The organism is Bradyrhizobium sp. WYCCWR 12699, assembly GCF_032144035.1.
Lineage (GTDB): Bacteria > Pseudomonadota > Alphaproteobacteria > Rhizobiales > Xanthobacteraceae > Bradyrhizobium.
In genome coordinates this window covers 1221469-1278014 of record NZ_JAVTJN010000039.1, presented here as the reverse complement: position 1 = coordinate 1278014, position 56546 = coordinate 1221469, and the positions used below count along the sequence as shown (strand labels likewise).

The window sequence follows — 56546 nt, the reverse complement described above, 5'->3', positions numbered from 1 at the left end:
AGCCCGGCCGCGACCATTGCGCGCGAGCCGCCAAAGCCTTCCTCCGCCGGCTGGAAGATGAAATCGACCGTGCCGCTCCAGCTGGGATCGGCGGCGAGCAGCGCGGCGGCGCCGAGCAGCGAGGCGGTGTGTCCGTCATGGCCGCAGGCATGCATCACGCCCGATGTCCTGGAGGCGTAAGGCAGGCCGGTGTCCTCGGTGATCGGCAGCGCGTCCATGTCTGCGCGCAGGCCGACCCGCCTTTGTGCATGCCCGCGGGTCAAGGTCGCGACGACGCCGTGGCCGCCGACGCCCGCCTCGAACGGAATGCCGAGCTCGGTGAGCCTCGCCTGCACGAAGGCGGAGGTCTCCTTCTCCTGGAGCGACAGCTCGGGGTGGGCATGAAGGTGCCGACGCCATTCGGTCAGTTTCTGATGCAGCTCAGGTGTCAAGGCAGGGGTCTCTCGCAAGATGCAGGTTGCCGGCACAATAGCGGATTATCCGCGCCATGCATCAAGCGCCTTGGAATGGCTCGCGTGCAGCAAAGCGCACCGCGCCCAAGTCATTCGGGAGCGCGCCTCTCGGCGCGAACCCGGAATCCATCGCGCCACTCTCTCTATAGCCAAATGGATTTGCGGGCTCGCGACGTCGTCGCGCCTCGGAATGACGGTCATTGGTATCACGCCAGCTTCGCCAGCCCCGCCCAGTCGAAGCTGATCCCATGCCCAGGCCGATCCGGCGCCAGCGCCTTCCCATCCTCAAGCACCAGCGGATGCTCGATATATGTGTCGAGCCCAAACCCGTGCGCCTCCAGGAACGAGCGGTTCGGGCACGCCGCGAGCAGATGCACGGTGATGTCGTGGGCGCCGTGGCTGGTGACGGGCAGGTTGAACGCTTCCGCCAGCCGCGCGATCTTCATGAAGGCGGAAACGCCGCCGCAATTGGTGACATCGGGCTCGGGATAAGACACAGCACCGCTTGCGATGTAGCTCTTGAATTCCCACAGCGAGCGTAAATTCTCGCCCGCCGCGATGGGGACACCGCCCTCCTGCATGATGCGGGTGTGCCCGGCGACGTCGTCGGGAATGATCGGCTCCTCGAGCCAGGTGAGGTCATAAGGAACGAACGCGCGCGCCGCGCGGATCGCTTCCTCCACGGTCCACTTCATGTTGGCATCCACCATCAGCGGAAAGCCGTCGCCGAGATGCTGCCGCATCGCGGCGACTTTTGCGACGTCGGATTTTAGGTCGGGCCGGCCGACCTTCATCTTGATGGCCCGAAAGCCTTTCGCGAGATTGCCGTCGGTCTGCGCGAGCAGCTCATCCACGGAGAGATCGAGGTCGATGCCGCCGGCATAGCACGGCACGCGGGCATCGAAGCCGCCGAGCAATTGGTACAGCGGCAGCTTCGCGCGCCGCGCCTTCAAATCCCACAGTGCGATGTCGAGTGCGGAGAGCGCCAGCACCACCGGCCCGCCGCGACCGCCATAATGCAGCGCCCACCAGACGTGATGCCAGATCGCTTCGGTGTCGTCGGCTTCGCGGCCCTCGATCAGCGGCGGGATCTCGCGCCTGAGGATGTCCGCGACAGCGCCGCCATTGCGGCCGACGGTGTAGGTGTAGCCGACTCCCTCGGCGCCATCGGCATCACGGATGCGGCAGGTGATCAGCTCGAACGCGACGATCTCGCCATGGGTGGAGTCGGACAGCGTGACGGGAAGGGGAATTCGGTAGAGTCCGGTCTCGATGTTTGCGATGCGCGGCATGCCGCCTCCCTTTTTGTTCTTCTTGTTGCGTCGGGTGGGTTAGCCGAGCAGATGCGCAAAGCGCATGTGCTCGGCGTAACTCACCACTTTAATCTCCGCGGCGGCAGAAGCGGTCGGTTACGCCCATGCCTCACCGCATCGTCGCAAGCTGCACAGCCAGTGCACACGCCCTGTCGTATTCGTCGAGATTGATCCATTCGTCGATCGTGTGCGCCTCGTTCTGGCCGGCGCCGAAGGTCACGGTCGGGATGCCGTGGCGGACCATCCAGTTGGCATCCAGCCCGCCATTGGCGGTGCGGACGTTCGGCGTGCCGCCGACCGCCGATACGGCCTCGACCGCGCGCTTGATGACGGGCTGGCTGTCCTTCATGCGGAACGGATAATAGTCGGTCTCGGCCTTGAACTTGACCTTGCCGGACTTGCCCTGCGCGTTCGTCACCTTCTTGGCCGCCTTCTCGAACGCGGCCTTGTAGGCTTTCGTGATCTCCTTGAAGAACTTTCCGTCATGGCTGCGGCATTCGCCGCGCACATGCACGTAATCGGTGACGACGTTGGTGGCATCGCCCGCCGGGCGCCCTTCGCCGCCGGTGACGGGGCCGACATTGCTGGTGCCCATCCGCGCGCTCGCGCCCTTGCCCTTTACCACCTTGCCGAACCAGCCGCCGGCCTTCACGTCGGCGAGCGCCAGCGCCATGATCATGGTCGAGGAGATGCCGCGCTCCGGCGCGACGCCGGCATGCGAGGCGCGGCCGAAGATCTCGACGGTCCAGCGGTCGGCGCCGACCGCGCCGATGACGACATTGGAGGCCGAGCCGCCGTCATAGTTGAAGGCCATCACCGGAGATCCCAGCTCGTCCAGCTTGACGTGGCGCGCACCGTAGAGCCCGCTCTCCTCGCGCACGCAGAACAGCAGCGTGATCGGAGGATGGTCCAGCTTCTGCTTTTCGAGCTCGGCGGCCAGAGTCACCAGCACGCCGCAGCCGCAGCGGTTGTCGCCGCCCAGCGCGGTCTTGGCCTCGTTGACGATCTTGCGCCCCGATTTCTTCGGCTTGGCGCCGGCGCAGAGCGGCACAGTGTCCATGTGGGTCATGAACATGATGCGCGGCTGGTTGTGCAGCGCGCCGCGGCCGGGCAGGTCGACGATGAGGTTGCCGGTTTCTGTCGGTACGGGAATGCGGCTGTTGGCATCGTCGAGCCGGATCGCCTTCGCCGGCACGCCGCTCTCCTTCAGCGCGGCCATGAGCTCGCGCCCGATCGCCGCCTCCTGTCCGGTGACGCCCTCGATTGCGAGGAAGCGCATGAGGCGGTCGGTGGCGGCTTTGGTGTCGACAGGCATGATTCTTTCCTTTGGCAACCGGCCCGCCATCCTACGAATGCTGTGAGGTGTAAGTCAAAAAGATCAGCACGCCCACGATCAGCGCCACCGCCATGAAAAGCAGCACCGCCGGCAGCCCTGCGAAGGCGGCCACTGCGCCGGTGATCGACTGCATCAAAGCGGTGCCGAGGAAGAAGGCGAGGTTCACCGCGGCCAGCGCCTTGCCGGCGGTCTGTGCGTCCACCAATTGCCGGCACATGCCGAACAGCAGCGGCTGTGCGGAGATCGCAAGCCCGATCAGCACGAACAGCGCGAGATCATATTGCGGCGGCATGACCGGTACGCCGAACAGCCATGCAACCGCATAATGCGGTGCGCCCAGCGCCATCAGTGCAACCAGCACGGCCGCCGCCGCGTGCGTGCCGGCGACGAGGTCGCGCCGGCGGCCGACCTTGCGGTCAATCATGCCCATCAGCAGCGGGCCTGCGATCATCGCCAGGGTGAAGGCGCCGAGCTGATTGCCGGCCTCGACCCGCGACAGGCCCTTGATCTCCATCAGCCATGGTCCGCCCCACAGTCCGCGCAGGACCAGCGAGGTCGCCAGCGACACCATCGCGAGCGCGATCAGCCCGCGCAACGGCCGCGACAGGCCGAGCCTAAGCACCTCGATCATCTGCGACAGCGGAGAGGATTCGTCCTTGTGCTCGGCCGGCTGGTGCGGCACCAGCGCGAACACGGCGAGCGCGACCGCAACGCCGCCAGCTGCGGAGATCCAGAACCCGGCGCGCCAGCCCCAATTGTCGACCACGAAGGCAAGTGGGCTCGATGACAACAGCATGCCGATATTGCCGATCGAGAGGATCGCGCCCGACCACAGCCCGAAGCGGCTTGCCGACAATTGCTTGGCAGCCAGCGTCATCGGGCACATCAGCATGCCCGAGGTGGCGACGCCCAGCAGCAATTGGCCAAAAGCAAAGCTCGAAGGGCCCGTCGCAAAGCCCGACGCGATGGCACCGACCACGGTTCCGGCCAGCAGGCTCAGCGACACCGGCCGCACGCCGAAGCGGTCCATCGCCGCACCGACGGGGATCTGTGAGGCCGCAAAGGCAAAATGATAGACCGAGGTGAGGCTGGCGAGGGCCTGCGGCTCGATGCGGAAATCCGCCGCCATCAGGTCGAGGCTCACGGCCGGAATGGTGCGCAGCAAGGTCGAGAGCATGTGGCCGCAGGCGAGCGCGAGCAGCGCAAAGACCAGCGCGCGGGTGCCATCTCCCGCCTCGTTCGTGGCAGCCGTCGTCATGAGCGTCCGTCCCGGAAAGATTTCGGATTGGCGTACATGATTGGGGGGCGGGCGCCAATGGCGGCAGCGGGACCCCATTATTCCGGAATGTAGCTTCTCCGCATTACCGGCAGCGAGTGCCTGCCGGCGGTCGAGAAGAAGCTTAACGGGTGTTCAGGCTTCGGATCGTGATGAACCAGGGCGATCGCCCGGACGTTATGATCGGGAAACGTGGCATCCTGGAAAGCGGGAAGCCCTGATCTGTGGTTGGGCAGCGGCAATGTCTTCCTCCGAGAGTACAGGTCAGACGACCAGCGAGGCGGCCCGCCGGGAGCGGAGGAGAGGCAATTCCTTGCTGGCGGCTTTCGCGGTCGGGTTTCTCGTTTTTAGTGCCGCGGCCGGCGCACTCTATTATGCGTTGCGGCCCGATATCCTCCGGATCGCCGTTGGTCCAGTCGGCAGCGACGATCATAAAGTCATTCAGGCGATGGCCGATGTCTTTGGCGGCGAAAGCCGGGCTCTCCGGCTGCGCCCGATCAAGACCGACGGGGCGGTGGAGGCTCTTGCTTTGCTTCGGGCCGGCAAGGCCGACCTCGCCGTCGGCCGCGGCGATCTGGACATGCCTGCGGAGGCGCAGACCGTTGCCGTCGTCCGTAAGAACTTTGTCGTGCTGTGGGCTCCGTCCGGCCCTGCTGGCAAGGGTTCGAAAAGCAAGGGTTCGAAAAGCAAGGGCTCGAAACAAAAGGCTTCGCCGAAAATCAAGGAGGTCGCCGATCTCGCAGGTCGCCGCGTCGGCGTGATCGGCCGGACGCCTGCGAATGCGGCGTTGCTGCGCGTCATCCTGAGCGCCTCCGGCGTGGAGGCAGACAAGGTCGTCGTGACACACTTCGGTACCGACCAGATCGAAGATCTGGCGCGCGATCCGGCCATCGATGCATTCATGGCGGTCGGGCCGCTCGACAGCAAGATCACATCCGATGCCGTGGCCGCGACTGCGCGCACGCGTGGCGCGCCGAAGTTTCTTGCCATCGAGACGTCGGAAGCCATCGCCCTGAAGCACCCCCGGTATGAAGCGGAGGAAATTCCACCCAGCGTCTTCAACGCGGATCCGGCCTGGCCCGATGACAAGGTTGAAACGGTCAGCGTCAGCCACCTCATCGTCGCGAGAAAGTCACTGCCGGAAACGACGGTCGCCGCCTTTTTCCGTCAGCTCTTCGCAGTTCGCCAGGCGATTGCACGGCAGGTGCCGGGTGCAGCGCACATTACCAAGCCGGACGTCGACAAGGATACCGAACTGCCGGTGCATCGGGGCGCGGCGGCTGTCATCGACGGCAACGAGCGGACCTTCCTCGACCGGTACGGCGATTACTTCTGGTTCGGGCTGCTGCTTCTGTCAGGGATCGGTTCGGCCGCCGCCTGGCTGCGTCGCTATCTGAATCGCGACGAAAGAGAGGAAACCAACAGCCACCGCAACAGAATCCTGGCCATGGTGTCCAGCGCACGAACCGCGGGATCGAGCCAGGAGCTTCTGGCTTTGCAACGCGAAGCCGACGCCATCATCGGCGAAACGCTCGCGTGCTACGACGACGGCGCCATCGAGGAAGATGAGCTCGCGGCATTTGGTCTGGTACTCGGTCTGTTGAGCAATGCCATCGCGGAGAGACGGACCGCGCTGCAGCGGACCAACCTCGAACCCGTGCGGGGCGCGGTGGCCGCACCGCGAGGCTGAGGCGATCCGAAAATGCGGCTGCTGAACCGTGGCGCAATGGCCGCAATGCCGACGGATTGAGGGTAGAGCCCAGCGGATCAACTTATGCTTGTGCGCGCCGCCTTCCGACGCGGACGAAGCCTTCTATGTGCCGCCACGCATCCTGCTGTCGATCGCGACGCTTTCGTCGCCTCTCGCTTTTACCGCCGTTCATCGCCGGTTGATTCGGGAAAAATCGGAACAAAGGGACGTGATCGCTCTTACCCCAGTCAGGAAACCTGCTCATGCTGTGCTCGAAACCATCACGCGTCATTCGCACAACGCTTGATCTTGCAAACGCAAGGCAGGTCAAGTCCGTTCGAAGGCGCCTCAAGATCTCCGATGCCGATCTGATCAGAATCGTCGACAAGATCGGAAACTCTCTGCACGACATAGAGAAGGAAGTGCAGCTCGAAAAGCTCGCGCTCGATGAGCAGGCCAGCAACAAAGGCGGGCTCACGGCCCCCTGATAGATCCAGTCACCAATCGGAAAGGAGCACTTCCATGAACGGCTTGATTTACCTCGTAGGACTAGTCGTCGTGATCGCGGCCATTCTGTCATTCTTTGGCTTGCGTTGACGGTTCTCCTCAGCCGGGCCGCAGCGTCAACCCCATCCGGGGTGAAGCAGTCGGCAAGTTCGGGTGCATCAAATGGATGATTTGCACCAGGTCAATACCATCATCGCCACCACCATTTGCGAGTTCTTCAAAGGACATCCCGACGTGCAAATCGGGACCGAAGAGGCGAAGCTTTTGGCAAAGCAGATTGCCCAGGCGCTCGATGAGGCAGGGCTGCAGATCGCTGTCGTCAAGCCAGCGAACGCGCCGCACTAGGCTGGCGAGCCGGTGGCGTGGTTAGGCCTCGATGTCGCTTTGTGAACACGAGTCCGAGTCCAGCTCCCTCAGCAGCTTTCCTGCATCGTCCAGCAGCTCCCGGATCGCCCGTCGCTCCGCGATCCGCGCTTGCGTGAAAGTGCCATGCTTGCGAGCGTTGTGGTTTCCCCATGGCGCGCCCGATCCGGGCGCGCCGCCGTGCATGCGGCAGCGGAGCTTGCCGCACACGGCTGGAGCGCGGCAGGCGAAACCTCTGCGGGTCGCGGCGCCGCAGCGCGGGCTTGCGGCCATCGCGCGCGTGTTGCGGATGTGACCGGCGCTCATGCGGTGGCGCCTTGCATGGCTGCGGCCCGGTCGTGTTCGCGCTTGCCGGCTTCGCGCGACGGGACCAGTCCCGCGTTGATCGAGGCGCCGGGCTCGCCGACGGCTAGGTGCGCATGCTGCGCGACGTTCCCCACGATCGCGCTGCCGCCGTCCTGCACCGACAGATTCTGTACCGTGATCGGCCGCTCGCCATTGCCGCGATGGCGGTTGAGCGCCTCCATCTGGGCCGCGAAGGTGCGGGCGAGCCGGGTCAATGTGCGCGTGATGCCTTCCTGCTGCGACAGGTCTTCGGTGAAGGCGAGGCGGCAGGCTGAGCGCATCGTGGCGACGTGAATGGACACCATCTGCGCCGTCAACATGGCCTCGAGCGAATCCCTGGGCGCCATGCCCTTCATCATCGAGACCATGAAGGCGAGATTGGCCTCGTCGGGCTTCTGCAGGATCACGCTGGCCTTCATCAATTGCTTGAGGATGTCATGCAGCGCGTCGCGGTCGACGGCGCCGAGCGCCTCGGCCATCAGCCGTTCGCCGGCCTGCGCGTCAGGATGCTTGATCACGATGCTTCGTCGGGTGAGCTTGATCCGCGGGGTCGGCCTGCTGCCGTCATATTTGGTGGCGGGCCTCGTGCTGTTGCATGTCAGGGCTGTCGTCATGTCGATATCTCCTTAGGCCCGCGGCAGGCGCGCGGAGGCTCGCCGGGCGAGACCAATCCGCGCAACTGCCGCGCAGCGGGTGTGATTTTCAGATGTCGATGAGGGGCTTATGCGCGATCGCACGAGGCAGCCCTGGCCCAGCGGGCCGTGGGGCTCACGGTTGTCGCGACGATGCCAATATGCCCCTGATTTGCCCGACGAGTCAAAATGGATTTCGCAACATCCGAAGATTGGCGCCGCCGCCTAAGCCCTTGTTTCGACTAAGGCCGTCTACTGTGCATGGGGTTGTTTTCGCATTTTTTGTTTGCAGGGGGTGCGTACGTGCCGTGCGACGGAATGCCGGTGCCCGAACGCGATTGCGAAATCCGCGATGGCCGCTATTCATGATCTCCAAGGCGTCGCACCAACAAGCCTGCACAAGCGGCGCCGTGAGGTCTGGGGAGAAACCAATGCAACGAACCATCCGCCTGCTGGCCGTCATCGCCGGAATGTGCGCCTTTGCGCTGTCGACTGAGGCGATGGCGCAGAAATATCCGGTGCGGCCGGTCAAGGTCATGGTCGGCTTCAGCGCCGGCGGACCGGTCGACGTCGCCGCGCGCATCATCGGCGATCGCTTGAGCAATAGGCTGGGGCAGCCCTTCGTGGTCGAGAACCGCGCCGGCGCCAACGGCATGATCGCCGCCGAAGGCGTCGCGCGCGCGGACGGTGACGGCTACACCATGCTCGCCTGCAACTCCTCCACCATCACGCTCAACAAGACGCTGTTCAAGGATATCCGCTACGATCCGGAAAAGGATTTTGCACCACTCACCACCGTCGTGTCGGCGCCGCTCGTGCTGGTGGTCAATCCGGAGAATCCCAAGACGGCCGATATCAAGACCGTGGCCGATCTCGTCGCCGCGGCGAAGGCCGCGCCCGGCGCGCTGGCTTACGGTTCGGGCGGCAACGGCAACCTTGCCCATCTCGCCATGGAGTTGCTCAGCCAGAAGGCCGGCATCAAGCTGATCCATGTGCCCTATCGCGGCGGTTCGGCCGCGGAGGTCGGCATCCTCGCGCAGGAGGTGCTGGCTGTGTTCGATCCACTCTCTGCCGTGCCGCTGGTCAAGGCCGGCAAGCTGCGCGCGCTCGCGGTCTCGTCGGCCGAACGATTGCCGTCGCTGCCTGATGTGCCGACCGTCGCGGAAGCAGGCTATCCCGGCTTCGACATCTCGTTCTGGGTCGGCTTCTTCATGCCGAAGTCGACGCCCGCGCCGATCCTCGAAACGCTGCACCGGGAGATCGTCGCGGCGGCCAAGGACCCGGCCGTCGCGGAGAAGCTCGGCTCGCAGGGCGTCGTGAGCGTGCTCAGCCCCGCCGACTACGCCGCCAAGATCGCCAAGGAGACCAAGGACCTCGCCGAGGTCGTGGCGGCCGCGAACATCAAGGCGGAGTAGGGGCGCTTGATTGCGGCGATCTCTACTCGCCGCCGGCCAGCTGCGCCAGGCGGTCGAGCAGCGGGCGTTGTCCCGCGTTGATCTTCTCCCGCGCTTCTTCGAGCGTGAACCATTCGGCACGATCGACCTCCGGGAAGACTTGCCGTTTGCCGCTCCGGGGCGGCCATTCCATCTCGAAGCTGTTGCTGCGAATGCTGCGTGGGTCGAGATCGAGCTCGACCGCGAAGGCGGTGACGAGCTTGCCGCCGCGCTGCTTGACCTGACCAAGCGCGGTCAGCGGCTCGGACAGCTCAAGCCCGAGCTCTTCGGCGAACTCCCGCCGCGCGGCGACGTCCGCAGCTTCCTCGTCGGCATATTCTCCCTTGGGAATCGACCATGCGCCGAGATCCTTGTTGCGCCAGAACGGCCCGCCGGGATGAACCAGGAGCACCTCGAGCGTCCGGCGCTTGCGATAGGCGATGATCCCGGCACTCTTCGATGGCATCGCAGGTTCCGTGCAGAGGGAGGGGTCAGCTTTCTCTCGGGAAAAAGTGGAACACGTGGTTTTAGCGCAGGTTAGTAGCCAACGGTTATTTGGTAAAAGGGAGTGAACCATGATCCGCCTGTTGGCAACCACCGCCTTGGGGCTGGTGCTGGCGAACGCCGCCTTTGCGCAATCGCCCGGCTCGACCACGAAGTCCCAGCAGACACCGCAATCCCAATCGAATTCTACAGCGCCGTCCACCACCGCGCCATCCGGCACCGCTGACGCCCAGCGCACCCCGTCGCAGCCGCAGCAATCGCCGGCGACGGGCACGTCGGCACAGAACACGCAGAACACCGCGCCGTCCGGGGCTGCCAATTCCAACCCACCCAACAATACCGCGAACAGCACGGACACCTCGCGGCCGCAGAGCGGCACCGCGAGCTCGAACACGGCCGGCAACCCGCCTGCGTCCCAGCAGAGCGCCAATCCGCCGCCGGCGAACACCAACCAGGCGCAAGATCGGTCCAATCCGCCGACGGCCAACAGCAATCAGGCGCAGCAGGCGCCCGCGGCGTCCGGAACCAATCAGGCTCAGCAGGCGCCGAATGCGCCAGCCACTAATCAGGCGCAGGGGGCGGGAACCGGTTCGCAGGCGGCCGCCCAGACCGACGTCAATCTCAACCGGCAGCAAGAGACCAAGATCAGCACGTCGATCTCGCGCCTGAACGTCCGGCCCGTGACCAGCGTCAATTTCTCGCTGAACGTCGGCACGGTGGTGCCGCGCGACGTGCACCTGTCGACGCTGCCGCCCGATGTCGTGGAGATCGTGCCGCAATATCGCGGCTACAGCTTTGCGCTGGTGAAGGATCAGATCGTCGTGGTCGATCCGGCGTCGTACAAGATCGTGACGGTGCTGCCGTATTCGGGGCAATCCACCGCGACAACGACGACGACCACGCGCGAGCGCAGCGCCAGCAAGTTCTCCGATCGCGATCGCGAGGTGATCCGCAAGCATGCGAAGACCCGCACCGAAGGGCGGAGCGAGGCGCGGACCACCGGCACGGCACGCACGGAGATCCGTGTCGGCGATCGCGTGCCGGAGAGTGTCGAGGTGGAGGAATTCCCGAGCACGGTCTATCGGGATGCGCCGGATCTGCGGGAATACCGCTACATCCATCGCGACACCCGGACCTACGTCATCGAGCCCCGCGAACGGCGCGTGATCGAGGAGATCGACTAGCAAGCAATGCCGGAGCCACTCGTGCGAGTGGCTCCGAACACTAGCCAGAAGGCCGTTCGCGTGATGCGAAGCGAATGGCGCGGGCTTTCGCGCTCTTTCCGGCCGCGCGTGCTGCAATCATGCTGCGCGCCTTGCCATGGGCTGAAGTGCCTTTCCGCAGCAGAGTTGCGAACCGCTTGCGGGCCCGGCTCGTCGACAGCCGCGCGGCAAGCTGTTCCGCCTTGCGAATGAAAGCGATGGCGGAAGGTGTCAGGTTGACTGGAACCCAGGCCACATCCTTGGCCTTCGAGAGACTGCCCACACCTTCGCAGGGCGCCTCGCGCGGCAGGTCGATCCGGATCGCAAGCGCCTCCGTTCGTTCGGTCCAGTCCTCGGCCTTGGTGCCGGTGATGATGCGGACATAGTCGCGCGTCTCGCGTGGCAGCTCACTTTGTTTGGCAAGCCATTTCTGAATGCGACCCGGGCCTGCATTGTAGGCGGCTGCGGCAAGGCCGAGATTGCCGAAATCATCACGCAGCTTGCGCAGGAATTTGGCCGATGCCGGCAGCGCCTTCATGGGATCGAAGGGATCATCGAGCCCGACTTCGGCGGCCGTCTCCGGCATGAACTGCGCGACGCCCTGGGCGCCGGCCTGACTGACCTCGTTGGACTTGAAGCGGCTCTCCTGCCAGAGCAGGCGGGCAAAGAACGGCACGGGAATGCCACTGGCCTCGGCGGCTTCGCGAAGCGCATGGCAGAACCGATCTGTCGGTGAAACCTGCCCCTCGGCGACCGGTTCGCTCGCGCGCGGCGGCTCGATCGTTTCCTCATGCGCTGCGCGCGCGTTGGCGAGCTCAATGGCCTGCACGCTGGCGAGGAAGAGCTCGACCACCGGAACCAGTGGGGAGGCATGATTGTTCTGAAGAATGGCGGTGTCGAAAGTTGATGTTTGCCGCGACGCCGATGGATCGAGGTCGCACATCAGAACCAGAAACGCGGCGCAAGCCGCGACGACAAATCGCATTTGCTGAGACAACCTCGAACTGTGGGATGAACGGCCAGCGATGCGCCGGCGATAGGAAGTTCTTAACCTTCCGATTGCGGCAAAGCTGCGGTCTCGCCGGTTCCTTCGGTGTTACTACGGTGTTCCCAAAGAGAAACTGCCCGCGATTTTGCGGATCATTATTTTCAAAGGGACGAGCGATCATGATGCAATGGATGCTTGGCGCCGTGATGTTGCTGGGGCTCGTCTGCCCGGCGCTCGCAGGCAATCTCGACGCAAAGGCTGTGAACGATGCAGCGCGTCCGGAAAAGCCGCCGGCTGCGGACAAGGTCAACGCGCCGGTGACGAAGCTTCAGATCTTGCTCGATCGCGCGCAATTCTCTCCCGGCCAGATCGACGGCAAGCTGGGCGAGAACGCGCAGAAAGCGCTGAAGGCGTTCGCCGAGCAGAACGGTCTCGGCTTCGACAAGATCGTTGCCCCGGAACTATGGGACAAGCTGAACGCAGCGAGCGAGGGGCCTGTCGTCGTCGACTACAAGATCACCGACGCGGATGTGAAAGGGCCGTTCCTCAAAAGGCTGCCGGCCAAGCTCGAGGACATGAAGTCGCTGGAGGCGGTGGGCTACACCAGTCCGCTCGAAGGTCTCGCCGAGAAATTCCACATGAGCGGAGAGCTGTTGAAGGCACTCAATCCGGGAAAGTCCTTCGACAAGGCCGGCGAGACGATTGCCGTGGCGAGCGTACCGGCGCGGCGTGAGCTTCCGCGCATCGCCCGGATCGAGATCGACAAGGCAGGCGCGACGCTGAAGGCTTACGAGGGTTCCGGGCGTCTGGTCGCGTTCTATCCGGCGTCAATCGGCAGCCCGGATCGGCCGACGCCGACGGGGACGCTGAAGGTCACCGGCACCAACGAGCTGCCGACCTATCACTACAATCCCGAGTACAAGTTCAAGAGCGTGAAATCCAACAAGCCCTTCGAGATCAAGCCAGGCCCCAACAACCCGGTCGGATCGTACTGGATCGGGCTGACGGCGCAGGGCTATGGCATCCATGGGACGGCGGAGCCTGACAGGGTCAGCAAGTCCGCCTCTCACGGCTGCGTCAGGCTCACCAATTGGGACGCGCGCGCGCTCGGCGAGAACGTCAAACGCGGCACGCCCGTCGTCTTTCTCGATGCGCCGACGGACTCCTCCTCGAAGCAGCAGGGCAAGACGGTCGGCAAACGCGCCGCCAACACGCTTTAGAGAATTCGTTCAAGTCAGCCGGCAATGAAGGCGAGCAGGGTGCCGTTGGCCTTGGCTGGCGGCACGCAGATCGCGGGCCCGCTGCGCACGGCCGCCGACCCCAGCTCCTTCTCCGTCGCGGCGAGGTCATCGCTGACGAGCACCAGCGCAGCGCCGCCGCGCTCGGCGAGGCCGGCGAGCGGCACGCCGGGATAACGCTTTCCGAGCTGCTCCAGCGTGAGATAGACGAAGTCGGCGCGATCGCCGCCGGAGGGCACTGTCACGGCGCCGTCGGTCTCGGCCTTCGGCTCGCGGTCGATCAGCCGCCCGAGATGCGCCGCGTCCTGTGTCGGCTCTGGCGTTGCGATCAGAATCTGCTTGATGCGCTTCGCCGCGTTGGCGTGCTTCATCAACTCGGGAATCCAGACGGTTTCGCGCGTCTTGTGCTGGCAGGCGAAGATGCGCACGCCGCCGGGCGCTTCAGCGGTCGGCCACATGAAGGTGCGGAATTTTGCAGCCGAGACGGTGCTGTCGGGTAGCGTCACCGGACGCTCGAAATCGGTTGGACCGATCGGCGTCAGGCCGCGGGCGCGGATCTCCTCTGCGCCGGCGGCGGAATCGACCGCGGTGAAGGCGATGCGCTCGATGCCTTCGCCGCGCTTGTCGAGGAAGGCGCGGGCGGGCGCATTGTGCTCGGTCGGCGCGAGCACGCCGAGCAGCTCCATGTAATCGGGGTCGAACATGATGGTGTAATTGCCGGTGCCCATATGCGCGCTATGGGTGCCGCGCGGGGAGATCGTGAAGCCGAGCCGCCGGTAATTCTCGGCGGCCTTGTCGAGGTCCTTCACCATGACGACGGCGTGGTCGATACCGATGACGTTCTTGAGGGCCACTGTTCTTCCTCGATTGCAAACTGAAGTGAGCCGCGCCGGCGGCCGCTAGTTCTGTCTACGCCGGATAGGCCGTCAAGCCATTTTCAATTCAGTGCGAGATGCGGAATTTCATTTCACGAAATGATTGGCGCGACGGCGTCAAGGGCGCTGCTCGAGATAGGCAGCAAGGACGGCGCGCTCCTGGCTGGTCATTTCGGTGACGTTGCCCGGCGGCATCGCGCTTGACCAGGCCGCGACACGGCCGATCAGGCGGATGTTGCGATGGATGTGCGCGGGCGTATCGAGCACAATGCCCTTCGGTGCGGTCACGATCCCGGCCCAGACCGGCTCGGCCGCGTGGCACATGCTGCACCGGGACATCACGATCTCCTCGACAGCGGCGAGGCTCGGCTGTGCCGGCAGCGCGGCCGTCTTCGCCTCGCGCGGGCCGGCCGCGGAGAGGAAGAGGATCGCAATCACGCCGATGGCCGCCACGCCCCACACCCACCATGGCGACTTTCGCCCGGCATGCCGCTCGTTGAAGAAATGACGGATCACGGGGCCGAGCGCCAGGATGATCGCGACGATGATCCAGTTGAAGCGGGTGGCGTAGAGCAGGGGATAGTGGTTGCTGATCATCAGCACGACGACGGGGAGCGTCAGATAATTGTTGTGGAGCGAGCGCTCCTTGCTGGCCTTGCCGAGCTTCGGATCGGGCGCCTGTCCCGCGATCAGGCTGGCGACGATCTTCTTCTGGTTCGGGATGATCAGCGCGAAGACGTTGGCGACCATGATGGTGCCGATGATGGCGCCGATCTGGTTGAAGGCGCCACGGCCGCTCAGCACATGGGTGAAGGCGTAGGTCAGCGCGACCAGGAACAGATAGCCGCCGAGAGTGAAGGGCAATTCGCGCTGCGCAAGCCCGCTCCGACAGGCACCTTCATAGAGCAGCCACGCCAGCGCGAGGCTGAAGAGGCTGAACAGGCCGGCCTGGAACGGCGTGAGATCGAGGATCGACTTGTCGACCAGGAACAGATCGGCCTCGAGATAATACACCAGCACCATCAGCGCGAAGCCGGACAGCCAGGTGGTGTAGGCCTCCCATTTGAACCAGGTCAGCTCGTCCGGCATCTGGCTGGGGGCGACCAGATATTTCATGATCCGGTAGAAGCCGCCGCCGTGGACCTGCCAGGCCTCGCCCTGGACGCCATTCGGCAGGTCGCTGTTGGGCCTGAGGCTGAGGTCGAGGGCGATAAAGTAAAAGGAACTGCCGATCCAGGCGATCGCAGCGACCACGTGCAGCCAGCGGAGCAGCAGGCTCGCCCATTCCGATATGATGGATCCCCACATGATCATCCCGTCGATTGCGACAGCGATGCCGCAGCTTTGATGACCGCAACCCCCGCTTAACCAATGTGTCGCACCTATCCGCGGGGTTTTCCAGTACGATGGCCGGCGGCTGATGCACATCGTGCATGCACCAGCTGACGTGTGATGCGGCAGAGCTTTGATATGCTGCGATGGTGTCGATCATCGGGATTGCAGGCCGGGAGGACAAATTGAAGAGCAGAATTTTGTCCGTCGCGATATCCGCGGGGCTTCTGTTTGCGACTGGCGCGCGGGCCGATCCGGTGCTGCAGGGCAAGGAGGCCTACGGCGATTGGCAGGCCGACAAGCCCGGCACGATCAGGCTGATCCGGCCGCAGGATCTGGTCAAGCCCGGCGCGACACGGTCGGTCGCGAGCTCGTCGCGGGTGGTGCCGCGACCGCCGGAGGCCGCGCTTCAGGTGCCGGCCGGATTCAAGATCGAGCTGTTCGCCGAAGGCCTGCGCGCGCCGCGCATCATCAGGGTCGCGCCGAACGGCGATGTCTTCGTCGCAGAGACGCGGGCCGGCACCATCCGCGTGTTGCGGGCCGGGGAGGGCGGCAAGGCCGCGACCAACGAAATGTTTGCCAGCGGCTTGCGGCAGCCTTTTGGCATCGCCTTCTTCCCGAACGGCGACAATCCGCAATGGGTCTATGTCGCCAACACCGACAGCGTCGTCCGCTTTCCCTATCAGGCCGGCGATCTCAAGGCGCGCGGCAAGGCGGAGACGATCGTGGCAAGCTTGCCGCATGACGGCGGCCATTCCACCCGCGACATCGTCTTCACGCCCGACAACAAGCGCATGCTGGTGTCGGTCGGCTCGCTCAGCAATGTCGCGGAGGGCTTGGGCACGCCGCCGGGCGGACTGGAAGCCTGGTCGAAAGCGCAACCGCTCGGCGCGGCCTGGGCCAGCGAGACGGAGCGCGCCGCCGTGCTGGCCTTCACGCCCGACGGCAAGGAGCGGAAGATTTACGCCACCGGCATCCGCAATTGCGTGGGCCTTGCGATCCAGCCACAGACCGGGCTGCCCTGGTGCTCGACCAACGAGCGCGACGGCCTCGGTGACGATCTCGTGCCCGACTACGTCACCAGCGTGAAGGAGGGCGCCTTCTATGGCTGGCCGTGGTTCTACATCGGCAACAATGAAGATCCGCGCCATGCCGGCGCGCGGGCGGATCTCAAGGACAAGGTGACGGTGCCGGATGTGCTGATCCAGCCGCATTCGGCCTCGCTCGGCATGACCTTCTACCAGGGCACGCAGTTTCCGTCCGAGTATCAGGGCGATGCTTTTGCCGCCGAGCACGGCTCGTGGAACAGGTCGAAGCGCACCGGCTACAAGGTGGTCCGCATCCGCATGAAGGACAGCAAGCCGACGGGGGAGTATGAGGATTTCGTCACGGGGTTCGTGGTGAGCGACACCGAGGTGTGGGGAAGGCCGGTGGGAGTTACGGTGGCGAAGGATGGATCGCTATTGGTGTCGGAAGACGGCAACGGCACGATCTGGCGGGTGACAAGCGCGCGGCAGTGACGGTGCACCCTCTCCCCTTGTGGGAGAGGGTGGCTCGCCGCGAAGCGGCGAGACGGGTGAGGGGTTCTCTCCGCGAGTCCAACTTTCATTTCGGCGCGTGGAAAGAACCCCTCATCCGGCGCTTCGCGCCACCTTCTCCCACAAGGAGAGAAGGGAAGCGCACCGCACTCGCGGCCTCTACCCCCGTCTTACACTGGCTCCGCCATCCACCGGCAGCGTCACACCCGTAATGAAGTTCGCCTCGTCCGACGCGAGGAATAGAGCGGCGTTGGCGACGTCCCAGCCCGTGCCCATCTTCCTGCGTAGCGGCACCTTGCTGTCGCGTTCGGCTTCGACCTCGGCGCGGGTCTTGTGCCATTCGCGGGCGCGGGTATCGACGGCCATGGGTGTGTTCATCAGGCCGGGCAGGATGACGTTGGCGCGGATGCCGTATTCGGCGTTCTGGTAGGCGAGCTGTTCGGTGAAGGCGATCATCGCCGACTTCGTCGCCTTGTAGGCGACGTAAGGATAGGTCGTGATCGCCGCCATCGAGGAGATGTTGATGATGGCGCCGCTGCCTTGCGCGCGCATGATCGGTATCACCTCTTTCGCGGCGAGAATGCAGCTCTTCAGATTGATGGCGACGACGCGGTCGAACGCCTCTTCGGTCAGTTGCAGCAATTCGGCATCGCCGCCCGACAGGCTGACGCCGACATTGTTGTGCAGCACGTCGATCCGGCCCCAGCGCGACTGCGCGTCCTTGACCATCGCCTTGATATCGGCCGACTTCGTCACGTCGGCCTTGAAGGCCGCGGCAGTGCCGCCTTTCCCGGCGATCATCGCAACGGTTTCCTGCGCGGACTCCAGATGATGGTCGACGCACAGCACCTTCGCGCCCTCCCGCGCAAAGGTCAGCGCGGTGGCGCGGCCGTTGCCCATGCCTTCGCCCAGGCTTTGTCCGGCTCCGACCACGATGGCGACCTTGTCCTTGAGGCGCATGACGCTTTCTCCCTGCTTTTTCATCACGATAGCACGGACGATGCGCGGCAGAAGACCGATCATGCCGCACGCCGTCCCGCCGGGTGCGCATGGCTGTATCGCGACGGCGAAAGCGCCTGCGGGCCAGCAGCTTTCCGTCGTGCGGGAACCGACCTCACGCGATCGCGTTTGTTGCGGAGCCTGTCCCGCGCTAGGCTCTGTCCCGGGGCTTCCCAACCGCCAGTGGCTTGCCGATGAATCTGCTCGATCCGCAAGGGCCCGTGGCTGCGGCCAACAGAACCATCCTGGTCGATTCCGTCTTCATCATGCTTGTGATCGTGGTGCCGACCATCGTCGCGATCCTGGCCTTTGCGTTCTGGTTTCGCGCCTCCAACACCAAGGCGCGCTACCAGCCCGACTTCGTCTATTCCGGCCGCGTCGAGATGGTGGTGTGGTCGATCCCGGCGCTGACAGTGATCCTGCTCGGCGGCGTCGCCTGGATCGGCTCGCACCAGCTCGATCCCGCGGCACCGGTGCCTGGCACGGGCAGCCCGGTGCGCATCCAGGCCGTCTCGCTCGACTGGAAATGGCTGTTCATCTATCCGGACCAGCGCATCGCCACCGTCAACACGCTGACGGTGCCGGCCGGCGCTGAGCTGAATTTCCAGCTGACCTCGTCGAGCGTGATGAACACGTTCTTCATCCCGCAGCTCGGCAGCATGATCTACACCATGAACGGCATGGTGACGAAGCTGAACCTGCGCGCCGACAACGAAGGCAAGCTGCAAGGGCTTTCGGCGCATTTTTCCGGCGACGGCTTTCCCGACATGATGTTCGACGTCAACGTGGTCTCGCCGCTGGCCTTTCCCGAGTGGGTGGCGGGCACGGCGAAGACCGACGCGGTGCTGAACGAGGACAGCTACAGGAAGCTGATGCAGCAGGGCATCGAGAAGGGCAGGCCGGCCTACCGCCTCGAAGACCCGCGCCTGTTCGACCTGATCGCGACCCAGCACATTCCGCCGGGACCGGGGCCGGAGCTGATCTCCGAGGCCGGCCGTCCGCACAGTGGAGGCGTTGATGCTCGGTAAGCTCGACTGGTCCGCTATTCCGTTCGATCAGCCGATTCCGCTCGTCGCAGGCGCGATCGTGCTGGTCGCGATCCTCGGTGTGCTGGCCTGGGTCGTGGCGAAGGGGCATTTGCCATACCTCTGGCACGAATGGATCACCAGCGTCGATCACAAGCGGATCGGCGTGATGTACATTCTGCTGGCCTCGGTGATGCTGCTGCGCGGCGGCAGCGATGCCATCATGATGCGGATCCAGCAGGCGGTCGCCTATCAGTCGCAGGGCTACCTGCCGCCGGAGCATTACAACCAGATATTCTCGGCGCACGGCACCATCATGATCTTCTTCGTGGCGATGCCGTTCGTGATCGGATTGATGAACCTCGTCGTGCCGCTCCAGCTCGGCGTGCGCGACGTGGCGTTCCCGACGCTCAATTCGGTCGGCTTTTGGCTGACGGCGACCGGCGCGCTGCTGGTCAATGTTTCGCTCGTGGTCGGCGAGTTCGCGCGTACCGGCTGGCTCGCCTTTCCGCCGCTGTCGGAGCTATCTTATTCACCAGGCGTCGGCGTCGACTACTACGCCTGGTCGCTGCAGATCTCCGGGGTCGGCACGCTGGTCGCCGGCATCAACCTCGTCACGACAGTGCTGAAGCTGCGCACCAAGGGCATGAACTATCTGCGCATGCCGATGTTCTGCTGGACCACACTGGCCTCGAACCTCCTCATCGTCGCGGCCTTTCCGATCCTCACGGCGACGCTCGCGATGCTGCTGCTCGACCGTTACCTCGGCTTCCATTTTTTCACGAATGAAGCCGGCGGCAACGTCATGATGTTCATGAATTTGATCTGGGCCTGGGGCCATCCCGAGGTCTACATCCTGGTGCTGCCGGCCTTCGGCATCTTCTCCGAGGTGGTCTCGACCTTCTCCGGCAAGGCGCTGTTCGGCTATCGTTCCATGGTGCTCGCAACCATGGCGATCTGCGTCATCTCCTTCATGGTCTGGCTGCACCATTTCTTCACGATGGGCGCGGGTCCCGACGTCAACGCCATCTTCGGCATCGCCAGCATGATCATCGCGATCCCGACGGGGGTGAAGATCTACAATTGGCTGTTCACGATGTATGGCGGCCGCATCCGTTTCGCGACACCGATGCTGTGGTCGGTCGGCTTCATGGTCACCTTCATCATCGGCGGATTGACAGGCGTCCTGCTCGCGGTGCCGCCGGCCGATTTCGTGCTTCACAACAGCATGTTCCTGGTGGCGCACTTCCACAACGTGATCATCGGTGGCGTGCTGTTCGGGGCCTTCGCCGGCTTCGAATACTGGTTTCCCAAGGCGTTCGGTTTCCGCCTCGACGAGCGCTGGGGCAAGGCTGCGTTCTGGTTCACCTTCGTCGGCTTCTTCGTCACGTTCATGCCGCTTTACATCGTAGGCATGCTCGGCATGACCAGGCGGATGCAGCATTACGACGTCGCGGCGTGGCGGCCCTGGATGATCGTTGCTGCAATCGGCATGGCGGTGCTGACGATCGGCGTGATCTGCCAGATCGTGCAGCTCGTGGTCAGCATCCGCAATCGCGAGGCGCTGCGCGACCGGACCGGCGATCCCTGGGACGGCCGCTCGCTGGAATGGGCGACCTCGTCGCCGCCGCCGGTGTTCAATTTCGCCTTCAATCCCGACGTGCGCGGCGAAGACGCCTATTGGGACATGAAAGCCCGCGCGCAGCAGCAATCGCTCGAGCATGACAAGCGCGAATATCGCGACATCGAAATGCCCCGGAATTCCCCAACCGGCTTCGTCTGCGCGTTCTTCGCCACTATCATGGGGTTTGCGCTGATCTGGCACATCTGGTGGATGGTGATCCTGGGAGGCCTCGGCGCATGGGCGACCTTCGTGGTGTTCGCTTGGCGGGACCATGACGAATACGTCATTCCGGCCGAGGAAGTCGCTGCGGTCGACCGCGTCAATCTCGAGGAGCGGCGCAGCCTCGTCAGCATGGCGGGGACGGTCTGATGGCGATGATCGCGACCGCCGGCCACGCGCAGGCCGATCCCCATCACATCGGTGTGGTGATCGAGCATCCCGGTCCCGCGCCGAAGCGGATCGTGACCGCCTATGGCTTCTGGATCTTCCTGCTGTCGGACATCGTGATGTTCTCCTGCTTCTTCGCGGCCTATGCGGTGCTGGCTGGCCAGACCGCCGGCGGCCCCAAGGGCTCGGAGATCTTCGAGCAGAGGAACGTCGCGATCGAGACGGTCTGCCTGCTGCTGTCGAGCTTCACCTGCGGCATGGCCAGCATCGCGGCCGATATGCGCAACCGGTTCTGGTTCTATCTCGGCATGACCGTGACCTGCGCGCTCGGGCTGGTCTTCCTCGCCATCGAGTTCCGCGAATTCGCCGACCTCGTCGCGCGCGGCTACGGTCCGTCGCGCAGCGCGTTCCTGACCGCGTTCTTCTCGCTGGTCGGCTGCCACGGCCTGCACGTCTCCGCCGGCGTGTTGTGGCTGCTCACCATGATGGCCCAGGTCTTCGCAAAAGGCTTTCGCGCCGATGTCCTGCGCCGGATGATGTGCTTTGCATTGTTCTGGCACGCGCTCGATATCGTCTGGGTCGGGGTGTTCTCGGTCGTCTATTTGCTCGGGAGTGGCGCATGAGCGATCAATCGCACATCGGACACGATCTCGCGCCGGGTGAGGAAGAGCAACACAGTGTCGGGACCCGAATCCTCGGTTACGTCATCGGGCTCGTGCTTGCGCTGCTGCTCACGGCGACATCGTTCTTCATCGCGGGCACCGATCTGGTCTGGCAGCCCTCGATCCCCGTTGCGCTGATCGTGCTGGCGATCGCGCAGATGGGCGTGCATCTGGTATTCTTCCTGCACATCACGACGGGCCCCGACAACACCAACAACGTGCTGGCGCTGGCCTTCGGATTGCTGGTGGTCTTCCTCGTGGTCGGGGGCACGGTCTGGATCATGGCGCATCTGAACGCCAACATGCCGCCGATGGACCAGATCATGATGCGGCACTAGCGCGAGAGGACGTAAGGCCGCCCAAAAAAGAAGAGCCGCTTGTTGTGACAAGCGGCCCAAGTCTAGGGAGGAAACGCCCAAGCAAAGACAATCCAATGAGGATCGTCCGCCAAGGAAACGCATGCGCAAGCGCTTGCGTATGTTCATAAGTGCAGCAACTCGCGAAGGAGTTCAATTCCGGATCAATACGGTCCCGGACTACCACTCACGGATGCGTGAGCGGCTTGGTTCACTTCGGCCGGCGGCAATTATAGGCCTTGCGGAAGCCGGCCGCCTGGGCGTCGTCCTCCGAGCAGAACCAGCGGTCCGGTTTGGTGGTCGCCGGGTAGCTCGGGCAACCCCGCAAATGATAGATGCCGATATTGCCGGTAACGCGCGCGCGCACCGCAAGCTTGCCCTTGATGCTGCAGCTCGGCGGCATCGTCAGCTCCTCCGGGAACAGCACGGCGCGAATTTCCTTGTCGCGGTCCTGGCGGCAGGCCGCGCCCAGCAGTGCGCCGTCCTTCTTGCCGGCGCGGAAGTCTTGCGGTGCAACAAAGCAGCCTTTCCAGATTCCGGCCGAGGCTGTCCTGGCTTCGCCTGCCGCCGGCTTGACGTTCGCCTTGATCGGCTCCCGCGCGATGGCAAAGCCGAGCTTGATCAACTGCTCGTTCAGCGTCGACTTGTCGCCCTCGGCCGTGCAGATGGCCCGGTGCCGCTTGCCGAAGCTTTTCTCCGGCCCGACATCGTCGCAGCGCACGGGCCGCTTGTTGATCAGCTTGGCCAGCTGGTCCCGCGCATCGATGCCGCAGGTCCAGGGATCGGCATGATCGTCGATGCAGACCTGGTCCAGCTCGGGCGCGTCGACGCCGTCGAGCCGGTAGGTGACGTCGCCGAGCTGGATCGAGTTGCCGTCGCGCACCGTCGCGGCGGCGGTCAGCGCGGAGGCCGGCTGGGACGACGCCAGGAATCCGGACAAGGCGAAGAAACAAAGAAGCGCAAACGCGCGGGCGGCGGCAAAGACATTTCGGAAGGACATAAGGTCTCGCTATCGATGGCTCGGACCGCCTGTTCCTAGCATCCGGATGTGGCGATACCAATGGTCTGCGCCCTGCGAAGTGCGACATTCCGGCCTCGCGGCTTTACTCCCCGGCCGCTCTGATCCTATCGTTCGCGGAGCTTGCGAACCGTGCAGGCCGAATCGCCCGGCAAGCGGCGAGGGCGGGAGGACAAGGTTGCGATGAAAGACCCCGTGGACGTCCTGATCATCGGCGCCGGCGCTTCGGGCGCGGCGGTGGCGTGGTCGCTGGCCGAGACCAAGATGCACATTCTCTGCCTGGAGCAGGGCGGCTGGATGAACCCGGCTGAATATCCGAGCACGGGCCGGGACTGGGAAGCCAAGTTCTACGGCGAATGGTCGTCGAGCCCGAACGTGCGTGGCCGGCCCGAGGACTATCCCATCAACGACGATAATTCGCCCATCAAGGTCGTCAACTACAATGCGGTTGGCGGCTCGACCGTGATGTACACCGCACATTGGCCGCGGCTGCATCCGTCCGATTTCAAAGTGAAGACGCTGGACGGCGTCGCCGACGACTGGCCGATCGACTACGACGCCCTGACCCCATTCTTCGAGGAGAACGATCGCATGATGGGCACGTCAGGCCTTTCAGGCGATCCGCTCTCGCCGCTGACGCATCCGCCGATGCCGCCACAGCCGATGGGATTGTCCGGCGCCATCATCGGCAAGACCATGAACCAGCTCGGCTGGCACTGGTGGCCGTCGGACACGACGGTCGCGACGATGGACTATGAGGGGCGGGCGCGCTGCATCAATCTCGGCCATTGCACGCCGGCCTGCGCGCAAGGCGCGAAGTCGTCCACCGACATCACCTATTGGCCGCATGCGATCCGCGCCGGCGTCGAGCTGCGCACCCATTGCCGGGTGCGCGAGATCACCACCGACGAGAACGGCATGGCCTCGGGTGTGGTCTATTACGACAAGGACGGCGTCGAGCAGTTCCAGCCCGCGCATGTCGTCATCATCGCCTGCAACGGCGTCGGCACGCCCCGCCTGCTGCTCAACTCGAAATCCAACCGTTTTCCGAACGGCCTTGCCAATTCGTCCGGCCTCGTCGGCAAGAATTTGATGTTCCACCCCTACGCGCAGATCTACGGCTATGTGAAGGAGCCGACCGATAGCAACCGCGCGCCGCCGACCTGCCTCTGGAGCAAGGAATGGTACGACACCGACCTGTCGCGCGGCTTCGTGCGCGGCTACGGCGTGCAGTTCGTGCGCGGCGCGGGGCCGGTGTTCGAGGCGGTCGTCAGCGAGCAGAAGGGCATTTTGCCGTGGGGCGAGGATCATCACCGCGTTTTCCGCAAGCTCAACGGCCATCGTCTCGGTTTCTCCGCGATCTGTGAGGATTTGCCGGAGGAGCACAACCAGGTCACGCTCGATCCGGTCCTGAAGGACAGCCACGGCATCCCGGCGCCGAAGATCGACTACACGATCAGCGAGAACAGCCGGAAGATGATGGAGCACGCACTCGCCCGCGGGCGGGAGGTGCTCGAGGCCGCTGGTGCGACCGATATCTGCATCAACTCGCCGATCCCGTGGGGCGGATGGCACCTGCTCGGCACCGCGCGGATGGGCACCGACCCGGAGCGCTCGGTGGTCAACGAATGGGGCCGCTCGCACGACGTCAAGAACCTCTTCATCGTCGACGGCAGCATCTTCGTCACATCGGGCGGGGTGAACCCGACCTCCACCATCCAGGCCCTCGCGCTCTACATCGCCGACCAGATGAAGCAGCGCCTGGCCAATTTGTTCGATTGAGGCCGTCATGTCCGCAGATAATCAACTGACGCCGCGGCAGCGCGATGACCTCCGTATCATTGCCGGGATGATCATTCCTGCCAGCGACGAATACAAGGTGCCCGGCGCCGACGATGCGGCAATCCAGGCCGACATTCTGGCAACGCTCGGCCGTGACACCAGGCTGGTGGCCGCAGCGCTCGATCACTTGGCGCGGCTCGCGGGGATGCCGTTTGCCGACCTCGAGCCTGCCGCGCGCGACGGCGTCGCGCAGGAGTTCCGTAAGCACGGCGGCGCTGCTGCGGCGACGCTCGTCCGCGTCGTCCTGCAATGCTATTACCGCGACGACCGCGTGCTGCGCTCGCTCGGGCTCGAGCTGCGTGCGCCGTTCCCCAAGGGCTATGTGCTGCCTGACGGTGACTGGTCGCTGCTCGATCCGGTCAAGGCAAGAGGCGGCTCGCTAAGGCGGGCGCCCTAGCCATCTGGGCAGTCCAGCCCTGCGCACCTTGCGCGGCAGGGAACAGGCCACCATCTGTGTGAGCCTTCAAGGACTCTTGCCATGCTGGATTTCACCTCAGATATCGTCGATGACGCAACGTCATCGCGAACGGCGGCGGCTGCTCCGATCGATGACGGAACGCTGCTGGACGCCTATTCCAATGCCGTGATCGACGTGACCGACCGCGTCGGCCCTGCGGTCGTGCGGGTCGAGACCGGGCCCAAGGTGCCTGATAGACGCGAGCGCGGCGGGCTCGGCTCGGGCATCGTGATCTCGCCTGATGGCCTCGTGCTCACCAACAGCCACGTGGTCGGCACGTCCAAGGAGATCCGGCTGCGCGATGTCGAGGGCCATGTCGGCGAGGCCCAGGTGCTCGGTGTCGATCCCGACACCGACCTTGCGCTGCTGCGCGCCAACGGCGCGCGCCATCTGCCCTATGCCTCGCTCGGCAATTCCAAGAGCTTGCGGCGCGGGCAGCTGGTGATCGCCATCGGCAATCCGCTCGGCTTCGAATCGACCGTCACCGCCGGCGTGGTGTCCGCGCTCGGCCGCTCGATCCGCTCGGTCAGCGGGCGCACCATCGAGGACGTGATCCAGACCGACGCCGCGCTCAATCCCGGCAATTCCGGCGGACCGCTGGTGTCGTCGCATGCCGAGGTGATCGGCATCAACACCGCCATCATCAACGGGGCGCAGGGCATCTGCTTCGCTGTCGCCAGCAACACCGCGCAATTCGTGCTGTCGGAGATCATCCGCCACGGCTATGTCCGCCGCGCCTATATCGGCGTCGCCGGGCAGACCGCGCCGGTGCCGCGGCGGCACGCGGTCGCGGCCGGCGTCGAGAACAAGATGGGCGCGCTTCTGATGCAGATCGAGCCGGATGGACCTGCGGCAAAGGCGGGCCTGCTGCCCGGCGACGTCGTGATCAGGCTCGACGGCGTCGAGATCAACGGCGTCGACGATCTGATCCGCGTGCTCGACCGCGACCGGATCGGCCGGCGGCTCGCCATGGACGTGCTGCGGCTTGGGCGATTACGTGCGATCGACATCGATCCCGTAGAGCGGAAGCCCGCCCGCTAGCGCCGGACGGGCGAGGCGAGGTATGACTTTGTGATGCCTCGCCCTCGGACACCCGCCGCATGATGCCGACACATGAGACCTACGATGTCATCGTCATCGGCGCCGGTGCCGGTGGCATGACGGCGGCGGCCGTTGCCGCGGCCGAAGGTCTGCGCGTGCTGGTGATCGAGAAGACCGCGTTCGTCGGCGGCACCACGGCCTGGTCCGAAGGCATGGTCTGGATCCCCGCCAACGCGAAGATGAAGGAGGCAGGGCTCTCCGACAGTATCGCGGATGCCGTCCAATATTTGTCGAGCACGGTCCCTGAAACCGCCAATGCCGGCCTGCGCGCCGCCTTCCTCACGCGCGGGTCCGAGGCGATTGCCTGGCTCGAAGCCAACACGGAAGTTCGTCTCCAGCCGGTGAAGGCCTGTCCGGACTATTATCCGGAACGCCTGGGCGCCACATCAGGCGGCCGCGTGCTGGAGCCGGTTGCGTTCGACGGAACGCGGCTGGGCAGAGCTTTTGCGCGATTGCGGCCACCGCTGCCGGAGTTCACGCTGTTCGGCGGCATGATGGTCAATCGCCTCGATAGTCCGCATTTGCACAGGGTTGGAAGATCGCTGCGCTCGACCATGCGGGCGGCGCGGCTCGTCTCCGCCTATGCATTGCAGCGGCTGCGAAGCCCGCGTGGCACGACGCTGCATCTCGGCAACGCGCTTGCCGCCCAGTTATACGCCTCGCTGCTGGCGCGGCGGGTTGAAGTTCTCTTCAGCGCCGACGTCGAGGATCTCTCGCTGCAGGGTGATCGCGTCAGCGGCGTGGTGATCCGCCATGGCTCCTGCGACCGGCCGATCGCGGCGCGCCGCGGCGTGGTGCTGGCGACCGGCGGCTTTTCGCACGACGCCGTGTTGCGCAAGCGTTATTTCCCGGCCGCGGCCGGATTTGTCTCGGCGGCCCACACCTCCAGCACCGGCGACGGGCTGCGGCTTGCGGCAGCGACAGGTGCTGCGCTCAATACGGACGCGACCAGCCCGGCCCATTGGGTGCCGGCCTCGCTGTTTCGCCGCGCCGGCGGCAGCCGCGGCGTGTTCCCGCACACCGTAGCCGACCGCGCCAAGCCGGGGGTGATCGCCGTCAACGCCGCGGGCCGGCGCTTCGTCAACGAGGCGCTGTCGTACCATGAATTCGTGCTCGGCATGCTGCGTGATGGCAATGGCGAGCCGGACCGGCCGTTCCATTTGATCTGCGACCGCGCGTTCCTCTGGACCTATGGCCTTGGCCGCATCAAGCCGTTCACGCGCAGCTATCGGCGCTACGTGGCGAGCGGCGAGTTGATCGAGGCGCCTGATATCGCACCGCTCGCAGGCAAGATCGGCGTCAAGCCCTCAGTGCTCGCGGCGACGCTGGCGAGCTACAACGAAGGTGCGAAGGAGGGCCGCGACCCCGAGTTCGGCCGCGGCAGCACCATCTATCAGCGCCACCTCGGCGACATCAGCCGCAAGCCCAATCCCTGCGTCGCGCCAATCACGCGGGGGCCGTTCTTCGCGATGCGGATCTATCCGGCGGATCTCGGCACGGCGATCGGCCTGAAGGTAGACGCGCAGGCCCGCGTGCTGCGCGCGGACGGCACGCCGATCGCGGGGCTCTATGCCTGCGGCAACGACATGGGCTCGATCATGAACGGGAATTGTCCGGGGCCGGGAATCACGCTCGGGCCGGCGCTGACGTTCGGATATATTGCGGGAAGGCATCTGGCGGAGGGTGGGGCAGTGGCGCCGACCGCCGCGAAGAAGGTCGTCTGATTGTAACGCGCTCTATCCTCCGTCAGTGCGAGCGAAGCGAAGCAAAGCAATCCAGAGATATTTCCACGGAAGCAGCCTGGATTGCATCGTCGCAAGGGCCCCTTACAATGACGTGGAGTGAGCCGACCCCAATCTACTCGGCCGCGGCGGCGAAGCGGCTGTTCTCCAGCTCCGCTTCCAGGCGCGCCGTCTCGGCCGCCGCCAGTTTGACGTTGGCTTCCTTGACGTGGCCAAAGCCGCGGATCGTCTCGGGCACGCGCGAAAGCCGCGTCAGCAGCGGGATCTGCTCGGCCTTCAGCCCGACGATCCGCTGATCGATCATCGCCAGATAATCCGCGACCAGCTTGCGCTCGGTCCGGCGCTCGTCGGCGCGGCCGAACGGATCGAACGCGCTGCCGCGCAGGAATTTCAGCCTGGCGAGAACGCGGAAGGCGTGGAGCATCCAGCCGCCGAACTCCTGCTTCTGAAGCCGGCCCGTGACCTTGTCGCGCTTCGCAAAGATCGGCGGCGCGAGATGGTATTTCAGCGTGAAATCGCCATCGAACTTTTCCGACACCTTCTTCGCGAAGCTGCCGTCGGTGTAGAGCCGCGCGACCTCGTACTCGTCCTTGTAGGACATCAGCTTGAACAGGTTCTTGGCGACCGCCTCGGTCAGCTCCGTGGACGCCGGCGAGACGGCATTCTCAGCCTTGCGCACCTTGGCGACCTCAGCGAGATAGCGGTCGGCATAGGCCTTGTCCTGATAGGAGGTCAGGAATTCGGCGCGCGTCGCGATGATGTCGTCGAGCGACTTGGTCGGCGCGGCGGCGCGGTTCTTGAACTGCAGCACGCTGCGCACCCGCGACATGTCATGGGCGGCGAGACGGCCCCAGGTGAAGGCGAGCTTGTTCATCTCGATCGCGGCGCCGTTGATCTCGATGGCGCGCAGCAGGGACTCCAGCGACAGCGGGATCGCGCCCTTCTGGAAGGCGAAGCCGAGCATGAAGGGATTTGTGGCGATGCTGTCGCCCATCAGCGCCGCGGCAATGCCTGTCGCGTCGATGATGTCGAGGTTCGTGTCGCCGACGGCGTCACGCAGCACGGTCTGCATCGTGCCCATCTCGAAATCGAGGTCGGGGTTTTGCACGAAGCTCGCGGTCGGCTGCAGATCGGCGTTGATAAAGGCCTTGGTCACGCCACGCTCGGCGCGGCTGAGCGCGGCGGGACCTGCCGAGACGATCATGTCGCAGCCGAGGATGACGTCGGCACCGCCGGTGGTGATGCGGACTGCCGAAATATCTTCCGGCTTCGGGGCGATGCGAACATGGCTCATCACCGCGCCGTTCTTCTGCGACAGGCCCGTGAAATCGAGCGCCGAGCAGCCGCGGCCATCGACATGGGCGGCCATGCCGAGCAGGGCGCCGATGGTGATGACGCCGGTGCCGCCGATGCCGGTGACGAGGATGTTGTAGGGGCCGTCAAGCTCGCGCGCCGGCGGCAGCGGCAGATCGGCGAACAGCTGGCCGGAATCCACCGCCGATGTCTTCATGCGCTTCAAGCTGCCGCCATGCACGGTCACGAAGCTGGGGCAAAAGCCTTCGACGCAGGAGAAGTCCTTGTTGCAGTTCGACTGGTCGATCTGGCGCTTGCGGCCGAACTCGGTTTCCAGCGGTTGCACCGAGACGCAGTTGGAGGCCTGCGAGCAATCGCCGCAGCCTTCGCAGACCAGCTCGTTGATGAAGGCGCGTTTGGCAGGATCCGGATAGAGCCCGCGCTTGCGGCGGCGGCGTTTTTCGGCGGCGCAGGTCTGGTCGTAGATCACGACCGTGAGGCCCTTGATGTCGCGCAGCTCGCGCTGCACGGCATCGAGCTCGCGGCGATGATGGATGGTCGCGCCTTGCGGGAAGTAATTGCCTTGGGGGTATTTGCCGGGATCGTCCGAGACGATCGCGAGCCGCTTGACGCCTTCGGCCCAGACCTGGTGTGCGATCTGCGCGACGTTGAAGGCACCTTCCGCCGGCTGGCCGCCGGTCATGGCAACGGCGTCGTTGTAGAGGATCTTGTAGGTGATGTTGATGCCGGCGGCCGATGCCGCGCGCAACGCCAGCAAGCCCGAATGGGTGTAGGTGCCATCGCCCAGATTCTGGAAAATGTGCGTCTCGCTGGTGAAGGGCGACTGGCCGATCCAGTTCACGCCCTCGGCGCCCATATGCGAGATCAGATCGGTGCGGCGGGTCGGCATGCTCAGCGCCATGCCGTGGCAGCCGATGCCGGCCATGGCGCGGCTGCCCTCGGGCACGCGCGTCGAGGTGTTGTGCGGGCAGCCCGAGCAGAAGAACGGCGTGCGGGCGAGTTTGATCTGCGTGCTTGCGGTGACCGGATTGTCGAAGGCCTCGAGCCGGGCAAGACGCTGCTCCAGCACCGGGCTGTGATGACCGAGCTTGCGCAGGCGCGCCACCAATGCGCCCGCGACGATGGTCGGCGTCAGCTCGCCCTCACTCGGCAGCAGCGGCGCGCCGCGCTCGTCGCGCTTGCCCGTGACGGTCGGGCGCCTTGAGGCGTCGATATTGTAGAGGATGCGCATCAGCTGGTCTTCGATGAAGCCGCGCTTCTCCTCGACCACGAGCACGTCCTGCAGGCCTTCCGCAAAGCGCTTGGCGCCGCTTTCCTCCAAGGGCCAGGTCAGCGCGACCTTGTAGATGCGAAGGCCGAGATCCTGCGCGTCCTTGTCGGTGATGCCCAAATCGGCCAGCGCCTGCCGCAGATCGAGATAGGCCTTGCCGGTCGCGACGATACCGAGCCGTGCCGGCTTGGAATCGAGCACGATACGGTCGAGCTGGTTGGCGCGGGCAAAGGCCTGCACGGCCGCCATCTTCGGCCCGAACAGGCGCTTCTCCGCTTCCAGCGGCGGATCGGGCCAGCGGATGTTGAGGCCGCCGGGCGGCATCTCGAAATCATCAGGAAGGACAATCTTGATACGCTCGGGATCGCTGTCGATCGACGCAGAACTCTCGACGGTCTCGCTGATCGCCTTGAAGCCGACCCAGCAGCCGGAGAAGCGCGAAAGCGCAAAACCGTACAGGCCGAGATCGAGATAGTCCTGCAGAGTCGCGGGATTGATCACGGGGATCGTCGCCGCCGCGAACACCTGCTCGCTCTGATGCGCCAGCGTCGAGGACTGGCAGCCATGGTCGTCACCGGCGAGCGCGAGCACGCCGCCGTTGAGCGCGGTGCCGGCCGCATTGGCGTGCTTGAGCGCATCGACCGAGCGGTCCACACCCGGGCCTTTGCCGTACCAGATGCCGAACACGCCATCGACCTTGGCGCCGGGAAACAGGCCGACCTGCTGGCTGCCCCAGACCGCGGTTGCCGCCAGGTCCTCGTTCAGTCCGGGGACGAAGGCGATGTCGTGCTGCTGGAGATGCGACTTCGCGCGCCACAGCGCGTGGTCGTACATGCCGAGCGGGGAGCCGCGATAGCCGGAGATGAAGCCGCCAGTGCTCAGCCCCTGGAGCCGGTCGCGTTCGCGCTGCAGCATGGGCAGGCGGACCAGGGCCTGTGTGCCGGACAGGAAGATCCGCTTCGATTCGAGCCGGTATTTGTCGTCCAGCTCGACCTGCAACAGCGTCATTTCAAGGTCCTTGTTGTCCTGGTCCGGGAGGGATTTTGCGCCGCGGGAGGCTTGCGGCTTTGCGAAGCGGAAGATACGCAGTCAAGAGCATGGGCCGGCGAAGTCAATATCGCTGGCCGCATCCGTGGCGCTCCTGCTCGTCATGGCTTGCCGGCGGAGGACATCATGGCTGCAAACGCATTCGACACTGAAATCACCGAGACGACCGAGGCCCTGGTCGGACCATGGCGCCAGCCGCGCCAGATGCTGCAGGCCCAAACTTACGACGCGCATGCCTCGATCCACGACGACGCCACCGCGCAGAAGCTCGGCTTCAAGGGCGGCACCATCGAGGGGCCCACGCATTTCAGCCAGTTTGCGCCGCTGGGCGCGCGTCTGTGGGGCCGCGCCTGGTTCGAGACCGGATGTCTGTCCGCGCATTATCGCAGCGTCTGCTATGAGGGCGAGGAGGTGCAGGCAATCCTGTCGAAGCCGTTGCCCGGCAACAGTCAGTGCCAGGTCCAGATGGTCAAGCGCGACGGCACGGAGGTGCTGCGCGGCACGGCGTCCGTCGGTGAACCCCACGCAGCGACGGCACTGGAGGCCCGCCTTGCCGAGCTCAAACCGCTGGCCGATCCCGTGATCCTGCGCGACGTGCGGGTCGGCGTGACCGGCAAGCGGCAGACGGTACGGATGGCGTTCGACCAGGTCATGGGCGACCTCTATCCGTTCTCCCTCAGGCAGAAGCTCGCGGTCATCACCGAGAGTTCGCCTTATTATTCCGGCGCCGACAATCCGTGGGGCAGGGCCATCATCCCCATGGAGATGCTGAGCGTGCTGTTCCAGTATCGCTCCAAGGACGATCCATTGCCGGCCAAGGGACCGGCCGTCGGCCTGTTCGCCGACCAGCAGATCCGCCTGGTGAAGGGCCCGCTCTTCGAGGGCGAGGAGTACCAGGTCGAGCGCGAGGTGGTTGCGCTCTCCGGCAGCCGCCGCACCGAAAGCGCCTGGGCCAGGACCAGCGTGTTCGACAAGACGAACACGCTGGTTGCGACCATGCTGCTGAACATGGCGACGCTGAAGGATTCTTACGCGCCGTACGAGGAAGAGTATCGGCTGCTATACGGCGCGTAGGCCAGGCGACGTCAGAGCTGTTCGTATGACCGCATGCGCGCCATCCCGCCCCATTGCTCGAAGATGGGCTGTGCCGTCGCATTGATCTCCGCAATCGACATTCCTCGGCCCACGCCCGAACCGGCGAACACCGTCCAGATCACGTCTCGCGTTCCGAGGCCGCCCCGCTTGGGATCGGCATTGATGCCGAGGCTTGAAGCCAGCGCGATCGGGCCTTCGCCGACCTTGTCGGCCGGGCCCGTCTCGGCAAACTGACAGAAGCAGAGCTTGCCGTTCAGCTTGTTGTAGGCGACCCCAAGGTCGCCGAGCCGCAGCACTTTCGCCGAGGTGAAGTGCCGGAAGCGGCCGCCGGGCAGGACGACGAACGGAATGGTGCTCGCATCGATGTAGTGGCTGGGCCGATCGGCAGGGAAGCCGGGGTTGGTCAGCGATGTCGTTGCGACATAATAGCCGGGCGCCGGATCCGCATTGTCCTGAACCCTGGGAACGCCGTGCGCATCGGTCACGAGCGCCCACCAGTTTCCGGGCCGTCCGGCGTTCGCGAGGAAATCGAGCGCGATGGCGTTGTTCTGGTGATAGGCCTTCGGCGCCCCGTCTGCGTCGACCGCGAAGCGGCCGCGGAAGACGGCCGCGCAGACATCGGTCGTCTCGTAGACCTGCCAGCCCTCGGGAGCGCTATAGGCGAGCCGGATGGGGTCGTGCGCCGGCGCGACCCCCAGCATTTCGGCACCAAAATTGGCGACGGCAGGCGCGCCGCCGAAGCGTTCGCGCATGGTTTGATCGATCTGCGGCCATGTCAGACCGGACGAGATCGGATTGTCGTCGGACCGTAGCTGAACATGCGGCGCATCCTTGAACCGCGGCCAGAGCAGGCCTGCGGTCAGACCGAGCCGCTTCGCCTCCTGGGCGTAGACCTGATAGCCGTTGATGCCGTTGATCTTCCTGGTCGTGGACCATTCGGCTCTTCCCTCGACCTCCCAGAAGCAGTCGACGGCCTCGCCCCATTGATGCCAGCTGTTGCCCGGAAGGACCTTGGTCACCTCGTCTCCGTTCTGGGGGCCGACCGACTGCAGCACGTCCGCAAGATACGACGCGCCGTTTTGCCGAAGCGTCGCGATCGCATTGTTGATCTCGATGATCGAACGAGATTGCCGCCAGTAGCGCGCCTGCTGCGCCGGTGTCCTGACGCTTTCGGTCGGCACCATGGTGACGCCGTTTGCCGCACAGGCTTGAAGCAACTCGCTGACCAGCGAGCGGAATTCCGGGACGAGGTCGCCCAGTGAAATGGCCATCGGAAAACTCCACAATCAAATGTTGCGCAATGAGAGAATGCTACCCGATTTGTCGGCCGGTGCAAGATCGGGTGGGGACGGGACACCCGCCAAGCGGCAGGGTGCGCGGCCAGGGCCTCGGCTTCATCCATCCCTGTCCTGCTGGCGGAGACGCCGTTGCCGCCGAAGCTCGGAGGCGCAGCGTGCCATCTGCCTCGGAATGATGGAGGGCAAGGTCGCGCCGCTCATCCTCTAGGCAAATGCACGCCGCAAAGCCGTCGCACAGGGAATAAGCAGGACAGGCATTCTTCCTAACCTTCTGAGCGTGCTTCGAATTCCTCCGCGGCCTGCGCGCCGTCGCAATTGTACACAATGGCACGCCGCTTGCAGAACTCCTGGCGCAGTTCTCGCGAGGGGCGGGCGTCATGCTGGACTTGAGCAAGCCGACATTGGGCGTCATCAGCGCCGAGCCCGAGCCAATCGCACTCGACTGGTCCGCCACCGCGCTTCTGATCATCGACATGCAGCGCGACTTCATGGAGCCCGGTGGCTTCGGCGAGACGCTGGGCAACGACGTCAGCCAGCTGGCGCGCGCGGTGAAGCCGATCGGCGCGGTGCTGGCGGCGGCGCGCGACGCCGGCATGCTGGTGATCCACACCCGCGAAGGCCATCTGCCCGATCTCTCCGATGCGCCGCCGGCGAAGATCGAGCGCGGAGCGCCGAGTCTTCGCATCGGCGATCCCGGCCCGATGGGCCGCATCCTCATTCGCGGCGAGGCCGGCCACGACATCATTCCCGCACTTTATCCGCTCGACAGCGAGGTCGTGATCGACAAGCCCGGCAAAGGCGCGTTCTACGCCACTGAGCTCGGCGACGTCCTGGAGAGATACGGTATCGAAAACCTGCTGGTGTGCGGCGTCACCACTGAGGTGTGCGTCAACACCACGGTGCGCGAGGCTAATGACCGCGGTTACCGCTGCGTCGTCATGTCGGACGGTTGCGCATCCTACTTCCCCGAGTTTCACGAGATGGGCCTGAAGATGATCAAGGCCCAAGGCGGCATCTTCGGCTGGGTCACGGACTCGGCCGCAGTTCTGGAGGCAATGAAGACTTCGACCACATCAGGGGGACGATCATGAGCACATTGACGGGGACGGCCGGCAAGTCCGAGACCGATACGTCCGGTTTCAAGCCGGTACTATGGACATCTGGCGACTGGAACGCGTTTTTCGGCTTCGGCACCAACATCCTCGTCAACATGCTGGTGCTCACGGGTCTGTTGCGCTTCGTCCTGAAGATGCCGGACAGTCTGGTGTTCGGCCGCATCCTGCCCGCGCTCGGGCTGATGATGTGCCTCTCGACGTTCTACTACGCCTACCTTGCCTACCGTCTGGCGCAGAAGACCGGACGCAACGATGTCTGCGCGCTGCCCTCGGGCGTCAGCGTGCCGCACATGTTCATCGTCACCTTCGTGATCATGCTGCCGATCACACTGAAGACCGGTGATCCGCTCAAGGGCTGGTCCGCGGGCCTGGTCTGGGTGTTCTTCCAGAGCTTCATTCTCATGATCGGTGGCTTCATTGCGCCGTTCATTCGCAAGATCACGCCGCGCGCGGCACTGCTCGGCACGCTCGCCGGCGTCTCCGTCACCTTCATCTCGATGCGGCCTGCGCTGGAAATGTACATGACGCCGCAGATTGGTCTGGTCTGCTTCGCCATCATCCTGGTGAGCTGGTTCGGCGGCGTGAAATATCCGCGCGGCATTCCCGCAGGCCTCGTCGCCATCGCGGTCGGCATGGTCATCGCCTGGGGCTCGAACCTGTTCGGGCTTGGGCTCGGCGGCTTGAGCATCAAGGGTGTTGGCGATGCCTTCGCCAACTTCGGCTTCTCGGTGCCGATCCCGGCAATTGGCCACGTCTTCTCCGGCTTCGAATTTCTCGGCATCATCCTCGTCACCGCCATTCCGTTCGGCATCTACGACCTCGTCGAGGCCATGGACAATGTCGAGAGCGCGGAAGCGGCGGGCGACGAATATCCGACCACGCGGGTGCTCACGGCCGACGGCGTCGTCAGCCTGATCGGCTGCCTGATGGGCAATCCCTTCATCAACGCCGTCTATATCGGCCATCCCGGCTGGAAGGCGATGGGCGGCCGCATCGGCTATTCGGCGGCAACCGGCATCATGGTGATCGTGCTGGCCTGGTTCGGCATCATCTCGGTGCTACTGGCACTCGTGCCCGTGGTCGCGATCTCGCCGATCCTGCTCTACATCGGCATGCTGATCGGCGCGCAGGCGTTCCAGACCACGCCGGTCAAGCACGCGCCCGCGATCGTGCTGGCGCTGACGCCACATCTGGCCGCCTGGGCCAAGCTGCAGATCGACACGATGCTCGGCTCGACCATGAATGCGGCGGCAACCGTCGGCGGGATGGCCGCCGACAAGGCCGACGCGGTGAAGGCTGCCGCGATCGCCGCGCTGCCGCAGCAGGGCGTGTTCTACCACGGCCTCGAGGTGATGGGCGGCGGCTCCATCCTCGGTGGCCTCATCCTGGGCGCGATCGGCGTCTTCATCATCGAGCGCGATTTCGAGAAAGCCTCGGCGTTTGCGCTGGTCGGTGCCGTGCTGACCTATTTCGGCTTCATGCATGGCGAGGCGGTCGGCATCGGCGGCGGGTTCGGCGTCACGCCCGCGGTCGCGCTGGCCTATGCCGCGATGGCCGCTGGCCTGTTCGCGGCCAGCAGGCTCGGCGCCGGCGAACATTATGCCGCGCATCCGGAGATGTCTGCCGCGCCGGCGGAATAGCAGAACAGCGCGGCCTTCCGTGAAGCGGCCGGCCTGTGCCGGCCGCTTTCGCTTCAGGGCCGCACTGCCGGCGTCTCCATCGGCAGGCCATGCGCCCGCGACATCAGATAGAGCTCGAGCGCGACCAACTCGGGCGAGCCGTACTCATAAGCCTGGGCGCGCACGCCGCTCATGCAGCTGCGCAGGCGCCGTTCCAGAGAACCCAGCGTTTGCCATTCCAGGCGGTAGAGCGGATAGCCGGTCGGCTGTCCCTGCGTGATCGGCGCGCCCGCGAGGCGCTTGTCGAAATTGTCGTCGTGGCAATTGGCGCAGGCGAGATTGAGCTGACCCTCGCGCCGCATGAAGAGCTCGCGGCCTTGCTCCACGAACGGTTTTGCCTGCGGATCGTCCCCGGCCGTGATCGCGGCACCACGCGATTGATGGGCAACGAAGGCTGAGAGCGCGAGGAGGTCGCGGCTCTCGTAGGGCAGCGGCGTCGCTTGCTGATGATCGGCTCTGCAGAGATTGATACGCTGGTCGAGCGTGACGGGGCGGCCGAGCGCCTTGTCGAAGGCAGGGTAGCGCGCCGCGGCGCCCTTCATGCTGCCGCGCGCATCGCCATGGCAATCCGCGCAGGCCTTCGCCGCGCTGCCGGTCTTCTTCGCCCAGAGCTGTTCGCCATCGAGCACGAACAGCATGGCCGGATTGGAGGTGTCGTCGTCCTGCATCGCCCGGGTGTCAGGCCCCATGAACGAATAGCCGGACCGGCGCGCATCGGGCGGAATTTCACCGGCGAGCAAGGCAGGGGCCATAGCGAACAAGGTCGCCGCGGCTATCGCGCGCCAAACGCTCATTCGACCGTGATCGATGCCGATGCGGTGGACGAATAGCCGTTGTCGCCGATCCATTCGAACTCGAACTTGCCGCTCTCCTTGGCGACGGTGAAGAACGACAGATAGGGATTGGCCGCGATCGCCGGAAACAGGTCGGCGCGAAAGATCTCGGCGCCGTTGTAGCGGCAAATGAAGCTCGTGATGATGTCGCGCGGCACCAGCTTGCCGTCCACAGTGTGGCGGAAGCCTGTTTCCATGATGTGCGAGGTCAGCGTACGGATCTCGATGACGTCGCCGCGTTTGGCCTTCGCGGGAACGTTGATGAGCGCGGCCATCAGTTCATCTCCTCGGTGCAGGCCGCCAGCGTCACGACCACGTCGGCGACGACCTGCCAGAACGTGTCGTCGGACATACGCGCGATCGCCACCACTTTCTGGGTGTCGGCAAGGCGGATGCGGGTTGAGACCTGGGCCCGGCCGGAGGAGGGGCCGAGATAGAAATTGCCGATGTTCGGCTGCGGGTTCTTCTCGTTGAAGACGTGAATGCTCTTGACGTAATCGTCAGCCGTCATCGGGCTTGCGACGCTCACCGTCATCGGCACGGTGTTGCCGTTCTCGACCAGCGGAGGAATCTCGAGCTTCACCCTGCCGGTGCGGACAGATGCTTCGCCGACGATGTTGCGGATCGCGCCATTGAGCATCGCGGGCGTTGCCTGAAGCGGACGCAGGGTGACGATCGGGAGCGTCCCGGCGGCGGTGATGCTTCCGGCGAGGCTCAAGAATTGTCGTCGCGTGGTTGGCATGAACAGTCCTAGTCACGAAGCGTTGCAAGAAAGGCCACGATGTCCTCGATCTCGGCGGCCGACAATATCGGCTTGCCGGCAAAATTGCGTCCGACCCGCACGAGGCCGTCGTTGCGATAATAGGACGGCATGATGGTCTCTGCGTTGAGTCGCGAGGCATCGACCAGTCGAAGCCGCAACTGGCTCGCCGTCCATCGGTTCCCGGCCCCGGTGAGGTCAGGCGCGAGGTCGCCCTGGAACCGCGTCTCCGGGAAGGGGCCGGAATGGCAGAGGATGCAGGTCGTGCTGCGTGCGAGCACAAGCGCTCGTCCGCGTGCGGCATCGCCAGGCGAGCCGGTGAGCGAGACCGGAATTCCGTCACCGACGATGTTGTAGGAGACGAGTTCGTTCGCGCGCACAACGCTGGCAAAGGCGAGGCCCAGTACGATGAATGCGGCAATTGCAAATGTCGGGAAGGATGCCTGCGACTGCCGCGAACTCCACTTACCTCTCCCGCTTGCGGGAGAGGTCGAGCCGAAGGCGAGGGTGAGGGCTCTCGCTTCTTGGGAATTCTCGCGAGTGGAGACACCCCCCGCAGGCGGTGGAGGGAGCGCACCGAGGTGTTCGCGGCAGGCTTGGTCCATCATTGCTCTAGCCAAAGGTGTCCGCCGTGATGGTCTGAAACCAGCGCTCCGCCTCCGCCGCTTCGCGGGCCCGCAATTCGGCTGGCGCATCGACCGGACTGGTCGCGCCGCCTTCGACCTCGGCGAAGATGTCGCCTCTTGGCTGGTAATTGCCGGCAAGGGAGAAGCCGTAGCCGGGTGCGACGGTATTGTAGCAGACGCCTGTGAGCCGCGGCGTTTCCGGCGCGCGGCCAGCGAGGAGACGGACGATGGCGGTGGCGCAAGCCTTGCCTTGCCCGCTTGCGGCCGACGCCGATTTGGGAATGCCGCCGCCGAGGCAGGCATCGCCGATGACATGGATGCCTTTGACGAGTTTCGACTCGAAGCTCAGGGGATCGATCGGGCACCAGCCGGTCGTATCTGCAGCGCCCGCGATCGCGGCGATGCGTCCCGCACGTTGCGGCGGGATGACGTTGGCGACGTCAGGGGTGTAATTGCCGAACTCGGTGACGATGGTCATGGTCCCAGGATCGACCGAGGTGACTCGGCCGCCTTGCGACAGGCCGATGCGCTCGATCATGTCGCCGTAGAGCTCCTTCCACGCCCTCTCGAACAGCCGCTGCTGGGAGAAATTGTCCTTGGCGTCGAGGATCAGGACTTTCGAGCGTGGCTTGTTCGTCTTCAGGTAATGCGCGATCAGGCTGGCGCGCTCGTAAGGCGCCGGCGGGCAGCGCGACGGATTGGCCGGGATCGCAATGGCGACCGTGCCGCCATCTGCCATCGCTTCCAGCTGCTTGCGCAGCAGCAGCGTCTGCGCGCCGGCCTTCCAGGCGTGTGGCATCTTCTCCGGTGCGGCCTCGCCATAGCTAGGCAGCGCCTCGCCATGGAAGTCGATGCCGGGGGAGAGCACGAGACGATCATAGGCAAACGCGGTGCCATCGGCTGTGGTCACGCTACGCTTTTGCGGGTCGATGGCCGTCGCGGCCTGAGCGACCACGGCGATGCCCTCGGCCGCGATCCTGTCATAGCCGAACTGCTGCGTCTCCATCTTGCGCAGGCCGGCGATCACCTCGTTGCTGAACGGGCAGGACGTGAAAACCTTGTTCGGCTCGATCAGGGTGACCTGCAGGTTCGCATCGGCGCGCTTGAGCGCACGCGCGCAGGCCGCGCCACCGAAGCCGCCGCCGACCACGACGATGCGGCCTGCCGATTGCGCACGCAGGATCGAAGGTGTGGCGAGCGATGCGGCCGCGGCGGTGATGCCGAGGACGGCATTCCGCCGTGTCACCGGCACATTCATGAGGCTTGTCCGGAAAAATGTGCCGCGGCGGCTATCGTGGCCGCCGCGGCGTTTCTCAGGCGAAGGTGATGTTCTGGTCGCGCAGCGGCACCGAGCGGATGCGCTTGCCGGTCGCGGCGAAATAGGCGTTCAGCACCGCCGGCGCGGCAACACCGATGGTCGGCTCGCCGACGCCGCCCCAGAACCCGCCGCTCGGCACCATCACCGATTCCACCTTCGGCATCTCGTTGATGCGCATCGAGTTGTAGGTGTCGAAGTTGGTTTGCTCGATCTTGCCGTCCTTGACGGTGCAGCCGCCGTAGAACAGCGCGGAGAGGCCATAGACGAAGGAGCCCGCGATCTGCCGCTCCACCTGCGCCGGATTGACGACGTAGCCGGGGTCGGTGGAGGCGACGATGCGATGCACCTTGATCTTGCTGCCGTCGGTCACCGAGATCTCGGCGGCGCCGGCGACATAGCTGCCATAGCCCATGACCTGGGCGATGCCGCGATAGATGCCCTGCGGCGCCGGCTTGTCCCAGCCGATCTTCTCCGCGACCGCATTGAGCACCGCGAGGTGCTTGGGGTGATTGCCCATCAGCTTGCGGCGGAACTCGAGCGGGTCCTGGCCTACTGCCTGGGCCAGCTCGTCCATGAAGCATTCCATGTAGATCGCATTGTGATTGACGTTGACGCCGCGCCAGAAGCCGGGCGGGACGTGCGGGTTGCGCATCGCATGCTCGACCAGAAGGTTCGGCACCGAATAGCCGAACGCGGCTTCGCCCGATTGAGCGACGCCCTGGAACGCCGCCGGATCCATGCCGTTCTGCAGCGCCTCGGGGCGCAGCGAGAACAGGATCGATTGTCCGGACAGGCGGTAGTGCAGCGCGACCAGATTGTTGTTGGCATCGAACGCGCCGGTCATCTTGCACTGGGTGATCGGGTGATACCGGCCATGCGCCATGTCCTCTTCGCGCGACCACAACAGCTTGATCGGCGTGCCCGGCATCTGCTTGGCGATGACGACCGCCTGGCGGACATAGTCGGTCTGGCCGCGCCGGCCGAAACCACCGCCCAGCATCACCTTGTGGACGTCGCACTTCTCCGCGGGCAGGCCGGACGCTTCCAGCACTGCAGCGAAGGCGGCTTCGCCGTTCTGCGTGCCGCACCAGACCTCGCATTTGTCCGCGGTGTAGAGCGCGGTGGCGTTCATCGGCTCCATCGTGGCGTGGTTTTGGTAGGGATAGGAGTAGACGGCTTCGACCTTCTTCGCCGCACTCGCAATCGCGGCCTTGGCATCGCCGTTCTTGTTGCCGACATAGGCCGGCTGAGAATCGTCGAGGCCCTCGGTGAGCCACTTCGCAATCGACTCGCTGGAGACCTTGGCGTTGTCGCCCTCGTCCCAGACGATCGGCAGCGCCTCCAGCGCGGTCTTGGCGTGCCACCAGGTGTCGGCGACCACAGCGACCGCGGTATCGCCGACCTTGACGACCTTCTTGACGCCTTTCATGCCGGCGATCTTGGCTTCGTCAAAGCTCTTCAGCTTGCCGCCGAACACCGGGCAGTCCTTGATCGCGGCATTCAGCATGCCCGGCAGCTTGACGTCGGCGCCGTAGATCATGGCGCCGGTGGTTTTGTCGACGGTGTCGAGGCGCTTCACGCCCTTGCCGATCAGCTTCCAGTCCTTCGGGTCCTTCAGCTTGACCTCGGCCGGCGGCGTCAGCTTCGCGGCGGCTTCGGCGACCTTGCCGTAGGTCGTGGTCCGGCCCGACGCCTTATGCGTGATGACGCTGTTTTCAGCCGTGCATTCGGAGGCCGGCACCTTCCATGCGTCGGCGGCGGCCTGGATCAGCATCACGCGCGCGGTGGCGCCGCCCTTGCGGACATAGTCCTGCGAGGAGCGGATGCCGCGGCTGCCGCCGGTCGAGAAATCGCCCCAGACGCGCTTGCGTGCGACGCTCTGGCCCGGTGTCGGATATTCGGTCGTGACCTTGGTCCAGTCGCATTCGAGCTCTTCGGCGACGAGCTGGGCGAGACCCGTCAGCGAGCCTTGGCCCATCTCGGAGCGGGCGATGCGGATCACCACGGTGTCGTCGGGTCTCACCACGACCCAGGCGCCGATCTCGGGCGAGCCGTCGGCCGCGCGCACAATGGCGGGCCCGCCGAAGGGGATGTCGAGGCCGATGGCGAGACCGGCGCCGAGCGTGGCGCTGCCGATGACGAAGGCACGGCGGTTCATCTTGGGAGAAACATGCTTGTTCATGGGGCGGCTCCTTTAGGCGCTGGCGATCGTGTGGATCGCTTCGCGCACCTGCTGGAAGGTGCCGCAGCGGCAGATATTGGTGATGGCCTCGTCGATGTCGGCGTCGGTCGGTTTCGGCTTCTCGGTCAGCAGCGCCGCGACCGCCATGATCATGCCGCTCTGGCAATAGCCGCATTGCGGCACGTCCTGGGCGATCCAGGCCTCCTGCACCTTGTGCAGGGTGCCGCCCGAGGCGAGCCCCTCGATCGTGGTGATCTTCTTGCCCTCGGCCTCGCTGACCGAGACGCCGCAGGAGCGGGTGGCGACGCCTTCGATGTGGACGGTGCAGGCGCCGCATTGTGCAATGCCGCAACCGTATTTGGTGCCGGTCAGGCCGGCATTCTCGCGAATCGCCCAGAGCAGCGGCGTATCCGGCTCGACGTCGAGAGTGAAGGTTTTTCCGTTGATTATTAGGTTTGCCATCGCAGTCCCCTGATTGGCCCAATCCACCGATTGAACGCAGGCGCGCAATGTGTCCGGCAAACTGGAACTGTTCAAATCAACAGTCCGCGGGGTGGCTGCCGAAAATTTTCGCGGGCGTGGGAAGATCATGGGCCAAGCGGGGTCATGGCCGAAGCCCGCCCGTGCCCGAGCGGAGGCTTCTCTCTCGCCGCCAACAGGCGGCCTGAGACGACGTTCCGGTGTTCCGCCCGGCGTAATTTGCCACCAATGTCGGGATGCAAGTCGGCGATGCTTTGCTACACTGCGAACGACGCCAGAGGAGTTCCATGATCGTGCCGAGCCCCTGCAACGTGCTGATGCTCTATCCGCTGTTCACGGCGGAATCGTTCTGGAGCTTCGGCGAATCCTGCAAGCTGATGGGCGTCCGGCGTCCCGCCGCTCCTCTCGGTCTGATCACGGTCGCCGCGATGTTGCCGTCGAGTTGGACCGTCCGGCTGATCGACTGCAACACGCAAGCGTTCGGTGACGACGATCTCGCCTGGGCTGACGTCGTCTTCACCGGCGGCATGTTGCCGCAGCAGGCGGATACGCTGCACCTGATCGACAAATGCCGTGCGGCGGGCAAGCCGGTTGTCGTCGGCGGTCCCGATCCCACGTCGAGCCCCCACGTCTATGAGAAGGCTGACTTCCGGGTGCTCGGCGAGGCCGAGAGCGTAATCGACGAATTCATCGCGGCCTGGGAGGGCGGAGCGCGCTCCGGCGTCTTCACCGCGCCGAAATTCCAGGCCGACGTCACCGGGACGCCGGTGCCGCGTTTCGACCTCCTGAAGTTCGAGGACTATCTCTATCTCGGTGTGCAATATTCGCGCGGCTGCCCGTTCACCTGCGAGTTCTGCGACATCATCGAGCTCTACGGCCGCGTGCCCAGGACCAAGACGACCGAGCAGATGTTCGTCGAGCTCGAGACGCTCTACAACATGGGCTACCGCGGCCATCTCGACTTCGTCGACGACAATTTCATCGGCAACAAGAAATCGCTGCGCCAGTTTCTGCCGCAGCTGGCCGAGTGGCAGCGCGCCCACAACTATCCGTTCGAACTGTCGACCGAGGCGTCGGTCAATCTCGCCGACGATCCTGAATTGCTGGAGCTGATGGGCGCCGCCAATTTCTTCGGCATCTTCGTCGGCATCGAAAGTCCGGATCCCGCGACGCTGGTCGCGATGCGCAAGAAGCAGAACACGCGGCGCAACATCGCCGAGAGCATCCACAAGATCTACGCTGCCGGCATGCTTGTTACCGCCGGCTTCATCGTCGGCTTCGACAACGAGAAGGTCTCGATGGCCGAGGCGATGATCGACTTCATCGAGGAAGCCGCGATTCCGGTCGCCATGGTCGGCCTGCTCTATGCGTTGCCGAACACGCAGCTGACGCGGCGGCTCGCCAAGGAGGGCCGGCTGCATCCGGATCATGACCTGGCTTCGACGACGGGCGGCGACCAGTGCACCGGCGGCATCAATTTCGATCCGGTGCGGCCGCTGCGCGACATTCTGACGGACTACAAGACCGTGCTGGAGCGCGTGTACAGCCCGGCGGCCTACGCCGGCCGCGTCGACAAGCTGATGACGCTGCTCGACCGCTCCAGGCAGCGCCACGAGCTGGCCGAGGGCGACATCCGCGCCAGGGTCGGCGCGATGGAGACCGTGCACAAGGTCGTCACGGCCATTCCCGAGGCGCGCGGGCCGCTGTGGCAGACGTTCATGAATTGCGCCAAGCGTGACACGTCGTCCGCGCGGATCGCGGTGCAGATGATCGCGGCCTATGCGCATCTCGGGCCGTTCTCGCGAAAGGTCATCGATGCCATCGATGCGCGCCTGGCCGCGCTGGACGACGAGACGATCGTTCCGGCGGCGGCCGTCGACGTGACGGCGGCCCGCCATTTGGCCTGAGGATTACTTCACCGCCAGCCGCAGGAAGCTCATCACGCTGCCGAGGGCGGCAAAGCCGGCACCGAGCGCCAGCGCCAGCGTTGCGCCCTCGTGGCCGGCGAGCGCGAAGCAGGCCGCGGCAAGCGCGGCGCCCGTCGTCTGTCCCGTCAACCGCGCGGTGGCGACGATGCCGGAGGCGCTGCCGCTGCGATGCGGCGGCGCGCTCGACATCACCGCCTTCATGTTCGGCGCCTGGAAGAACCCGAAACCCATGCCGCAGATCACCATCCGCCAGATGATGTCGGCAATGGCGGGGTTGGCCGGCAGTGTCGCGAGCAGCGTCATGCCGAGGCCAAGCAGCACGAGGCCGATGCCGCCGAGCAGGCCGACCGCATGGCGGTCGGACAGGCGCCCGGCGATCGGCGCCATGATGCCGACCACGAGCGGCCATGGCGTCATGAAGAAGCCGGTCTCGACCTGCGAGCGGCCGAGCACGTCCTCGAAATAGAATGGCAGCGAGACGAAGGCGAGACCCTGCACGGCGAAGGAGCACACGGCCGTTGCCGCCGACAGCGCGAACATCGGGCGGGCGAACAGGTCGATCGGCAGCATCGGCGCCGGATGATCGGCGTGCCGCCGCGTCAGAATCAAGCCGAGCGCGAGCGCGACGACCAGTTCGATGCCGACGACGACCGGCGACAGATTGTGCGCGGCGCTGCCGACGCCGGTGATGAACAGGCCGAGGCAGGCCGACGCCAGCACCGCGCCGAGGAAATCGAAGCCATGATCGGCGCGCGGCGTCTTCGGCAGCATTGCAAAGCCGATGCCGATCGCGACGAGGCCGAACGGGATGTTGACGGCGAACAGCCAGGGCCACGGGCCGAGCGCGAGAATGGCGGAGGCGATCGACGGCCCGAACGTGAAGGCGGTCGCGACAACAAGCGCATTGTGGCCAAAACCGCGGCCGAGCATCCGGCCCGGATAAACGAAACGCACCAGTGCCGTGTTGACGCTCATGATGCCGCTCGCACCTAGGCCTTGCAGCGTGCGCGCGACCAGGAGGCTCTCCAGCGACCACGCCACCGCGCAGAACAGCGAGGCGATGGTGAACAGGATCAGGCCGCCGAGATAGATGCGCTGGTGCCCGACGATCTCGCCGAGCGCCCCGAGCGGCAGCAGCGTCGCCACCAGTGCGATCTGGTAGACGTTGACCACCCAGACCGACTGCTCCGGCGAGACATGCAAATCGGCGGCAATCGAGGGCAGCGCGATGTTGGCGATCGCAGTGTCGAGCGAGCCCATCGCCAGCGCGGTGAAGATCGCCGCGATCGCCCAGCGGCGCTGGGCGGCCGGAAGGCCGTCGGCGATGGGATGATCGGGCTCGCGCGCGGCGGCAGGTAACGTGATTGTCATTGCGTTCGCGCGTTGCTCCGGCGGCCTCGCTGAGGGGACATTGGCATGTACTACGGCCCGCGGTGCTTCCACAGGCATATGCGTGCATGATGTGTATGCGCGAAGGCTGGGCGATGGTGCTTCGCGCGGGCGTATGATCGCGCCAGCTGCTGCAATGAGGGAAGCGCCATGCAAATCGTCGTTCTGCCCGGTGATGGCATCGGACCCGAGATCACGACCGCGACCACGGGCGTGCTGCGCGCGGCGTCCGAGCGCTTCCAGCTCAACCTGCGCCTCGAGGAGCATGCGGTCGGGCATGCCAGCCTGAAGCTGTCAGGCACCACGGTGCGGCCAGAGCTGCTCGACATCGTCCGCGCCGCCGACGGCCTGATCCTGGGCCCGACCGCGACGTTCGACTTCAAGGACGAGGCGCGGGGCGAGATCAATCCGTCCCGTCATTTTCGCAAGAACCTCGACCTCTACGCCAATATCAGGCCCGCGCGCACTTATGCGGGGAGGCCGGGCCGCATCAGTGATTTCGACCTCGTCGTGGTCCGCGAGAACACCGAGGGTTTCTATGCAGACCGTAATCTGGAGCAGGGCAATGGCGAGATGCTGGTCACGCCCGACGTCGTGATCTCGCTGCGCCGGATCACGCGGCTGTGCTGCGAACGCATCGCCCATGCCGCCTGCCGTCTGGCGATGAAGCGGAGCAGGCATCTCACCATCGTGCACAAGGCCAATGTGCTCAAGATCGGCGACGGCATGTTCCTCGACATTTGCCGCGAGGCGGCGAAGGCCTATCCCGGGCTTGCGGTCGACGACATCCTGGTCGATGCCATGATGGCGCATGTGGTGCGCAGTCCCGACCGTTTCGACGTCATCGTGTCCACCAACATGTTCGGCGACATCCTGTCCGATCTTACGGCCGAACTCTCCGGCAGCCTCGGCCTCGGCGGCTCGCTCAATGTCGGCGAGCGCTACGCCATGGCGCAGGCCGCGCATGGCTCGGCGCCCGATATCGCCGGACAGGATGTCGCCAATCCGATCTCGCTGATCCTGTCGACCGCGCTGCTGCTCGCCTGGCACGGCGAGAAGACGGGCGCCGTCCGCTATGAAGAGGCCGCGCGTGCGATCGAGGCTGCGGTGGCCAAAGCGATCGGCGAGGGCAGGGCGACGCGGGATGTCGGCGGCAAGCTCGGCACCATCGCGGCGGGGGCGGCGATTGCGGAAATCCTGCAGGCGGGGTGAGGCTCCAGACCAAAAAGTCGAAAAACAACCCCATGCACAGTAGAAGTCCTTTGATTGATAAGGGATTTTCGAAACGTTTCCGAGGGGGCGTCCGCAGCCGCGATCAAGTTGACCCGTCAGGCAAAACACCGAGCCGCTGCCTGGCCCTGGGGACTGGGGCACGGTGCACTCCCACCTAATTTGCCCGGTCGGTCGCCAATGGCGGCGCGCATCTGTCGGCCGACGTTGAGCCAGATCAACACTCCCGCAGCAAGCTCGCGGACCTTTCCATGAGGCATCGATGGAAAGAGCGGACGACATGCAGATCCTACTCAGGGAAGTCCGGAATACTCCTTTGCTCTGGATGCTGGTGTTCGTGCCCATCGTGCTGGTGGCCGAGAAGGCGGCCCCGCATTCCCACACGCTGCTGTTCGTGCTGGCGGTACTGGCCATCGTGCCGCTCGCGGCGCTGCTCAGCCATGCCACCGAGGCGGTCGCCGCGAAGACAGGCGATGCCGTGGGCGGACTGCTCAATGCCACGCTCGGCAATCTCACCGAACTGATCATCGCCATCACCGCGCTGCGCGCAGGCCAGTACATGCTGGTGAAGGCCTCGATCGCGGGCGCGATCGTCACCAACGCGGTGTTCATGCTGGGGGCCTGCCTGCTGCTCGGCGGCTTGCGCTACCACGTGCAGGAGTACAACCGCGCCGGCGCGCGGCTCTCGTCGGGCCTGCTGTTGATGGCAACCGTGGCGTTGCTTGCGCCTTCGGCGGTCGCCGATCTCGAGCACCTGCCACCGGACGGGGGCGTCCTGAACAAGCTCAGCCTTGGCATTTCAATCCTCCTGATCCTCGCTTACGCACTCGGTTTATGGTTCTCGCTCGTGACCCACAAGGAATTGTTCGCCAGCGCCGATCACGGCGACGACAAGGAGGCGCACTGGCCGATCGGATTAGCCGTGGGCACGCTGCTGGTCGTCACCGTGCTGGTCGCGCTGGTCAGCGAGATCTTCGTGGAATCAGTGCAGAAGGCGGCGGAAACCTTCGGAATGAGCCCGGCCTTTGTCGGCTTCATCGTCGTCTCGCTGGTCGGCGCCGCCGCCGAATTCGCGGTTGCGTTCGGTGCGGCGCGCAAGGACCGGCTCGACATGGCCGTCAGCATCGCGCTCGGCAGCGCCTCGCAGATCGCGCTGTTCGTCGCACCCGCGCTGGTGCTGCTCAGCTATGTCGTGGGGCCGAAGCCGATGGACCTGCAGTTCTGGCCGGGCGCCGTCACCATGGTGATGATCGCGACGGTCACGTCGGCCTACATCACCGCCAGCGGCCGCTCGGCATGGTTCGTCGGCGCGCTGATGATCTTCATCTATGCGGTTTTCGCGCTGACGCTCTATGTGGTGCCGCCGGCGGGCCAGGGATGAAGGGCGTTCGTCCGTCCTGAGGGTCACCCCCGCCGGTCATGTCCACGGCTTCACAGCAGAACGGTCGTGACCACATAGACGACGACGGCGGCGCCGAGACAGCGTCGCCACGGGTTCACGCCGCGAAAGATCTCGTCGGCGCCCCAGATGATCAGTCCGGCTTTCATGACGATCGTCAAAGCGACGCTGGATTTGCCTGCGGCAGGCCAGATCCAAAGCAGAACCCCCGCAACGATCACGATCCAGAGGACGAGATTCGGCCACTGCGCGATGGTGATGGCACCAGTTTCACGGTTTCTGAAGAACCACTCAAGAAATCGCCGCACGTTCCCGCGCTGGTCAGAGCTTAACCTCACCCTCTTCACCGCCCTTCCAATAAGCGATGCGGTTGGCTTTGACCTTGATCAGGACGAGGCCTGGCGTATCGATGCCGTCGTCGAACCAATCGTCGAGATCGCTGGTCCAATGCTGTTGGAAAGCCGCCTTGTCGCGGATCAGCTCGGCGGTCCCTTCGACGGCGACGTAGATCCCGTTCGAAAACAGGCCCGCTTCCGACGAAAACCCGAGCGCGACTTTCGGATTGCGCTGGATGTCCGACACGGTCCGCGTTTGCTCATAGGCAAAGTAGTAGGACGTGCCGTCATAGGCGACATCGCCGTTGTTGCTCATGGGGCGGTTGGCGATCTCGCCGTTCTCGGTGTGGGTCGAAAGAATGGCGATGTCGATCCCGGCCATGTCCTTCGCGATTTCGGCAAGCGACGTCTTGGGCATGAACTTTCCTCCAATGAGGCTGGAGCAACGGCAGGATGGGGCTCACGTTCCTCGCTCGTATCGCTCAAACAAAAAACCGCCCCCGGCTTTGACCGGAGGCGGTGTTGAATCAGATCGGCTCAGTGGCCGGTGCCGGGCTTGGTGGTCTTCGGCGGCTTGCCGTCTTCCATGCGGCCCTCGTTGCGAAGATCGCGCCCCTCCTGGGCCTTGCGCTGGCTCTCGGGATCCTTGCCGTGCTCGTTCATCTCTTCCTTGATGTAACCGGCGCCTTCCTTGATCTTGCCTTCAACGCTCATGATGTTCTCCATCTATATATGGGAGCTAACGCGTTGGCGGATCGACCGTTCCGGCATAGAGCCGCGCGTATTCGCGAGGAACCCTTCCGACATGCCGCGATTCCGAAATGGGTCAGGCAGCACCGCCTCTATTGGGGCGGTATGACGCTCAGGCTGTCGACGACGCCGGAGCCCTCGTCGACGAGTTGTTGAGCGCTCATCCAGATATCGCGGCCGGGAATCTTCTTGCGTAGTCCCGCGAGCCAGGCCGTGTTGACGCGGCGAATGCCCATGTCCTTGTGGAACAGATCGTCGGTGGCTTGCGTCTCGACGGTCTTCACGACCTCCGCGACCACGGCCCTGTTAGCCTCGCCTAATTCCTGTCGCTTCATCATGTCCCTGGCGCTGCCGGTCAGGCTGGCCTCGTGAAACATGAAGTAGGCGTCGGGATCGGCCACGCGCTTCGTGCCCGCGAGAAAGATCGGAACGCACATGGAGGCACAGACGCCGGCCTTCTGCACGAACGTGTCCATCGCACGGTTGCGGGCGCGGATCGCGGCGACGACCTTGCGGCCGTGCTCGATCGAGCCGCCCGGCGAGTTGAGGACCAGCACGAGCCGGCGTTGATCGGACTTGAATTGATCAAGGGCAGCGCCGACCCGCTCGTTCATGGGCTCCTGGACGGGGCCGCTCCAGCCGAGCAGGATGCGGTCCGGCTCTTCGCTGATAGACAGCGTCTGGCATGACGCTGCCTCCCTGGAACCAGACGGCATTTGACAGATGCCCCACAGCAGCAAGATGCCGCCGGCACCGAGGACGGTTACGAGCCGTGACATGCTCTACTCGCCCAGGTTCACGAATTGAGCGATCGCCAGAACAGGAGCAGCGAGCTGAAGGTGAACAACGCCACCAGGCCCGCCACGGAAACAAACGATACCGTCCGGTTCCAGAGCTTTGTTTCCGCGGCATAGAGAACCGTGATCGCCGCGCGGTCGGTCGTCGAACGCGCCGGCACCAGGGTTTCCCCGCCGCCGCTGCTGAAGAGCATCATGAACTTATAGGTCACGGCCGGCTGGTCGGGCCTTGCGACCGAAATGATCTTGGTGCTGCAGAAGGTGATCACGAAGTTCGTTCGCTCGCACTTCCCTTCGGTGGCACGCAGGTCATAGGCAGGTTGCCAGGTGCCGGAAAGGCGATGGTCGCGCAGAATGCCCGCGCCGTAGCTTGCGACCAGCCCGTAGAGCATGGCGCCGCAAGCCAGCAGCGCAACCAGCCAGCGGAGCGGGCTGCCTGTCGCCACTGCAGTCCCGGGAGTGGCCTGGCTGGGTGCGGGCGCGGCGGTTAGGCCGACGTCGAACGTTTGAGCTGCGGCACCAACTCCGGACTGACGCTTGCCGAATGCCATTTCGCTCTCTCCGAACAGGGCAGGTTCGGCTGCTACCTGAGGATGAAAAGCAAAAGATTCGTTTAATTTGTATCCGCGAATTTTCTGAATGCGGCTCGAAGGACGGCTGAAGTACCTGCGAAACCCGAGATGCTCCGTGTCGAAAGCCGTCGTCGGGTTCACGGCGCCCTGCCATCCTACGGGCGTCGTCCAGACTCTCGCCATTCAACTTCCGGTAGCCTTGTTTTGACTTCGCGGTGGTCCCTAGAACTGATACCGCCGCAGTCCCCCGTCCACCGGTATCACCGTGCCCGTGATGTACCGCGCCACGGGTGAAGCCAGGAACACCGCGAGCGCGGCGAGGTCTTCCGGCTCGCCCCAATAGCCGACCGGGATCTCTTCCTCCGCAAAACGCTCGCGATAATCCGGCGGATAGTTGCGGCGGATCTGCTCGCTCATGATGCGGCCGGGCGGAATGCAGTTGATGGTGATGCCGTGCTCGCCGATCTCGCGGGACAGGCCCTTGGCCCAGGCGTGCACCGCGGCCTTGGCGGCGAACGCGGCGTTGAGGCCCTCCGGCTCGGACTTGCCGGTGATGTTGACGATGCGGCCCCATTTGCGTTCGATCATCTGCGGCAGCAGCGCATGCGCGATGCGGCGGTAGCTGGTGAAATTCAGCGCGATCGCCTCGTCCCATTTGCTGTCGGGTGCATCGACCGGCAGCGGCCGGCTGCCACCGGCGTTGTTGATGAGGATGTCGACATGGCCAAGCTCCTTCAACGCGAAGGCCGCGATCTTCTCCGCCGCGTCCTTGGCCATGACGTCCTGCTCGAACGGCGTGATCAGCCCGCCGCCGACCTCCTGCACCAGCTCGGCGAGCAGATCGGTGCGCCGCGCCACACCGACGACGCGCACGCCTTCAGCGGCGAGGCCCTTGGCGATGGCACGGCCGATGCCGATGCTCGCGCCGGTGACAACAGCGGTTTTCGATTTGAGCCCGAGGTCCATGGTCACACGCTCTCTTGTTGGTTTTTGCGCCGTCCGTTTCCTGCCCATCCCGCGGGCCTTGAATTGCCTCCGCGGGACGAGCAGTGGTAACCAAGAGCGACGTTGAAGGAAACACGAAAAAGAAAAGGCACCTGAGCGATGGTCTGGGATCCGCAGCAATATCTGAAATTCTCCGGCCACCGGCTCCGGCCCGCGGTCGACCTCCTGATGCGGATTCCGGATTTCGGCCCGCGCGAGATTGCCGATCTCGGCGCGGGCGCCGGCAACGTGACCAAGCTCATCAAGGAGCGCTGGCCGGCCGCGGCGGTGACGGGGGTCGAAGGCTCGGCCGAGATGGTTGCCGCGGGCCGCAAGGCCGCACCCGACGTGGAATGGTCGCATGAGGACCTCGGCCATTGGCGTCCCGCCAGGCAATACGACTTGATCTATTCCAATGCCGCACTGCACTGGTTGCCCAATCACGCGGCACTGTTTCCGTCGGTGATGGAGAAGGTGAAGCCTGGCGGCATGCTTGCGGTGCAGATGCCGCGCAACTTCCTGGCGCCCTCGCACGTGCTGATCGGCGAGACGGCGCTGGATGGTCCATGGCGGTCCAAGGTCGAGCATCTCGTCACCTCGCCGCCGGTCGAGGGGCCGGCCTTCTATCACGATCTTCTGGCGCCGATGTCCGATAACATCGACATCTGGGAGACCGAATATCTGCAAGTGCTCGAAGGCGAGAATCCCGTCAAGGAATGGACCAAGGGGACCTGGTTGACGCGCTATCTCGACGTGCTGGCGGACGATGAAAAGATCGCATTCGAGGCCGCCTATGGGATGCGCGTTGCAAAGGCTTATCCGAAGAATGCGGCAGGGCAGACCCTGTTCCCGTTCCGCCGTCTCTTCATGGTGGCCCAGCGCAAGGGCTGATGCATTGCCGCAATGCGACATAAGCGCTCGTTCGGAAGGCCGGGCGCGCGTGCCGGGTTGCGCCGACCGCACCCGTCAAGCTAGCTTGGCTGCGGCAAATTGGGCTTAGGTCTAGTTGTTCGGCTTGCGGATTGCTGCCACTACTGACCTGTAAAACAAAAAGAACCCGGTCTTCGAAGTTGTTGGGGAGGTCTTCATGCGCAAACTGCTTCTCGCGGTCGCTGCGGCCGCGTTGGTTCTGGCCCCTGCCGTTGCGCAGGCCCAAAATCCGATCGTCATCAAGTTCAGTCACGTCGTCGCCAACGACACCCCAAAGGGGAAGGGCGCGCTGAAATTCAAGGAGCTTGCCGAGAAATACACCGACGGCAAGGTCAAGGTCGAAGTCTATCCGAACTCCACGCTCTACAAGGACAAGGAGGAGATCGAGGCGCTGCAGCTCGGCTCGGTGCAGATGCTCGCGCCCTCCACCGCGAAATTCGCGCCGCTGGGCGTCAAGGAGTTCGAAGCACTCGACCTGCCGTGGCTGTTCAAGGACGACCAGACCTATTCCAGCGCGATGAAGGGCACGCTCGGCAAGTGGCTGTTCCAGAAGCTCGAGGCCAAGGGCATCACCGGGCTTGCCTATTGGGACAACGGCTTCCACATGCTCTCCTCCAATCGTCCCTTGCTGAAGCCGACGGATTTCCAGGGTCTTAAATTCCGCATCTCCGGATCGAAGATCGCCGACCAATATCTTCGTATCATGGGCTCGATCCCGCAGATCATGGCGTTCTCGGAAGTCTACCAGGCCCTGCAGACCGGGGTGGTCGACGGCTGCGAGAACACCGCGTCCAACTATCTGACGCAGAAGTTCTACGAGGTTCAGAAGGACATCACCGTGTCCTATCACGCCCATCTGCAATACGCCGTCATCGTCAATTCGAAGTTCTGGTCGGGCTTGCCGCCCGATATCCGCACCCAGCTCGACAAGGCGATGGCCGAGGCGTCCGACTACACCAACTCGATCGCGCGCCAGGAGAACGAGGACGCGCTGGCCGAGATCAAGAAGACGGGCAAGACCAATCTGCACTACCTCACCGACGCCGATCGCAAGGCCTGGCAGGAGGCAATGCAGCCGACCTATAAATGGGCCAAGGGCAGGGTCGGGCAGGAGGTGCTCGATCTCGTCGCCAAGGAACTCGACGTCAAGATGAACTGACGGCCGCGGCCCAATAAGAACAACACCAACGGTCGGGGGTGATCGCACTCCCGGCCGTTTCGCTCTTGAACGACGAGCCGATGCTGGGGGACCAAGTTGCTGCGTGTGCTGAATCGTTTTCTCGATCATCTCGAGGAGTGGCTGATCGCGACGATGATCGCGGCTGCGACGTCGCTGATCTTCGTCGCCGTGCTGCATCGTTACGGCGCTGGGCTGTCGATCGACATCGCCAAATGGGCGGAAGCCCGCAACCTGGCTTTCCTGTCCGTCCCGGCGCGCGCGGCGTTCGTGTGGCTGGCCGCGCTCGATCTGTCCTGGGCGCAGGAGCTCTGCATCTACATGTTCATCTGGATGGCGAAGTTCGGCGCCGCTTACGGCGTGCGGACCGGCATCCATGTCGGCGTCGACGTGCTCGTCAACATCCTTCCGGGCGGATCGCGCCGCCGCGTCATCACCTTCGGGCTGTTGTGCGGCGCGCTCTTCACCGCCATCGTCGCCTATTTCGGCGCCGCCTTCGTCGGCCAGATGTGGCAGACCGGACAGCAGTCCAACGATCTGGAAGCGCCGATGTGGATGGTGTATCTCACCATCCCGCTCGGCTCCGGCCTGATGTGCTTCCGTTTCCTGCAGGTCGCCTGGTCGTTCTACCACACCGGCGAGCTGCCGCATCACGACATGGCGGGCGTCGAAGGCGTCGAGGTGGACCCGGTGCATCCGGCGCCGGTCACGCCCACCCAAGTGGTCCGGGACGAGCGCAGCCCGCTCGGCTGGATCCTGATGCTGCTGCCGGTGCTGATCGTCGCGATCTGCTTCGCGCATGCGGGCCACATCATCACCCTGCCGCAGGGCCTGCGCGTCGCGATCGTGTTCGCGCTGCTGCTCTCCCTGATGCTCACGGGCATGCCGATCTCGATCGCGCTGGGTCTCACCGTGCTCAGCTTCATGTTCACGCTGACCGATGTGCGAACGGAATCGGTGGCGCTGAAGCTGTTCACCGGCATCGAGAATTTCGAGATCATGGCGATCCCGTTCTTCATCCTCGCCGGCAACTTCCTGACCCATGGCGGCGTGGCGCGGCGGATGATCACCTTCGCGACCTCGCTGGTCGGCCATTGGTACGGCGGTCTCGCTTTGTCGGGCGTGGTGGCCTGCGCGCTGTTCGCAGCGATCTCCGGCTCCTCGCCGGCGACCGTGGTGGCGATCGGCTCGGTGATCCTGCCGGCGATGGTCGCGCAGGGCTTCCCGAAGCGATTCGGCGCGGGCGTGATCACGACGTCGGGCTCGCTCGGAATCCTCATTCCGCCGTCGATCCCGATGGTGCTCTACGCCGTCTCCACCAACAGCTCGGTGGGCAAGCTGTTCATCGCCGGCATCGTGCCGGGGCTTGTGCTTGCCACGCTGCTTGGCATGACGACGTTCTATCGCGCTTGGCGCAACGACTATCCGCGGATGCGAAAGGCCACCTTCCTCGAGCGCCTCGATGCCTTCCGCAAGTCGATCTGGGGCATCCTGCTGATCGTGATCGTGATCGGCGGCATCTACAGCGGCCTGTTCACGCCGACCGAAGCCGCCGCCGTCAGCGCGGTCTATGCCTTCATCGTCGCGGTGTTCATCTACAAGGATTTGAAGCTGCGCGACGTGCCGCGGGTGCTGCTGTCATCGGCGAACCTGTCGGCGATGCTGCTCTACATCATCACCAACGCCGTGCTGTTCTCGTTCCTGATGACCTACGAGAACGTGCCGCAGGCGCTCGCGCAATGGATGATCGACCAGGGCCTGGGGTGGATCGGCTTCCTGCTGCTCGTCAACCTGCTGCTGC

52 protein-coding genes and 1 pseudogene (2 of these 53 only partly in view) are annotated in these 56546 nt (G+C 64.8%); 25 read left to right on the top strand and 28 right to left on the bottom strand.

The genetic code is table 11. The features are described from left to right. From RPS27_RS36620 to RPS27_RS36605, 4 genes are all read right to left on the bottom strand, one after another. On the bottom strand, positions 1-431 hold the 5' end (the start) of the coding sequence (locus RPS27_RS36620; RefSeq protein ID WP_212065426.1) for an amidohydrolase. 718 nt of this gene lie to the left of the window's left edge; the window shows 431 of its 1149 coding nt (coding positions 1-431); the start codon lies at positions 429-431; its stop codon lies beyond the left edge, outside the window. 227 nt (positions 432-658) lie between these two features. Next, positions 659-1744, bottom strand: coding sequence for a mandelate racemase/muconate lactonizing enzyme family protein (locus tag RPS27_RS36615; RefSeq protein WP_212065425.1), 1086 nt, complete (start codon positions 1742-1744; stop codon positions 659-661). A 130-nt stretch (positions 1745-1874) separates the two neighbouring features. Next, positions 1875-3080 carry a M20/M25/M40 family metallo-hydrolase gene (locus RPS27_RS36610; RefSeq protein ID WP_212065424.1) on the bottom strand — a complete coding sequence of 402 codons (1206 nt, stop codon included), beginning with the start codon at positions 3078-3080 and terminating at the stop codon, positions 1875-1877. A 31-nt stretch (positions 3081-3111) separates the two neighbouring features. Next, on the bottom strand, positions 3112-4359 hold the full coding sequence (locus tag RPS27_RS36605) for an MFS transporter (protein WP_212065423.1): 1248 nt from the start codon (positions 4357-4359) through the stop codon (positions 3112-3114). A gap of 259 nt (positions 4360-4618) precedes the next feature. Here RPS27_RS36605 and RPS27_RS36600 point away from each other — a divergent pair, with 259 nt between their 5' ends. From RPS27_RS36600 to RPS27_RS36590, 3 genes are all read left to right on the top strand, one after another. Further along, positions 4619-6067 carry a TAXI family TRAP transporter solute-binding subunit gene (locus RPS27_RS36600; protein ID WP_212065422.1) on the top strand — a complete coding sequence of 483 codons (1449 nt, stop codon included), beginning with the start codon at positions 4619-4621 and terminating at the stop codon, positions 6065-6067. Between the two features lie 263 nt (positions 6068-6330). Continuing rightward, positions 6331-6555 carry a hypothetical protein gene (locus tag RPS27_RS36595; protein ID WP_194406823.1) on the top strand — a complete coding sequence of 75 codons (225 nt, stop codon included), beginning with the start codon at positions 6331-6333 and terminating at the stop codon, positions 6553-6555. A 181-nt stretch (positions 6556-6736) separates the two neighbouring features. Further along, positions 6737-6919, top strand: coding sequence for a hypothetical protein (locus RPS27_RS36590; protein ID WP_212065421.1), 183 nt, complete (start codon positions 6737-6739; stop codon positions 6917-6919). Between the two features lie 21 nt (positions 6920-6940). Here the strand turns inward: RPS27_RS36590 and RPS27_RS36585 are convergent, their stop codons facing one another. Next, entirely contained in the window at positions 6941-7243 is a 303-nt protein-coding gene (locus RPS27_RS36585) for an HGGxSTG domain-containing protein (RefSeq protein WP_313755013.1), read from the bottom strand. Continuing rightward, a complete protein-coding gene (locus RPS27_RS36580; protein WP_313755012.1) occupies positions 7240-7896 on the bottom strand; it encodes a hypothetical protein in 657 nt (218 codons plus the stop codon). Before RPS27_RS36580 ends, RPS27_RS36585 begins: the two co-directional genes overlap by 4 nt. 449 nt (positions 7897-8345) lie before the next feature. Here RPS27_RS36580 and RPS27_RS36575 point away from each other — a divergent pair, with 449 nt between their 5' ends. Then, the gene (locus RPS27_RS36575) at positions 8346-9329 is read left to right on the top strand and encodes a Bug family tripartite tricarboxylate transporter substrate binding protein (protein ID WP_212065419.1); all 984 of its coding nucleotides are present in this window, start codon (positions 8346-8348) and stop codon (positions 9327-9329) included. 22 nt (positions 9330-9351) lie between these two features. Here the strand turns inward: RPS27_RS36575 and RPS27_RS36570 are convergent, their stop codons facing one another. Beyond that, positions 9352-9813: an NUDIX domain-containing protein gene (locus RPS27_RS36570; RefSeq protein WP_212065418.1), complete on the bottom strand. Its 462-nt coding sequence runs from the start codon at positions 9811-9813 to the stop codon at positions 9352-9354. A gap of 109 nt (positions 9814-9922) precedes the next feature. On the opposite strand from RPS27_RS36570, the gene RPS27_RS36565 reads away from it, so the two are divergent. Then, the gene (locus tag RPS27_RS36565; RefSeq protein ID WP_212065417.1) at positions 9923-11035 is read left to right on the top strand and encodes a DUF1236 domain-containing protein; all 1113 of its coding nucleotides are present in this window, start codon (positions 9923-9925) and stop codon (positions 11033-11035) included. A 40-nt stretch (positions 11036-11075) separates the two neighbouring features. On the opposite strand, the gene RPS27_RS36560 is transcribed toward RPS27_RS36565, so the two are convergent. Beyond that, on the bottom strand, positions 11076-12038 hold the full coding sequence (locus RPS27_RS36560; protein WP_212065416.1) for a lytic transglycosylase domain-containing protein: 963 nt from the start codon (positions 12036-12038) through the stop codon (positions 11076-11078). Between the two features lie 182 nt (positions 12039-12220). On the opposite strand from RPS27_RS36560, the gene RPS27_RS36555 reads away from it, so the two are divergent. Beyond that, positions 12221-13261 (top strand): L,D-transpeptidase family protein, encoded by a 1041-nt coding sequence (locus tag RPS27_RS36555; protein WP_212065415.1) that lies wholly within the window; start codon positions 12221-12223, stop codon positions 13259-13261. Positions 13262-13275: 14 nt separating this feature from the next. On the opposite strand, the gene RPS27_RS36550 is transcribed toward RPS27_RS36555, so the two are convergent. After that, positions 13276-14133: a VOC family protein gene (locus RPS27_RS36550; protein WP_212065414.1), complete on the bottom strand. Its 858-nt coding sequence runs from the start codon at positions 14131-14133 to the stop codon at positions 13276-13278. A 138-nt stretch (positions 14134-14271) separates the two neighbouring features. Next, positions 14272-15462 (bottom strand): urate hydroxylase PuuD, encoded by a 1191-nt coding sequence (locus RPS27_RS36545; protein ID WP_212065413.1) that lies wholly within the window; start codon positions 15460-15462, stop codon positions 14272-14274. 209 nt (positions 15463-15671) lie between these two features. Here RPS27_RS36545 and RPS27_RS36540 point away from each other — a divergent pair, with 209 nt between their 5' ends. Further along, a complete protein-coding gene (locus tag RPS27_RS36540; RefSeq protein ID WP_212065412.1) occupies positions 15672-17006 on the top strand; it encodes a PQQ-dependent sugar dehydrogenase in 1335 nt (444 codons plus the stop codon). 177 nt (positions 17007-17183) lie between these two features. Here RPS27_RS36540 and RPS27_RS36535 read toward each other — a convergent pair whose 3' ends face one another. Further along, positions 17184-17984: an SDR family NAD(P)-dependent oxidoreductase gene (locus tag RPS27_RS36535; RefSeq protein WP_313755011.1), complete on the bottom strand. Its 801-nt coding sequence runs from the start codon at positions 17982-17984 to the stop codon at positions 17184-17186. A 233-nt stretch (positions 17985-18217) separates the two neighbouring features. Here RPS27_RS36535 and RPS27_RS36530 point away from each other — a divergent pair, with 233 nt between their 5' ends. From RPS27_RS36530 to cyoD, 4 genes are read left to right on the top strand one after another with little or no spacing between them, the layout of a single operon-like run. Continuing rightward, positions 18218-19051: a cytochrome ubiquinol oxidase subunit II gene (locus RPS27_RS36530; RefSeq protein ID WP_194406835.1), complete on the top strand. Its 834-nt coding sequence runs from the start codon at positions 18218-18220 to the stop codon at positions 19049-19051. After that, positions 19041-21041: a cytochrome o ubiquinol oxidase subunit I gene (cyoB, locus tag RPS27_RS36525; RefSeq protein WP_212065410.1), complete on the top strand. Its 2001-nt coding sequence runs from the start codon at positions 19041-19043 to the stop codon at positions 21039-21041. The genes RPS27_RS36530 and cyoB overlap by 11 nt, the downstream gene beginning before the upstream one ends. Further along, complete coding sequence (locus RPS27_RS36520; RefSeq protein WP_212065409.1) at positions 21041-21682, top strand: cytochrome (ubi)quinol oxidase subunit III; 642 nt, start codon at positions 21041-21043, stop codon at positions 21680-21682. The genes cyoB and RPS27_RS36520 overlap by 1 nt, the downstream gene beginning before the upstream one ends. Further along, a complete protein-coding gene (gene cyoD / locus RPS27_RS36515; protein ID WP_194406838.1) occupies positions 21679-22059 on the top strand; it encodes a cytochrome o ubiquinol oxidase subunit IV in 381 nt (126 codons plus the stop codon). Before RPS27_RS36520 ends, cyoD begins: the two co-directional genes overlap by 4 nt. Before the next feature lie 229 nt (positions 22060-22288). Here the strand turns inward: cyoD and RPS27_RS36510 are convergent, their stop codons facing one another. Beyond that, positions 22289-23077, bottom strand: coding sequence for a thermonuclease family protein (locus RPS27_RS36510; protein ID WP_211417900.1), 789 nt, complete (start codon positions 23075-23077; stop codon positions 22289-22291). A 201-nt stretch (positions 23078-23278) separates the two neighbouring features. Here RPS27_RS36510 and RPS27_RS36505 point away from each other — a divergent pair, with 201 nt between their 5' ends. The 4 genes from RPS27_RS36505 (at position 23279) to RPS27_RS36490 (ending at position 28219) form a co-directional block, all read left to right on the top strand. After that, positions 23279-24877 carry a GMC family oxidoreductase gene (locus RPS27_RS36505; RefSeq protein WP_212065408.1) on the top strand — a complete coding sequence of 533 codons (1599 nt, stop codon included), beginning with the start codon at positions 23279-23281 and terminating at the stop codon, positions 24875-24877. Positions 24878-24884: 7 nt separating this feature from the next. Then, a complete protein-coding gene (locus RPS27_RS36500; protein ID WP_212065407.1) occupies positions 24885-25334 on the top strand; it encodes a hypothetical protein in 450 nt (149 codons plus the stop codon). Between the two features lie 81 nt (positions 25335-25415). Next, a complete protein-coding gene (locus RPS27_RS36495; RefSeq protein ID WP_212065406.1) occupies positions 25416-26435 on the top strand; it encodes a S1C family serine protease in 1020 nt (339 codons plus the stop codon). A 59-nt stretch (positions 26436-26494) separates the two neighbouring features. Then, positions 26495-28219 (top strand): FAD-dependent oxidoreductase, encoded by a 1725-nt coding sequence (locus tag RPS27_RS36490; protein WP_212065405.1) that lies wholly within the window; start codon positions 26495-26497, stop codon positions 28217-28219. A gap of 133 nt (positions 28220-28352) precedes the next feature. Here RPS27_RS36490 and RPS27_RS36485 read toward each other — a convergent pair whose 3' ends face one another. After that, positions 28353-31829 carry an indolepyruvate ferredoxin oxidoreductase family protein gene (locus RPS27_RS36485; RefSeq protein WP_212065404.1) on the bottom strand — a complete coding sequence of 1159 codons (3477 nt, stop codon included), beginning with the start codon at positions 31827-31829 and terminating at the stop codon, positions 28353-28355. Between the two features lie 165 nt (positions 31830-31994). Here RPS27_RS36485 and RPS27_RS36480 point away from each other — a divergent pair, with 165 nt between their 5' ends. Further along, positions 31995-32942, top strand: coding sequence for a hypothetical protein (locus RPS27_RS36480; protein WP_313755010.1), 948 nt, complete (start codon positions 31995-31997; stop codon positions 32940-32942). A gap of 11 nt (positions 32943-32953) precedes the next feature. Here RPS27_RS36480 and RPS27_RS36475 read toward each other — a convergent pair whose 3' ends face one another. Further along, complete coding sequence (locus RPS27_RS36475; protein WP_212065402.1) at positions 32954-34234, bottom strand: M15 family metallopeptidase; 1281 nt, start codon at positions 34232-34234, stop codon at positions 32954-32956. Positions 34235-34638: 404 nt separating this feature from the next. Here RPS27_RS36475 and RPS27_RS36470 point away from each other — a divergent pair, with 404 nt between their 5' ends. Both RPS27_RS36470 and RPS27_RS36465 read left to right on the top strand, forming a co-directional pair. Next, positions 34639-35352, top strand: coding sequence for a cysteine hydrolase family protein (locus RPS27_RS36470; protein ID WP_211417893.1), 714 nt, complete (start codon positions 34639-34641; stop codon positions 35350-35352). Next, positions 35349-37016 carry a regulator gene (locus tag RPS27_RS36465; RefSeq protein WP_212065401.1) on the top strand — a complete coding sequence of 556 codons (1668 nt, stop codon included), beginning with the start codon at positions 35349-35351 and terminating at the stop codon, positions 37014-37016. The genes RPS27_RS36470 and RPS27_RS36465 overlap by 4 nt, the downstream gene beginning before the upstream one ends. Positions 37017-37069: 53 nt before the next feature. Here RPS27_RS36465 and soxA read toward each other — a convergent pair whose 3' ends face one another. The 7 genes from soxA to RPS27_RS36430 form a co-directional block, all read right to left on the bottom strand. Next, positions 37070-37849, bottom strand: a complete 780-nt coding sequence (gene soxA, locus RPS27_RS36460; RefSeq protein ID WP_212065400.1) for a sulfur oxidation c-type cytochrome SoxA — start codon at positions 37847-37849, stop codon at positions 37070-37072. Then, positions 37846-38163, bottom strand: a complete 318-nt coding sequence (soxZ, locus tag RPS27_RS36455) for a thiosulfate oxidation carrier complex protein SoxZ (protein WP_194406850.1) — start codon at positions 38161-38163, stop codon at positions 37846-37848. The genes soxA and soxZ overlap by 4 nt, the downstream gene beginning before the upstream one ends. Beyond that, a complete protein-coding gene (locus tag RPS27_RS36450; protein WP_212065399.1) occupies positions 38163-38630 on the bottom strand; it encodes a SoxY-related AACIE arm protein in 468 nt (155 codons plus the stop codon). The genes soxZ and RPS27_RS36450 overlap by 1 nt, the downstream gene beginning before the upstream one ends. A gap of 8 nt (positions 38631-38638) precedes the next feature. Next, positions 38639-39028 (bottom strand): sulfur oxidation c-type cytochrome SoxX, encoded by a 390-nt coding sequence (gene soxX / locus RPS27_RS36445; protein ID WP_313755009.1) that lies wholly within the window; start codon positions 39026-39028, stop codon positions 38639-38641. A 232-nt stretch (positions 39029-39260) separates the two neighbouring features. Next, on the bottom strand, positions 39261-40532 hold the full coding sequence (locus RPS27_RS36440; RefSeq protein WP_212065398.1) for an NAD(P)/FAD-dependent oxidoreductase: 1272 nt from the start codon (positions 40530-40532) through the stop codon (positions 39261-39263). A 55-nt stretch (positions 40533-40587) separates the two neighbouring features. Beyond that, positions 40588-42774, bottom strand: a complete 2187-nt coding sequence (locus RPS27_RS36435; RefSeq protein WP_212065397.1) for a xanthine dehydrogenase family protein molybdopterin-binding subunit — start codon at positions 42772-42774, stop codon at positions 40588-40590. Positions 42775-42786: 12 nt separating this feature from the next. Next, positions 42787-43236, bottom strand: coding sequence for a (2Fe-2S)-binding protein (locus RPS27_RS36430; RefSeq protein WP_194406855.1), 450 nt, complete (start codon positions 43234-43236; stop codon positions 42787-42789). 305 nt (positions 43237-43541) lie between these two features. Here RPS27_RS36430 and RPS27_RS36425 point away from each other — a divergent pair, with 305 nt between their 5' ends. After that, entirely contained in the window at positions 43542-45161 is a 1620-nt protein-coding gene (locus RPS27_RS36425; protein WP_211417885.1) for a B12-binding domain-containing radical SAM protein, read from the top strand. Positions 45162-45164: 3 nt separating this feature from the next. Here RPS27_RS36425 and RPS27_RS36420 read toward each other — a convergent pair whose 3' ends face one another. Then, the gene (locus tag RPS27_RS36420) at positions 45165-46553 is read right to left on the bottom strand and encodes an MFS transporter (protein WP_313755008.1); all 1389 of its coding nucleotides are present in this window, start codon (positions 46551-46553) and stop codon (positions 45165-45167) included. A gap of 168 nt (positions 46554-46721) precedes the next feature. On the opposite strand from RPS27_RS36420, the gene RPS27_RS36415 reads away from it, so the two are divergent. Both RPS27_RS36415 and cax read left to right on the top strand, forming a co-directional pair. Then, positions 46722-47783, top strand: coding sequence for an isocitrate/isopropylmalate dehydrogenase family protein (locus RPS27_RS36415; protein WP_212065394.1), 1062 nt, complete (start codon positions 46722-46724; stop codon positions 47781-47783). Between the two features lie 298 nt (positions 47784-48081). Then, positions 48082-49182, top strand: coding sequence for a calcium/proton exchanger (gene cax, locus RPS27_RS36410; protein ID WP_211418309.1), 1101 nt, complete (start codon positions 48082-48084; stop codon positions 49180-49182). A 50-nt stretch (positions 49183-49232) separates the two neighbouring features. Here cax and RPS27_RS36405 read toward each other — a convergent pair whose 3' ends face one another. The 6 genes from RPS27_RS36405 to RPS27_RS36380 form a co-directional block, all read right to left on the bottom strand. Beyond that, positions 49233-49508, bottom strand: coding sequence for a hypothetical protein (locus tag RPS27_RS36405; RefSeq protein ID WP_211417882.1), 276 nt, complete (start codon positions 49506-49508; stop codon positions 49233-49235). A 13-nt stretch (positions 49509-49521) separates the two neighbouring features. After that, complete coding sequence (locus tag RPS27_RS36400; RefSeq protein WP_211417881.1) at positions 49522-49953, bottom strand: pyridoxamine 5'-phosphate oxidase family protein; 432 nt, start codon at positions 49951-49953, stop codon at positions 49522-49524. A gap of 119 nt (positions 49954-50072) precedes the next feature. Further along, positions 50073-50249, bottom strand: a complete 177-nt coding sequence (locus tag RPS27_RS36395; protein WP_018322718.1) for a hypothetical protein — start codon at positions 50247-50249, stop codon at positions 50073-50075. 128 nt (positions 50250-50377) lie between these two features. Continuing rightward, positions 50378-51064: an ATP-dependent Clp protease proteolytic subunit gene (locus tag RPS27_RS36390; protein ID WP_212065393.1), complete on the bottom strand. Its 687-nt coding sequence runs from the start codon at positions 51062-51064 to the stop codon at positions 50378-50380. 17 nt (positions 51065-51081) lie between these two features. Beyond that, positions 51082-51795 (bottom strand): hypothetical protein, encoded by a 714-nt coding sequence (locus RPS27_RS36385; protein WP_212065392.1) that lies wholly within the window; start codon positions 51793-51795, stop codon positions 51082-51084. Positions 51796-51876: 81 nt separating this feature from the next. Continuing rightward, entirely contained in the window at positions 51877-52620 is a 744-nt protein-coding gene (locus tag RPS27_RS36380) for an SDR family NAD(P)-dependent oxidoreductase (RefSeq protein WP_211418308.1), read from the bottom strand. Between the two features lie 138 nt (positions 52621-52758). Here RPS27_RS36380 and RPS27_RS36375 point away from each other — a divergent pair, with 138 nt between their 5' ends. From RPS27_RS36375 to RPS27_RS36360, 4 genes and pseudogenes are all read left to right on the top strand, one after another. Next, complete coding sequence (locus tag RPS27_RS36375) at positions 52759-53529, top strand: methyltransferase domain-containing protein (protein ID WP_212065391.1); 771 nt, start codon at positions 52759-52761, stop codon at positions 53527-53529. 196 nt (positions 53530-53725) lie between these two features. Further along, entirely contained in the window at positions 53726-54727 is a 1002-nt protein-coding gene (locus RPS27_RS36370) for a DctP family TRAP transporter solute-binding subunit (RefSeq protein WP_212065390.1), read from the top strand. Between the two features lie 153 nt (positions 54728-54880). Beyond that, positions 54881-55354, top strand: a pseudogene (locus RPS27_RS36365) (TRAP transporter small permease); the annotation flags it as partial. 222 nt (positions 55355-55576) lie between these two features. Further along, a protein-coding gene (locus RPS27_RS36360; protein ID WP_249131519.1) for a TRAP transporter large permease crosses the window boundary here: on the top strand, positions 55577-56546 show its 5' portion. Its footprint extends 311 nt past the window's final position; 970 of the gene's 1281 nt are visible here — the first part of the coding sequence; it begins with the start codon at positions 55577-55579; the stop codon falls past the right edge of the window.

Coding starts and splice junctions, on each gene's coding strand:
- RPS27_RS36375 (WP_212065391.1), top strand. CDS start 52,759: ATGGTCTGGGATCCGCAGCAATATCTGAAATTCTCCGGCCACCGGCTC.
- RPS27_RS36585 (WP_313755013.1), bottom strand. CDS start 7,243: ATGAGCGCCGGTCACATCCGCAACACGCGCGCGATGGCCGCAAGCCCG.
- RPS27_RS36610 (WP_212065424.1), bottom strand. CDS start 3,080: ATGCCTGTCGACACCAAAGCCGCCACCGACCGCCTCATGCGCTTCCTC.
- RPS27_RS36380 (WP_211418308.1), bottom strand. CDS start 52,620: ATGGACCTCGGGCTCAAATCGAAAACCGCTGTTGTCACCGGCGCGAGC.
- cyoB (WP_212065410.1), top strand. CDS start 19,041: ATGCTCGGTAAGCTCGACTGGTCCGCTATTCCGTTCGATCAGCCGATT.
- RPS27_RS36490 (WP_212065405.1), top strand. CDS start 26,495: ATGATGCCGACACATGAGACCTACGATGTCATCGTCATCGGCGCCGGT.
- RPS27_RS36505 (WP_212065408.1), top strand. CDS start 23,279: ATGAAAGACCCCGTGGACGTCCTGATCATCGGCGCCGGCGCTTCGGGC.
- RPS27_RS36495 (WP_212065406.1), top strand. CDS start 25,416: ATGCTGGATTTCACCTCAGATATCGTCGATGACGCAACGTCATCGCGA.
- RPS27_RS36575 (WP_212065419.1), top strand. CDS start 8,346: ATGCAACGAACCATCCGCCTGCTGGCCGTCATCGCCGGAATGTGCGCC.
- soxA (WP_212065400.1), bottom strand. CDS start 37,849: ATGAGCGTTTGGCGCGCGATAGCCGCGGCGACCTTGTTCGCTATGGCC.
- RPS27_RS36510 (WP_211417900.1), bottom strand. CDS start 23,077: ATGTCCTTCCGAAATGTCTTTGCCGCCGCCCGCGCGTTTGCGCTTCTT.
- soxZ (WP_194406850.1), bottom strand. CDS start 38,163: ATGGCCGCGCTCATCAACGTTCCCGCGAAGGCCAAACGCGGCGACGTC.
- cax (WP_211418309.1), top strand. CDS start 48,082: ATGCAGATCCTACTCAGGGAAGTCCGGAATACTCCTTTGCTCTGGATG.
- RPS27_RS36390 (WP_212065393.1), bottom strand. CDS start 51,064: ATGTCACGGCTCGTAACCGTCCTCGGTGCCGGCGGCATCTTGCTGCTG.
- RPS27_RS36570 (WP_212065418.1), bottom strand. CDS start 9,813: ATGCCATCGAAGAGTGCCGGGATCATCGCCTATCGCAAGCGCCGGACG.
- RPS27_RS36470 (WP_211417893.1), top strand. CDS start 34,639: ATGCTGGACTTGAGCAAGCCGACATTGGGCGTCATCAGCGCCGAGCCC.
- RPS27_RS36545 (WP_212065413.1), bottom strand. CDS start 15,462: ATGTGGGGATCCATCATATCGGAATGGGCGAGCCTGCTGCTCCGCTGG.
- RPS27_RS36420 (WP_313755008.1), bottom strand. CDS start 46,553: ATGACAATCACGTTACCTGCCGCCGCGCGCGAGCCCGATCATCCCATC.
- RPS27_RS36465 (WP_212065401.1), top strand. CDS start 35,349: ATGAGCACATTGACGGGGACGGCCGGCAAGTCCGAGACCGATACGTCC.
- RPS27_RS36595 (WP_194406823.1), top strand. CDS start 6,331: ATGCTGTGCTCGAAACCATCACGCGTCATTCGCACAACGCTTGATCTT.
- RPS27_RS36520 (WP_212065409.1), top strand. CDS start 21,041: ATGGCGATGATCGCGACCGCCGGCCACGCGCAGGCCGATCCCCATCAC.
- RPS27_RS36535 (WP_313755011.1), bottom strand. CDS start 17,984: ATGCGCCTCAAGGACAAGGTCGCCATCGTGGTCGGAGCCGGACAAAGC.
- RPS27_RS36500 (WP_212065407.1), top strand. CDS start 24,885: ATGTCCGCAGATAATCAACTGACGCCGCGGCAGCGCGATGACCTCCGT.
- RPS27_RS36430 (WP_194406855.1), bottom strand. CDS start 43,236: ATGGCAAACCTAATAATCAACGGAAAAACCTTCACTCTCGACGTCGAG.
- RPS27_RS36370 (WP_212065390.1), top strand. CDS start 53,726: ATGCGCAAACTGCTTCTCGCGGTCGCTGCGGCCGCGTTGGTTCTGGCC.
- RPS27_RS36415 (WP_212065394.1), top strand. CDS start 46,722: ATGCAAATCGTCGTTCTGCCCGGTGATGGCATCGGACCCGAGATCACG.
- RPS27_RS36605 (WP_212065423.1), bottom strand. CDS start 4,359: ATGACGACGGCTGCCACGAACGAGGCGGGAGATGGCACCCGCGCGCTG.
- RPS27_RS36560 (WP_212065416.1), bottom strand. CDS start 12,038: ATGCGATTTGTCGTCGCGGCTTGCGCCGCGTTTCTGGTTCTGATGTGC.
- RPS27_RS36565 (WP_212065417.1), top strand. CDS start 9,923: ATGATCCGCCTGTTGGCAACCACCGCCTTGGGGCTGGTGCTGGCGAAC.
- RPS27_RS36480 (WP_313755010.1), top strand. CDS start 31,995: ATGGCTGCAAACGCATTCGACACTGAAATCACCGAGACGACCGAGGCC.
- RPS27_RS36600 (WP_212065422.1), top strand. CDS start 4,619: ATGTCTTCCTCCGAGAGTACAGGTCAGACGACCAGCGAGGCGGCCCGC.
- RPS27_RS36440 (WP_212065398.1), bottom strand. CDS start 40,532: ATGAATGTGCCGGTGACACGGCGGAATGCCGTCCTCGGCATCACCGCC.
- RPS27_RS36425 (WP_211417885.1), top strand. CDS start 43,542: ATGATCGTGCCGAGCCCCTGCAACGTGCTGATGCTCTATCCGCTGTTC.
- RPS27_RS36450 (WP_212065399.1), bottom strand. CDS start 38,630: ATGCCAACCACGCGACGACAATTCTTGAGCCTCGCCGGAAGCATCACC.
- RPS27_RS36530 (WP_194406835.1), top strand. CDS start 18,218: ATGAATCTGCTCGATCCGCAAGGGCCCGTGGCTGCGGCCAACAGAACC.
- RPS27_RS36555 (WP_212065415.1), top strand. CDS start 12,221: ATGATGCAATGGATGCTTGGCGCCGTGATGTTGCTGGGGCTCGTCTGC.
- RPS27_RS36395 (WP_018322718.1), bottom strand. CDS start 50,249: ATGAGCGTTGAAGGCAAGATCAAGGAAGGCGCCGGTTACATCAAGGAA.
- RPS27_RS36475 (WP_212065402.1), bottom strand. CDS start 34,234: ATGGCCATTTCACTGGGCGACCTCGTCCCGGAATTCCGCTCGCTGGTC.
- RPS27_RS36590 (WP_212065421.1), top strand. CDS start 6,737: ATGGATGATTTGCACCAGGTCAATACCATCATCGCCACCACCATTTGC.
- RPS27_RS36435 (WP_212065397.1), bottom strand. CDS start 42,774: ATGAACAAGCATGTTTCTCCCAAGATGAACCGCCGTGCCTTCGTCATC.
- RPS27_RS36485 (WP_212065404.1), bottom strand. CDS start 31,829: ATGACGCTGTTGCAGGTCGAGCTGGACGACAAATACCGGCTCGAATCG.
- cyoD (WP_194406838.1), top strand. CDS start 21,679: ATGAGCGATCAATCGCACATCGGACACGATCTCGCGCCGGGTGAGGAA.
- RPS27_RS36400 (WP_211417881.1), bottom strand. CDS start 49,953: ATGCCCAAGACGTCGCTTGCCGAAATCGCGAAGGACATGGCCGGGATC.
- RPS27_RS36615 (WP_212065425.1), bottom strand. CDS start 1,744: ATGCCGCGCATCGCAAACATCGAGACCGGACTCTACCGAATTCCCCTT.
- RPS27_RS36580 (WP_313755012.1), bottom strand. CDS start 7,896: ATGACGACAGCCCTGACATGCAACAGCACGAGGCCCGCCACCAAATAT.